The sequence below is a fragment of the Nocardioides hungaricus genome, assembly GCF_054782915.1.
Window position 1 is genome coordinate 1 of record NZ_BAAGRO010000019.1, and the last position, 56064, is coordinate 56064.

The 56064-nt window shown below is 71.7% G+C and carries 54 protein-coding genes and 1 pseudogene (1 of these 55 only partly in view); 32 read left to right on the forward strand and 23 right to left on the reverse strand.

Going from position 1 to position 56064, the window contains the following annotated elements:
- From ACYVKX_RS07595 to ACYVKX_RS07640, 10 genes are all read left to right on the forward strand, one after another.
- Positions 1-729: SDR family NAD(P)-dependent oxidoreductase (locus ACYVKX_RS07595; protein ID WP_460830220.1), on the forward strand; the 729-nt coding region annotated here is incomplete at its 5' end.
- Positions 726-2405 carry an FAD-dependent monooxygenase gene (locus ACYVKX_RS07600; RefSeq protein WP_460830225.1) on the forward strand — a complete coding sequence of 560 codons (1680 nt, stop codon included), beginning with the start codon at positions 726-728 and terminating at the stop codon, positions 2403-2405. The genes ACYVKX_RS07595 and ACYVKX_RS07600, both read left to right, overlap by 4 nt.
- Positions 2402-3094 carry a cupin domain-containing protein gene (locus tag ACYVKX_RS07605; RefSeq protein ID WP_460830229.1) on the forward strand — a complete coding sequence of 231 codons (693 nt, stop codon included), beginning with the start codon at positions 2402-2404 and terminating at the stop codon, positions 3092-3094. Before ACYVKX_RS07600 ends, ACYVKX_RS07605 begins: the two co-directional genes overlap by 4 nt.
- The gene (locus ACYVKX_RS07610; protein WP_460830232.1) at positions 3091-3645 is read left to right on the forward strand and encodes a cupin domain-containing protein; all 555 of its coding nucleotides are present in this window, start codon (positions 3091-3093) and stop codon (positions 3643-3645) included. Before ACYVKX_RS07605 ends, ACYVKX_RS07610 begins: the two co-directional genes overlap by 4 nt.
- A gap of 47 nt (positions 3646-3692) precedes the next feature.
- The gene (locus tag ACYVKX_RS07615) at positions 3693-4103 is read left to right on the forward strand and encodes a RidA family protein (protein WP_460830234.1); all 411 of its coding nucleotides are present in this window, start codon (positions 3693-3695) and stop codon (positions 4101-4103) included.
- A 218-nt stretch (positions 4104-4321) separates the two neighbouring features.
- A complete protein-coding gene (locus tag ACYVKX_RS07620; RefSeq protein WP_460830236.1) occupies positions 4322-5023 on the forward strand; it encodes a fumarylacetoacetate hydrolase family protein in 702 nt (233 codons plus the stop codon).
- A 9-nt stretch (positions 5024-5032) separates the two neighbouring features.
- On the forward strand, positions 5033-5401 hold the full coding sequence (locus tag ACYVKX_RS07625; RefSeq protein ID WP_460830238.1) for a monooxygenase: 369 nt from the start codon (positions 5033-5035) through the stop codon (positions 5399-5401).
- A gap of 238 nt (positions 5402-5639) precedes the next feature.
- Positions 5640-7172, forward strand: a complete 1533-nt coding sequence (locus tag ACYVKX_RS07630) for a carotenoid oxygenase family protein (protein WP_460830242.1) — start codon at positions 5640-5642, stop codon at positions 7170-7172.
- Between the two features lie 64 nt (positions 7173-7236).
- Positions 7237-7860, forward strand: a complete 624-nt coding sequence (locus ACYVKX_RS07635; RefSeq protein WP_460830246.1) for a TetR/AcrR family transcriptional regulator — start codon at positions 7237-7239, stop codon at positions 7858-7860.
- A 142-nt stretch (positions 7861-8002) separates the two neighbouring features.
- Positions 8003-9259, forward strand: coding sequence for a helix-turn-helix domain-containing protein (locus tag ACYVKX_RS07640; RefSeq protein ID WP_460830249.1), 1257 nt, complete (start codon positions 8003-8005; stop codon positions 9257-9259).
- Positions 9260-9460: 201 nt separating this feature from the next.
- Here ACYVKX_RS07640 and ACYVKX_RS07645 read toward each other — a convergent pair whose 3' ends face one another.
- The gene (locus tag ACYVKX_RS07645; protein ID WP_460830252.1) at positions 9461-10519 is read right to left on the reverse strand and encodes a response regulator transcription factor; all 1059 of its coding nucleotides are present in this window, start codon (positions 10517-10519) and stop codon (positions 9461-9463) included.
- 64 nt (positions 10520-10583) lie between these two features.
- Positions 10584-11579, reverse strand: a complete 996-nt coding sequence (locus ACYVKX_RS07650; RefSeq protein WP_460830255.1) for a glycoside hydrolase family 6 protein — start codon at positions 11577-11579, stop codon at positions 10584-10586.
- 35 nt (positions 11580-11614) lie between these two features.
- Between ACYVKX_RS07650 and ACYVKX_RS07655 the strand changes: the two genes are divergently transcribed.
- Positions 11615-12220: a Maf family protein gene (locus tag ACYVKX_RS07655; protein WP_460830258.1), complete on the forward strand. Its 606-nt coding sequence runs from the start codon at positions 11615-11617 to the stop codon at positions 12218-12220.
- Here ACYVKX_RS07655 and ACYVKX_RS07660 read toward each other — a convergent pair.
- Positions 12159-12740: a GtrA family protein gene (locus ACYVKX_RS07660; protein WP_460830261.1), complete on the reverse strand. Its 582-nt coding sequence runs from the start codon at positions 12738-12740 to the stop codon at positions 12159-12161. The genes ACYVKX_RS07655 and ACYVKX_RS07660 overlap by 62 nt on opposite strands.
- 46 nt (positions 12741-12786) lie before the next feature.
- Complete coding sequence (locus ACYVKX_RS07665; RefSeq protein ID WP_460830263.1) at positions 12787-13986, reverse strand: acyl-CoA dehydrogenase family protein; 1200 nt, start codon at positions 13984-13986, stop codon at positions 12787-12789.
- A 188-nt stretch (positions 13987-14174) separates the two neighbouring features.
- Between ACYVKX_RS07665 and ACYVKX_RS07670 the strand changes: the two genes are divergently transcribed.
- Both ACYVKX_RS07670 and ACYVKX_RS07675 read left to right on the forward strand, forming a co-directional pair.
- Positions 14175-16499: a choice-of-anchor J domain-containing protein gene (locus tag ACYVKX_RS07670; protein ID WP_460830266.1), complete on the forward strand. Its 2325-nt coding sequence runs from the start codon at positions 14175-14177 to the stop codon at positions 16497-16499.
- Between the two features lie 198 nt (positions 16500-16697).
- Complete coding sequence (locus ACYVKX_RS07675; RefSeq protein ID WP_460830270.1) at positions 16698-18470, forward strand: acetyl/propionyl/methylcrotonyl-CoA carboxylase subunit alpha; 1773 nt, start codon at positions 16698-16700, stop codon at positions 18468-18470.
- A gap of 66 nt (positions 18471-18536) precedes the next feature.
- Here the strand turns inward: ACYVKX_RS07675 and ACYVKX_RS07680 are convergent, their stop codons facing one another.
- The gene (locus ACYVKX_RS07680; protein ID WP_460830272.1) at positions 18537-19787 is read right to left on the reverse strand and encodes a calcium-binding protein; all 1251 of its coding nucleotides are present in this window, start codon (positions 19785-19787) and stop codon (positions 18537-18539) included.
- A gap of 34 nt (positions 19788-19821) precedes the next feature.
- Between ACYVKX_RS07680 and ACYVKX_RS07685 the strand changes: the two genes are divergently transcribed.
- Genes ACYVKX_RS07685 through ACYVKX_RS07695 form a run of 3 tightly spaced genes read left to right on the forward strand, consistent with a single transcriptional unit; the run spans position 19822 to position 25178 of the window.
- Positions 19822-20301 carry a PH domain-containing protein gene (locus ACYVKX_RS07685; RefSeq protein ID WP_460830276.1) on the forward strand — a complete coding sequence of 160 codons (480 nt, stop codon included), beginning with the start codon at positions 19822-19824 and terminating at the stop codon, positions 20299-20301.
- Positions 20298-21773 carry a PH domain-containing protein gene (locus ACYVKX_RS07690; RefSeq protein WP_460830279.1) on the forward strand — a complete coding sequence of 492 codons (1476 nt, stop codon included), beginning with the start codon at positions 20298-20300 and terminating at the stop codon, positions 21771-21773. The genes ACYVKX_RS07685 and ACYVKX_RS07690 overlap by 4 nt, the downstream gene beginning before the upstream one ends.
- A gap of 9 nt (positions 21774-21782) precedes the next feature.
- Positions 21783-25178 carry a pyruvate carboxylase gene (locus ACYVKX_RS07695; RefSeq protein WP_460830282.1) on the forward strand — a complete coding sequence of 1132 codons (3396 nt, stop codon included), beginning with the start codon at positions 21783-21785 and terminating at the stop codon, positions 25176-25178.
- 221 nt (positions 25179-25399) lie between these two features.
- On the opposite strand, the gene ACYVKX_RS07700 is transcribed toward ACYVKX_RS07695, so the two are convergent.
- From ACYVKX_RS07700 to lpdA, 4 genes are read right to left on the reverse strand one after another with little or no spacing between them, the layout of a single operon-like run.
- Positions 25400-26578, reverse strand: a complete 1179-nt coding sequence (locus ACYVKX_RS07700; RefSeq protein WP_460830284.1) for a SpoIID/LytB domain-containing protein — start codon at positions 26576-26578, stop codon at positions 25400-25402.
- Positions 26579-26593: 15 nt separating this feature from the next.
- Positions 26594-27751, reverse strand: coding sequence for a SpoIID/LytB domain-containing protein (locus ACYVKX_RS07705; RefSeq protein WP_460830286.1), 1158 nt, complete (start codon positions 27749-27751; stop codon positions 26594-26596).
- Positions 27752-27768: 17 nt separating this feature from the next.
- Positions 27769-29163, reverse strand: coding sequence for an NAD(P)H-quinone dehydrogenase (locus ACYVKX_RS07710; protein ID WP_460830290.1), 1395 nt, complete (start codon positions 29161-29163; stop codon positions 27769-27771).
- Positions 29164-29165: 2 nt separating this feature from the next.
- Positions 29166-30557, reverse strand: a complete 1392-nt coding sequence (gene lpdA, locus ACYVKX_RS07715) for a dihydrolipoyl dehydrogenase (RefSeq protein ID WP_460830293.1) — start codon at positions 30555-30557, stop codon at positions 29166-29168.
- Between the two features lie 59 nt (positions 30558-30616).
- On the opposite strand from lpdA, the gene ACYVKX_RS07720 reads away from it, so the two are divergent.
- Positions 30617-31069 carry a gamma-glutamylcyclotransferase gene (locus tag ACYVKX_RS07720; protein WP_460830295.1) on the forward strand — a complete coding sequence of 151 codons (453 nt, stop codon included), beginning with the start codon at positions 30617-30619 and terminating at the stop codon, positions 31067-31069.
- 99 nt (positions 31070-31168) lie between these two features.
- Here the strand turns inward: ACYVKX_RS07720 and ACYVKX_RS07725 are convergent, their stop codons facing one another.
- Positions 31169-32128 carry a hypothetical protein gene (locus ACYVKX_RS07725; protein WP_460830298.1) on the reverse strand — a complete coding sequence of 320 codons (960 nt, stop codon included), beginning with the start codon at positions 32126-32128 and terminating at the stop codon, positions 31169-31171.
- A 256-nt stretch (positions 32129-32384) separates the two neighbouring features.
- On the opposite strand from ACYVKX_RS07725, the gene ACYVKX_RS07730 reads away from it, so the two are divergent.
- A complete protein-coding gene (locus ACYVKX_RS07730) occupies positions 32385-33161 on the forward strand; it encodes a purine-nucleoside phosphorylase (RefSeq protein WP_460830970.1) in 777 nt (258 codons plus the stop codon).
- Between the two features lie 48 nt (positions 33162-33209).
- Positions 33210-33779, forward strand: coding sequence for a TetR/AcrR family transcriptional regulator (locus ACYVKX_RS07735; protein ID WP_460830301.1), 570 nt, complete (start codon positions 33210-33212; stop codon positions 33777-33779).
- Here ACYVKX_RS07735 and ACYVKX_RS07740 read toward each other — a convergent pair.
- Genes ACYVKX_RS07740 through ACYVKX_RS07765 form a run of 6 tightly spaced genes read right to left on the reverse strand, consistent with a single transcriptional unit; the run spans position 33760 to position 40194 of the window.
- A complete protein-coding gene (locus ACYVKX_RS07740; protein WP_460830304.1) occupies positions 33760-34983 on the reverse strand; it encodes an HtaA domain-containing protein in 1224 nt (407 codons plus the stop codon). The genes ACYVKX_RS07735 and ACYVKX_RS07740 overlap by 20 nt on opposite strands.
- On the reverse strand, positions 34980-36194 hold the full coding sequence (locus ACYVKX_RS07745) for an HtaA domain-containing protein (protein WP_460830306.1): 1215 nt from the start codon (positions 36192-36194) through the stop codon (positions 34980-34982). The genes ACYVKX_RS07740 and ACYVKX_RS07745 overlap by 4 nt, the downstream gene beginning before the upstream one ends.
- Positions 36184-37230, reverse strand: a complete 1047-nt coding sequence (locus ACYVKX_RS07750; RefSeq protein WP_460830309.1) for a hypothetical protein — start codon at positions 37228-37230, stop codon at positions 36184-36186. Before ACYVKX_RS07750 ends, ACYVKX_RS07745 begins: the two co-directional genes overlap by 11 nt.
- Positions 37215-38021, reverse strand: coding sequence for a heme ABC transporter ATP-binding protein (locus ACYVKX_RS07755; RefSeq protein WP_460830312.1), 807 nt, complete (start codon positions 38019-38021; stop codon positions 37215-37217). The genes ACYVKX_RS07750 and ACYVKX_RS07755 overlap by 16 nt, the downstream gene beginning before the upstream one ends.
- Entirely contained in the window at positions 38018-39094 is a 1077-nt protein-coding gene (locus tag ACYVKX_RS07760; protein WP_460830315.1) for a FecCD family ABC transporter permease, read from the reverse strand. Before ACYVKX_RS07760 ends, ACYVKX_RS07755 begins: the two co-directional genes overlap by 4 nt.
- Positions 39091-40194, reverse strand: coding sequence for a heme/hemin ABC transporter substrate-binding protein (locus ACYVKX_RS07765; RefSeq protein WP_460830319.1), 1104 nt, complete (start codon positions 40192-40194; stop codon positions 39091-39093). Before ACYVKX_RS07765 ends, ACYVKX_RS07760 begins: the two co-directional genes overlap by 4 nt.
- Positions 40195-40338: 144 nt before the next feature.
- On the opposite strand from ACYVKX_RS07765, the gene ACYVKX_RS07770 reads away from it, so the two are divergent.
- Both ACYVKX_RS07770 and ACYVKX_RS07775 read left to right on the forward strand, forming a co-directional pair.
- Entirely contained in the window at positions 40339-40998 is a 660-nt protein-coding gene (locus ACYVKX_RS07770) for a biliverdin-producing heme oxygenase (RefSeq protein ID WP_460830322.1), read from the forward strand.
- A gap of 19 nt (positions 40999-41017) precedes the next feature.
- Positions 41018-41824: an NAD-dependent epimerase/dehydratase family protein gene (locus tag ACYVKX_RS07775; protein ID WP_460830324.1), complete on the forward strand. Its 807-nt coding sequence runs from the start codon at positions 41018-41020 to the stop codon at positions 41822-41824.
- A 44-nt stretch (positions 41825-41868) separates the two neighbouring features.
- On the opposite strand, the gene ACYVKX_RS07780 is transcribed toward ACYVKX_RS07775, so the two are convergent.
- Complete coding sequence (locus tag ACYVKX_RS07780) at positions 41869-42870, reverse strand: Fic family protein (protein ID WP_460830329.1); 1002 nt, start codon at positions 42868-42870, stop codon at positions 41869-41871.
- 239 nt (positions 42871-43109) lie between these two features.
- On the opposite strand from ACYVKX_RS07780, the gene ACYVKX_RS07785 reads away from it, so the two are divergent.
- Entirely contained in the window at positions 43110-44105 is a 996-nt protein-coding gene (locus ACYVKX_RS07785) for an aldo/keto reductase (protein ID WP_460830331.1), read from the forward strand.
- On the opposite strand, the gene ACYVKX_RS07790 is transcribed toward ACYVKX_RS07785, so the two are convergent.
- Positions 44075-44524 (reverse strand): SRPBCC family protein, encoded by a 450-nt coding sequence (locus tag ACYVKX_RS07790; protein ID WP_460830335.1) that lies wholly within the window; start codon positions 44522-44524, stop codon positions 44075-44077. The genes ACYVKX_RS07785 and ACYVKX_RS07790 overlap by 31 nt on opposite strands.
- Positions 44525-44542: 18 nt before the next feature.
- Here ACYVKX_RS07790 and ACYVKX_RS07795 point away from each other — a divergent pair, with 18 nt between their 5' ends.
- Both ACYVKX_RS07795 and ACYVKX_RS07800 read left to right on the forward strand, forming a co-directional pair.
- Positions 44543-46213 carry a phospho-sugar mutase gene (locus ACYVKX_RS07795; protein ID WP_460830340.1) on the forward strand — a complete coding sequence of 557 codons (1671 nt, stop codon included), beginning with the start codon at positions 44543-44545 and terminating at the stop codon, positions 46211-46213.
- Between the two features lie 8 nt (positions 46214-46221).
- The gene (locus ACYVKX_RS07800; protein WP_460830343.1) at positions 46222-46734 is read left to right on the forward strand and encodes a DUF5956 family protein; all 513 of its coding nucleotides are present in this window, start codon (positions 46222-46224) and stop codon (positions 46732-46734) included.
- Between the two features lie 25 nt (positions 46735-46759).
- On the opposite strand, the gene ACYVKX_RS07805 is transcribed toward ACYVKX_RS07800, so the two are convergent.
- Positions 46760-46969 carry a hypothetical protein gene (locus ACYVKX_RS07805; RefSeq protein ID WP_460830347.1) on the reverse strand — a complete coding sequence of 70 codons (210 nt, stop codon included), beginning with the start codon at positions 46967-46969 and terminating at the stop codon, positions 46760-46762.
- A 170-nt stretch (positions 46970-47139) separates the two neighbouring features.
- Between ACYVKX_RS07805 and ACYVKX_RS07810 the strand changes: the two are divergent.
- The 3 genes and pseudogenes from ACYVKX_RS07810 to ACYVKX_RS07820 form a co-directional block, all read left to right on the forward strand.
- Positions 47140-47615 (forward strand): annotated as a pseudogene (locus ACYVKX_RS07810) (transposase); the annotation flags it as partial.
- A 207-nt stretch (positions 47616-47822) separates the two neighbouring features.
- The gene (locus ACYVKX_RS07815; RefSeq protein ID WP_460830972.1) at positions 47823-48326 is read left to right on the forward strand and encodes a SigE family RNA polymerase sigma factor; all 504 of its coding nucleotides are present in this window, start codon (positions 47823-47825) and stop codon (positions 48324-48326) included.
- A complete protein-coding gene (locus ACYVKX_RS07820) occupies positions 48323-48853 on the forward strand; it encodes a hypothetical protein (RefSeq protein WP_460830351.1) in 531 nt (176 codons plus the stop codon). The genes ACYVKX_RS07815 and ACYVKX_RS07820 overlap by 4 nt, the downstream gene beginning before the upstream one ends.
- Positions 48854-49026: 173 nt before the next feature.
- On the opposite strand, the gene ACYVKX_RS07825 is transcribed toward ACYVKX_RS07820, so the two are convergent.
- Positions 49027-49599, reverse strand: coding sequence for a hypothetical protein (locus ACYVKX_RS07825; RefSeq protein ID WP_460830354.1), 573 nt, complete (start codon positions 49597-49599; stop codon positions 49027-49029).
- A 52-nt stretch (positions 49600-49651) separates the two neighbouring features.
- Between ACYVKX_RS07825 and deoC the strand changes: the two genes are divergently transcribed.
- Genes deoC through ACYVKX_RS07845 form a run of 4 tightly spaced genes read left to right on the forward strand, consistent with a single transcriptional unit; the run spans position 49652 to position 53378 of the window.
- Complete coding sequence (gene deoC / locus ACYVKX_RS07830) at positions 49652-50623, forward strand: deoxyribose-phosphate aldolase (RefSeq protein ID WP_460830356.1); 972 nt, start codon at positions 49652-49654, stop codon at positions 50621-50623.
- A 6-nt stretch (positions 50624-50629) separates the two neighbouring features.
- Complete coding sequence (locus ACYVKX_RS07835) at positions 50630-52087, forward strand: aldehyde dehydrogenase family protein (RefSeq protein ID WP_460830358.1); 1458 nt, start codon at positions 50630-50632, stop codon at positions 52085-52087.
- Positions 52084-52956: an aldehyde dehydrogenase family protein gene (locus ACYVKX_RS07840; protein WP_460830360.1), complete on the forward strand. Its 873-nt coding sequence runs from the start codon at positions 52084-52086 to the stop codon at positions 52954-52956. The genes ACYVKX_RS07835 and ACYVKX_RS07840 overlap by 4 nt, the downstream gene beginning before the upstream one ends.
- Positions 52953-53378 (forward strand): hypothetical protein, encoded by a 426-nt coding sequence (locus tag ACYVKX_RS07845; RefSeq protein ID WP_460830364.1) that lies wholly within the window; start codon positions 52953-52955, stop codon positions 53376-53378. The genes ACYVKX_RS07840 and ACYVKX_RS07845 overlap by 4 nt, the downstream gene beginning before the upstream one ends.
- Before the next feature lie 44 nt (positions 53379-53422).
- Here ACYVKX_RS07845 and ACYVKX_RS07850 read toward each other — a convergent pair whose 3' ends face one another.
- A complete protein-coding gene (locus tag ACYVKX_RS07850) occupies positions 53423-53899 on the reverse strand; it encodes a DUF3592 domain-containing protein (RefSeq protein ID WP_460830366.1) in 477 nt (158 codons plus the stop codon).
- Complete coding sequence (locus tag ACYVKX_RS07855) at positions 53896-54999, reverse strand: adenosine deaminase (RefSeq protein ID WP_460830368.1); 1104 nt, start codon at positions 54997-54999, stop codon at positions 53896-53898. The genes ACYVKX_RS07850 and ACYVKX_RS07855 overlap by 4 nt, the downstream gene beginning before the upstream one ends.
- Before the next feature lie 37 nt (positions 55000-55036).
- Between ACYVKX_RS07855 and ACYVKX_RS07860 the strand changes: the two genes are divergently transcribed.
- Positions 55037-55489, forward strand: a complete 453-nt coding sequence (locus ACYVKX_RS07860; protein WP_460830371.1) for a MaoC family dehydratase — start codon at positions 55037-55039, stop codon at positions 55487-55489.
- Between the two features lie 129 nt (positions 55490-55618).
- Here the strand turns inward: ACYVKX_RS07860 and ACYVKX_RS07865 are convergent, their stop codons facing one another.
- On the reverse strand, positions 55619-56064 hold the 3' end of the coding sequence (locus ACYVKX_RS07865; RefSeq protein ID WP_460830375.1) for a thymidine phosphorylase. 862 nt of this gene lie beyond the right edge of the window; 446 of the gene's 1308 nt are visible here — the last part of the coding sequence; its start codon lies beyond the right edge, outside the window; the stop codon is at positions 55619-55621.

Consider the following 56064-nt stretch of genomic DNA (forward strand, 5'->3'; position numbering starts at 1 on the left):
ACCCCTACAAGGGATTCTTCGTTCTACGCCACGCTCACAGCCCACACCTCATCGGTGGATCAGGGCTCAGCGGCCAGCCGCGCCTTCACCGCGGCCGGAGGCACGGCGATTGTCTACGATCTCGTCGAGCCGGATCAGCACCTGGAGAAGATCAAGCACGTCCGCGTCGACGTGTCCGACCGCGACGCCGTGTTCGCGGCCACCGAACAGGTGCTGCACGAACACGGCCGGGTCGACGCCCTCATCGCGGGCGCGGCGATCCAGCCACGGCGCGACGTCGTCGACACCCCGGCCGAGACCTGGCGCCACGTACTGGGTGTCAACCTGGACGGGGTCGTGTGGGCCTGCCAGGCGGTGCTGCCCACGATGCTCGAGGCGGGACGCGGCTCGATCGTGATGTTCTCATCGGGCATCGCGACGGTCGGGCACGCCCAGGCGGCAGCGTACGCCGCCAGCAAGGGAGCGCTTGTGCCCTACGCCAGGTCGCTGGCCGCCGAGGTGGCGCACCGGCGGGTGCGCGTCAATGTGGTGTTCCCCGGCGTCATCGACACACCCCAGTTCCAGGCTGCGAACCCCGAGGGCTCGCAGCGCGAGCACTGGCTCCGGACCACGGGCATAGGTGCCCCCGACGACGTGACCGGGCCGTTGATGTTCCTGCTCTCAGATGCCGCCACCATGACCGGCTCAGTACTCACCCGTGACCGGGTCTTCCCGAAGGAGGGATCATGACCACACCGCAGCTCCCCGTCGCCATCGTCGGCGCCGGCCCTGTCGGGCTCATCACCGCCCTCGGCCTGGTCCACTACGGCGTACCCGTCGTCGTGTTCGAAGCCGAGCCCGCGCTGTCGGGCGACACCAAGGCAGGCACCGTCCTCACCCGCACTCTGGAGGTGCTCGACCGCTACGACGCGCTCGGGCCGGTGCTCGACGCGAGCCTGCGCATCGACGAGATCGGCGAGATCGACCGCGCGACAGGACTCTCCACCGGCAGTGTCCTGACCTCCATGCTCGCCGAGGAGACTCGTTTCCCGTTCGTCATCAACATCCCCCAGCAGCTACTCGAGCCTGTCCTTGCCGCTCAGCTCGAAGAGCGCGCCCCCGGCACTCTGCGACTGGAGCATCGGTTGGAACGGTTCGTCCAGCACGACGACCGGGTGGAGCTGTTCCTCGAGACCCCGGACGGGCCGACGGTCGTGGAGGCGAGTCGGCTGCTGGCATGTGACGGCGGACGATCGACGGTCCGCACCCAGCTGGACATCGAGGTCACCGGGCACACACTGGAGCAGCGGTACATGCTGGTGGACCTCGACTGCGACCTCGACATCACCAACCGGCGTGACTACCCGTACCTGGCCTACTTCGGCGACCCGCACGAGTGGATGATCCTGGTGCGCCACCCGCACTGCTGGCGGTTCCTCTTCCCTCTCGCCTCGGACCAGCCGGAACCCACTGTCGAGGACCTGCGCGCGAAGGCGCACAGCTTCATCGGTGACGTCGAGGACCTGCGGGTGATCGGGTCCAACATCTACACCGTCCATCACCGAGTCGCCGGATCGTGGAGCGAGAGCCGGGTCTTCCTGATGGGCGACGCTGCCCACCTGATCACTCCCATGTGGGCGCTCGGACTCAATACTGGGGTGCTCGACGCCTCCAACATGCCCTGGCGCTTGGCGTGGGTGCACCGGGGCTGGGCCGAGGAGTCGCTGCTCGACGGCTACGAGATGGAGCAGGCTCCGGTCGCGATCAACGGTTCCGGCGAGATGGCCGAGGCCGCGCGCGACGTCATGAACCGCCGCGTCAGTTCCAGCGGGCCCGACCGAGCCGTCGCCTCTATGGGTGCCGGCGGCTGGGGCGATGCGATGACCCGCACGCTGCTCGGCGTCCGCCTCGACGTGGACGACACCGGCGACTGGTCGATGGTGCGCACGACCAGCGAGCCGACGCGGGCTCGGGTTGGTGAGCGGGTGCCCGACGTACGTGTGTACGGCACTTTCGGTGCCCTCACTCTGCACGAGTTGTGCCGCGACTCCTTCGTGGCGCTGCACCTCACCGACGCCCGTCGCCGTCCCGCAGTGCCCTCCGAAGGACCGCCCGGCCTGCGTCAGGTCCTCGTGAGCCGGTGGGACGCGCCACACGACTCCGGGCTCCGCGATCGTGCCTATTTCGACCCCGGCGATGCGCTACGGCATCGGCTCGGCATCGAGGAGGACGCCGTGGTGCTGTTGCGACCGGACGGGCACATCGCACTCCTGGAGCCATGGACTCCGCAGTCGGGAGTTCGCGTGGAGTCCCACTACCTCAGCCTGGTCGGCAAGGGAGCCACCGAGGCGCGAGGGCGTGGGCACACGGGGAGCGACCCGGCGACTCAACGAGGGCAGGCAATGCAGACAGGAGTCGTCGCATGAAGGGTGACATCGTGTATTCCCCGGCGGGGGAGAAGATCACCCTGGTCGACATCGGCCTGGTCGAGCTGTTGAACAACGAGATCGTGCGGGTGTGGGACGTCTCTCTCGGGCCAGGGGAGGTCCACCCGTGGCATCTGCACCACAACCCGTACGTGGTCTTGAGCCTGCAAGGCTCCGAGGGCCGCATGGACTGGCTCGATGGCAGCCCACCTCGGTTCATCTCCGAGTACACCGGCGGCGCAGTCTACCGGCCGGTGTCGCCGATACACCGCCTGACGAACGTCGGCGAGCGCTTCTACCGCAACCGGCTCGTCGAGCTGAAGGACATCGGTGAGCACCTCCCCGCACCGCTACCGATCGGTGAGGGTGCGCGCAGCATCGAGGGAGAGGTCGTCGGCGAGCCCCTCGACGACGGCCGCGTCCCGGTCCTCGAGCACCCGCACGTGGCGGTGTGGACCATCGTGCTCGAACCAGGTGAGAGCCGTGAACTCGCCCTGTCCGATGTCGGGCACGTCCTGGCCGAGCTCGACCAGCCCGCGGTGTCGGCCGCCACGCCCGGCGGAGTCCGCTACCACCACGGCGGCCCACTCACCTTGACCAATGTCGGCGACAGGCACCGGACCTGGTTCGTCGTCCAGCTGTGCTACCTCGACGACCTCGACGCAGTCGTGGGAGGAGTGTCCAGATGACCGACAACCCGCCGTATGACCCGGAAGCGCCGCTGGTCGCGCAGCCCTCGCGCCCCGCCGCCGTCTCGAAGGAGGAGTGGCGCGACAACCTTTCCGAGCCAGCCCGCTACGGAGGAGCCTCCGCGGACCGGTCCCGGGAGCGGTTCACCCCGGACGCCGATGGCGCAGCCGCGCACCGGTTCCGCGAGATCCTCGTCCAGACTGCAGACGTGGAATGGGTCGAGAAGACCCTGTCCGGCCTCACCCACAAGGCACTATGGCGCAACGAGGACACAGGTGCATCCATCTCGCTGGTCCGATTCGACAAGGGCTCGGGCATCCCCTCGCGCCACTCCCACGCCTCGAACCAGTTCATGTTCTGCCTGTCCGGCCGCTACGTGTACGTGCCGACCGGGATCACGCTGACCGCCGGCTCGTTCTACTGGAACCCGAAGGGCAGCCTGCACGGACCGACCCAGGCTGAGGAGGTCTCGGTCCTCCTCGAGGTGTACGACGGCCCGCACTACCCCACCCAGCCGGAGTGGTACTCCTCGCCCGACGACGCTCGCTGAGAAGTACCCACACGCCCCGACAGCGGGCGGCAACCCTAAGGAACCCCATGGTGGTCGAAACCATCACTGCACCCGAGCTCGCCCAGCCGAACGGCCACTTCGCCCACGCCTCGGCGGTCTCGGTGCCGGCAACCGCGCGGCTCGTCTTCATCTCCGGTATGACCGCGCGCAATGCGGACGGTGGGATCACCGGGGTCGGGGACGTGGTCGCCCAGACCCACCAGGTGTGCCAGAACCTCAAGGCAGCCGTCGAAGCAGCCGGAGGCACCCTGGAAGACATCGCCCGTGTGGACGTGTACGTCCGCAACATGGAGGATTTCGAGGCCATCCACGAGGTACGCCGGCAGTACTTCACGCGCCACGCGCCCGCCTCCACCATGGTCGAGGTCGCGAAGTTCGTGAAGAAGGACTACCTCATCGAGGTCAACGCCATCGCAGCGATCGGCGCTGGCTCGTGAGGCTCGCAGCTGTTGAGGCCGACCGCCGGTGGAGGCTAGGCGTTGTCGCCGACGACCACCAGTCGGTCCGGATCCTGCCCGCTTCCCTCGGCACTGTCGACGACGTCGTCCGAGGCCTGGTCGCCAGCGAGGATCTCGTCAGTAGTGCGGCGGGCATCGACCCTGTTCCCCTGTCGGAGGTCCGTCTCGGCTCCCCGATCCAACGATTCAATCGCGACGTGCTCTGCACCGGGTGGAACTACCTGGACCACTTCTACGAGTCCATGGGCAAACGCGAAGGGCAGGACCCCGACTCCCTACCCGAGCACCCGACCTTCTTCACCAAGGGTCCCGATACGGTGATCGGTCCCCATGATCCTGTCGCCTTCGACGACAACCTATCCACGAAGTGGGACTACGAGGCAGAGATTGCCGTCGTGATCGGCAAGGACGGCCGCTCGATCCGCGAGGACGATGCCTGGGACCACGTCTTCGGGTTCTGTCTGGCCAACGACGTCTCCCAGCGCGACCTGCAGCGCGCCCACGGCGGCCAGTGGCTCAAGGGCAAGAGCATCGACCACACCATGCCACTCGGGCCGTGGATCACCACCAAGGACGAGATCTCCGACCCCGAGCGCCTGCACGTCGAGTGTGCCCTCAACGGCGAGATCATGCAGCGCGCCACGGTCGGCGACATGGCCTTCTCGATCCCTCGGATCCTGGCCGAGCTCAGCTTCGGGATGACACTGCGTGCGGGCGACCTGGTCCTCACCGGCACACCCAGCGGCATCGGCAACGCCCGTGAGCCCGCAGTGTTCCTCGGCGAGGGCGACGTTCTCCTCACCCGGGGAGGCGTCCTGGGCGAGCTCCGCAACATCCTCGCATCGACGGCTCTCACCCAACTCGAGGCGAGCCCCCGACCAAGTGTCAAACTCTGCTAGGAGAACGTGATGAGCGAAGTGAACGCGGGCGAGCAGCCGGCCCCCGAGAGCACCCCGTGCCTGCTCCAAGTCGACTTCCCCAGCGAAGGGCCGTTCGGTGCCGAGTCGGCGGTGCTGCACTCCGGTCTTGCTCACAGCATCAGCGACGAGCCCGGCTTTCTTTGGAAGATCTGGACGGAGAGCCCCGAGACCAGCGAAGGGGGCGGCATCTACCTGTTCTCCTCCCGCGAGGACGCGCAGCGCTACCTCGAGATGCACACCCGTCGGCTCATCGGCTTGGGCTTCCGCGACATCCGGGGGCGCATCTTCTCGGTCAACATGCCCCTCACCGAGATCAACAACGGACCCGTCGTCACCGAGTCGCACGAGCGCGACTGACCGACGACCTGCTCGGTGAGCAGCAGCGCCGTGCACTGATGATCACTGCCCATCCACTCCTTGTCGTTCGGCGGCAATTCTCGATCGAATGTCTGTCGCTCGGCGCGGCGATACTGCTCGACAGTCGAGTCCAAGATTGTGGCGTCCGCCACGAAGGTCGATGCCCGGCCAGCGGGCCGCGACCAATCAGGGGCTCGCGAAGACGCGAGCCACGACGCCGCCCAGGAGGCAGCCAGTCATGATGCGCAAGTTGCCGCTCTCTCTGCCCACCGTTGTCCTGCCCCACAATCAGAGCTCGCAGCCGCGCCATCCGGCCGATGTCGACTGGAAGACCGACAACCTGTTCCTCCAGGGCCCGTGGGCTCCGTGGCAGGAGGAGACCGATGCCTACGACCTGCCCATCGAGGGCAAGCTCCCCGAAGACCTGGAAGGTGCACTGTTCCGCATCTCGAGCAATCCGCGTTTCACGCCGTTGGACCTTGAGCGTTATCACTGGTGGGAGGGCGACGGTGCGGTGGCCGCGACCTACATCCGTGACGGAAAGGCGTCGTTCCGCAGGCGGTGGGTCATGACCGACACGATGAAGGTCGAGGTCGAGGCCGGCGAGGCGATCTATCCGGGATTCGTGAACGGGAACGATCGGCAGCCCCTGCCGGCTGGAGCGCCGCCAGCCAAGCACATCGCCAACACCAACGTCGGCATCTTCGCCGACCACCTCTTGGTCTACTTCGATGGCGGCCTGCCCATCGAGATGCATCCGGGCAATCTCGACACCAAGGGTGCCGTCGACTTCGGCGGTGCCATCGATGTGGTGTGCACCGCCCATCACAAGGTCGACCCGAAGACAGGAGACGGGCTCTTCTTCGCCTCCGTGGGTGAGAATCTGAAGTGGTTCCAGGTCGACGGGACCAGCGGCCAGGTCAAGGACACGGTCACCTTCTCGCTGGGGTGCCCCGCGATGGTGCACGACTACATCATCACCGAGCACCACGCGATCTTCTTGATCTCCCCGGTCCAGTTCCGTATCGATCGGATGATGCAGGGTCGCCCGGGCGTGCTGTGGGATCCCGATGCGGTGCCGGACGGATCCCGCTTCGCCGTCTTGGACCGGCGCACCCACGACGTGACCTGGTACGGCACCGATGTGATGCTCGCCCCCACGCACTTCTTCAACGCCTACGAAACCGCCAGTGGTTTCGTCGTCGATCTGTGTGTCGTCACGCGCCTGGGCAACCCGGCCAGCCACCCAGACGAGCCGGTGAGCTCACACACCTGGTTCCCACCGTCGATGACGTGGCGGTTCACCCTCGACCGGGCCACCAAGAAGGCCAGTAACGAGATGCTCAGCGGCGTTCCCGGAGAGTTCCCGAAGATCAACGACGACTGGATCGGCCAGCAGCTCCGGTACGGCTACTTCATCGCCACCAGAGGTCTCTCCGACCACACCTACACCGACGGGCTGGCGAGCTACGACTTCACGAGCGGGCGCACTGTGGTCGTCGAGGGTGTCGACGGGCTCACCAGCCCCTGCGAGCCGGTGTTCGTGCCACGGCGCGGAGCCACCGAGGAGAACGATGGCTATCTGCTCTCGGTGTGGTGGAACCCCGGCACTGGTCTCTCCGAGCTCCTCGTCCACGATGCCGTCGACCTGGTCAAGGAACCGCTGGCACGCGTGAAGCTGCCCGTCCGTGTGCAGCAGTCCGCGCACGGCACCTGGGCCGACGCAGAGCGCCTTGACGCCGCCATCGCAGCGCAGGACAGGAGCGCCTGACCCGGACACTCCGGCGGTAGCTGCGCGGTCTACGGCCGCCTTTGATGGGACCTGGAGAACACGTATGCCGCCGCCCCGGACCGGCGCTCGTCCTCGGGTGGACGGCGAGCGCGAGTACCAGATCCTGCACGCGACGATGGAGGTGCTGAACCGCGTCGGGTACGACCTGCTCACCATGGACGCCGTCGCCGCCCGAGCCAAGGCATCCAAAGCCACCCTCTACCGCCGATGGCGGGGCAAGGCCGAACTCGTCTTGGCCGCGATCACGTCGCACATGGCCACGGCAGGAGTGCCCGATACCGGAACCCTGCGTGGCGACCTCCTCGAGATCTGCTGTGGCGCCGACGGACTCAACCACTCGCCCTCACAGACAGTGTTCGCTGCCGTCATCTCGTCGCTGGGTCGCGACGCCGAGCTGGCCGAGGTCTACCGGCGCGACATCGTCGGACCCGTGGTCGCGGCCTACCGGACGGTCTGCGAGCGGGCTCGCGAGCGCGGCGAGGTGCATCCTGACGCCGACCTCTCCATCCTCGCCCCCGCCCTCGCGGGAATCGTCCTCCATCAAACCCTCGTGCTAGGCGACGAGACCGCCGACCTCGTCGGACGGATACTCGACGAGGTCGTTCTGCCGGCCGCACAGCACGGCCCCTGTCGCCGCGACACCGCGGACGACCACGCGACGGCCTAGCGCCCGCGGATGCCAGGAGCCGAGTCGCAACGGTCGAAACGGTCGACACGGGAGGGACTTAGACGCTTCCCTTAAGAACGGCACCCCGAGCCAGCCGCGCCCGGGCGAATCGGGCCCAGGCTCTACCGGCAAGGAGAGTGGCATGAGTGACTGGATCCTCGCGATGGCCTCCGATCCTGTTGTCCTCCAGCGATCCCGGGCGCGGCAGGCCAGTGACGGAGCGCTCGCGGTCCTGGGAATGGGCCCCACGACATGGGGGATCGAAGTATCGGAACTGGTGCACGCGGATCTTGCCCGCGACGAGCCCGAGGCCGACCGTATTCTCAGTGGAGGACTGGAAGCCGCGGTGCTGGGTCTCCTGGTCAATCTCGTCGCTGGCGGAGCGGTCGAACTTCCCGCCGAAGCGATCGCAGCAATGCGGTGGGACGCGCGACAAGGCACGCCGCTGGACGTTCTCCTCCGCGAGGTCTGGCGCGCGCACTCGCGGGTTCAAGCTCACGTCATCGATGCCATGGCGTCGAACGTTCCCGAGGCGCGGCTCGCCGACGAGATCCGCAGGGTCTCGGCAGGCATCGACCGCTTCATCGAGGTCGTGATCGCTGAGCTCAGCAGCGTCATCGAGCAGGAAGGCGCGGCCTGGGGCCGACAGCGAGCCGCAAACGTGCGGCGCACGGTCGACGAGATCCTCGACACGGGTGAGGCCCCGCCTGCTGCCGATGAGGTTCTGGGGGTGCCCGTGCCCTGGAATCACTTGGCAGCCGTGCTGTGGCCACTGCCCGGCACCCCCTATCCCGGCTGGTCTACGGAGTCTGGCCGATGGACCGAAGAGGTGCGAGAGCACCTCCGTGCGAGGTCCATCCTCATCGTCCCCAGGACCGATGGATCCACGGACATCATCTGGTCCACTCCGACAGCGCCACGCGAGGAAGCGACGAGAAGCCTGGCGCAGGTATCTCCTCCGGAGGGCTTCTGTGTTGCCTTCGGGTTCGACGCGCCAGGTCCGGCAGGATTTCGTGTGACCCTCCTGTCGGCGCGCGGGCTTGCCCGCTCCTCAGGATCCGCCACGAGGCAACGGGTCTTGCTTGCTGATGTCCACGGCGCCTTGGCGTTGATGATGCACGACCGAGAAGCCGCGGCAATCTTCGTCCGGCGGACGCTCGCCGGCCTCGACGGCAACGGCCACAAGGACGCCACGCTGCGAGCGACGATGCTGGCATTTCTGGAACACCAGGGGAGCCGTGTCGCGGCCGCCGAGGAACTCCATGTGGCCGCTACCACGGTCGCCTACCGCGTCAGGCAGGCGGAGTCGCTGTTGCAACGACCCATCGCCACCCAACGCGGCAGCAGCGTCCTGGCGGCGCTCTCCCTGGCTGTTCACTTCCCCGAACTGCTCGACTGACTGCGTTCATCGAAGCACGCAGTCAATCAACGCTCGTCAGACACCATCACTGAGGTTGCTCGCGGGGTTGACCTTTGCAGGTGAAGTAGGTCGAGGGGCTGACGACACGCCCGGGGCGAGCTGCAGGTCGCCTGGCCGCGCTGCCGCCTCGGCAATCGCCTTGCGGTGACCCGGCAGGGCCCACCGGGCCGAGAAGCCCCTCTAACTCGCCTCGGCGAGGCGGTAGCCGACGCCGCGGACGGTCTCGACGTACTTCGGGGTGCCGGCGTCGTCGCCGATCTTGCGGCGCAGGTTGGCGATGTGCACCTCGACCGAGCGCTTGTCGGCCTCGTTGACGAAGTACGAGGTGACGTATTGCTGGCCGCGCATGGTCAGCACGAGGTCGGCCTTGCTGCGCACCCGTCGGCCGGTGCTGAGCAGGGAGGCCAGCAGGTCGAACTCGGTGCGGGTCAGGTCGACCGTGGCGCCGTTCACCGTGACGACCCGGGTGTCGTTGTTGAGCGCGAGGCCGTTGAAGCGGATCCAGCCGCCCTGACTCGGCGGCGCGCCGTGCGCGCCGGGGTCCGCCGGCGGGATCGGTGCGGGCGGTGGGGCCTGCTGCGGCACCGGCTGCTGCGGGTAGCCCGGCTGCGGTGGCACCTGCTGCGGGAAGGGCTGCTGCGGGTGCGGGTGCGGCGGCACCGGGTGGGGGTACGCCGGCTGCTGCGGCTGCTGGGGAGGCTGCTGGGGAGGCTGCTGCTCGTGCAGCGGCGCGAGCGGCGCGGCGCCGGTGAGGTCGCGGGCGGCCGCGGCGGCCCACGACTCCTCGCGCGGCGCGGTGGCGGGCGAGGAGTCGTGGGCCGCCGCCTCGCCCTCGGCCCAGCCGGCGGGGGCGTCGAAGCGGGTGCGCGGCCGGCGCAGCATCGAGTCGGCGCGGGCGCGCAGCTCGCGCGGCCGGAACGGCTTGACCAGGTAGTCGTCCGCGCCGGCCTCGAAGCCCTGCACGACGTCGATCTCGTCGGCGAGCGCGGTGATCATGATCAGGTAGGTGTTGCTGAACTCGCGCAGCCGGCGGGCGACGGCGAAGCCGTCCATGCCGGGCATGTTCACGTCGAGCGTGGTGATCAGCGGGTTGTGCTGCCGGACCGCCTCGACGCCCTCGGGGCCGTTCTCGGTCACGATCGTCCGGAAGCCCGACTGGGTCAGCACGATGTCGATGAGGTCGCGGACGTCGGGGTCGTCCTCGATGATGACGGCCACCCAGTCGCTGCCCGGCTGCATGGGCCGAAGCCTAACAACGGGGCCGCCCGGCCCGGCCGGACGCCGCACTCCGCGCGCCGCCGTCTCACCAGCCGGACGAGGCGGCCATCTCCAGAGCCCGCCGCGGCCAGAACTCGCCGGCCGGCGGACCGCCGTTGCACTCGCCGTCGCTCTCCCCCGCGGGCTTGACCCAGACGTAGGCGTCCAGGTTGGGCGCGTCGCCCTCGGGCGCCGCCATCGGGTCGGTGCCGTAGGCCCGGCCGGAGGGGTTGCACCACTCGCGGGTGGAGCCGTTGCCGTTGCGGCCGCTGTCGATGAGGTAGCGGGCGCCGCCGACGAGGGCGCTCAGCCTCTCGCCGTACGCCTTCTCGTCCTCGTCGGTCTGGTAGTTCGACACGTCGGTGGCGAAGCCGCGGACGTCGTCGACGCCGACCCGCTCGAGCAGGTCGGCCAGCCTGCGGGGCTCGACCCAGTTGGAGTGGCCGCCGTCGAGGTACGTCGTGACGCCGGCCGCGACCAGCCGGTCGACGGCGTCCGCGATCAGCCGCACCCGCTCCGCGCGGGCGTCGCACTGCAGCGCCGAGGCGAGCGCGTCGGGCTCGACCACGACCACCGAGCGGGCGCCCGCGGCGGCCGCGTCCGCGATCTCCTGGACCCACGGGCCGTACTGGTCGGCCGGGAGGCCGCCCTCGGAGAAGCCGCCGGTGCAGTCGCGGTCGGGGATGCCGTAGACGACGAAGGTCGGTACCCGGCCGGCGGCGTCGGCGTCGGCCACGACCTTCGCGACGAAGTCGCCGACCTGGCCGGCGGGGTACTCCTCCGGCGTCAGCCAGATGCCCTGCGGGGTCGCGGCGAGCCGGTCGAAGACCCGCTGCGCGCCGGCGTCGCCGGCCGCCTTCGCCTGCGCGGCGGCCTGGGCCGCGGACGACTCCGGGTCGGCGTACCCTGCTCCCTCGGCGTACCGGTTGACCGTCTGGGGGTCGGGCCGAAGGCCCGGGTCCTCGACGCCTCCGCCGACGCACCCGGCGACCAGGACGCACGTCAGCAGGACGGCGGCGAGCCGGGGGAGGCGGAGGGGCACCGGGTCATCATGCCCGAGGTGGTTCAATCGCCCGGGTGACGACACTCGTCCTGGCCTCGGCCTCGCCCGCCCGCCTCCAGACGCTGCGCAGTGCCGGCGTCGAGCCGGTCGTGATCGTGTCCGGCGTCGACGAGTCCCGGCTCGACGGGCTGCCGCCGGCCGAACTGGCGCTCCGGCTCGCCGAGCGCAAATGCGCCGTTGTGGCAGAGCGCGACGGACTGCCTCCGGGCGCGCTCGTGCTGGGCTGCGACTCGGTGCTCGACCTCGACGGGGCCGCGCTCGGCAAGCCCGGCGACGCCGCCGAGGCGGTACGCCGGTGGCAGGACATGCGCGGCCGCTCCGGCGTGCTGCGCACGGGCCACTGCCTGCGCGACACCGCCACCGGCCGCGTGGCCTCGGCGACGGCGTCCACCACCGTGCACTTCGCGGACCTGACCGACGAGGAGGTGGCGGCGTACGTCGCGACCGGCGAGCCGCTGGTCGTGGCGGGCGCGTTCACCGTGGACGGCCTCGGCGGGGCGTTCGTCACCGGCATCGAGGGCGACCACCACAACGTCGTCGGGGTGAGCCTGCCGCTGGTCAGGGAGCTCGCCGCGGAGCTGGGTCACGCGTGGACCGACCTGTGGGCTCCTCGACGATGACCTCGATCGGCTGCGTGTCGGCGCGCAGCTCGCTGAGCTCGAAGACCTGGAGCGGGCGCTCCTTGAGGTCGGCCAGGTGGACGGGCCGCCGGAAGACCAGGGTGCGGAACAGGTAGAACCGGGCGACCATGCCGAGGAACAGCCCCACGACGTTCGCCGCGACGTTGTCGGAGACCGGGTCGTCGAGGCCGAGCGGGTTGCGGCTGACCCACAGGCAGGCCATCGGGATCAGCATCGTGGCCAGGTTGATCACGATGAACAGCAGCCGGCCGCCGTCCGCGGTGCGCGGCGGGCGGTCCCTGAACACCCAGCTGCGGCTGCCGCGGTAGCTGACCGTCATGCCGATGATGTTCGCGATCGCATAGGCGAGGTACGGCGAGTCGGCCAGCGGGGCGTCGTACCCGAGCCGGAACCCGTGCACGAGCAGGTTGAACAGCACGAACGCCACGATCGTGGCGACGCCGCCGACCGCGAGGAACCGGTACGCCTCGGTGAGGACCCGACGCCACCGGTTGGACATGGGGGCAAGGCTAACCGCTCGCCCCACCGGGCTCACTCGACCGGGCTCACTCGACCGGCAGCCCGAGCCCCCGCGCGATCAGCATCCGCTGCACCTCGGAGGTGCCCTCCCCGATCTCGAGCACCTTGGCGTCGCGGTAGAACCGCGCGACCGGGTACTCCTCCATGAAGCCGTAGCCGCCGAAGACCTGGGTGGCGATCCGGGTCGCGGTCACGGCGGACTCGGTGGCGTGGAGCTTGGCGACCGCGGCCGCCTGCTTGAACTCCTTCACCGGCGCGTCGGCGTCCTTCATCGCCGCGGCCCGATACGTGAGCAGCCGGCTGGCGTGCAGCATCACCTCGAGGTCGGCGACCTGGAACGCGACGCCCTGCTTGCGGCCGATCGGGCCGCCGAAGGTCTGCCGGTCACCGGCGTACTCGAGGCTCAGGTCGAGGCAGGCCCGGATGCAGCCGACCGCGAGGGCCGCGATCGCGACCCGGCCGTCGTCGAGGGTGGCGAGGAACTGCGCGTAGCCGCGGCCACGCTCGCCGAGCAGGTTGGCCTCGGGCACCCGAGCGTCGGCAAACGTCAGCGGGTGGGTGTCGGAGGCGTGCCAGCCGAGCTTGTCGTAGGCCCTCTCGGCGGTGAAGCCGGGCGTGCCGCGCGGCACGATGATCGCGCTGATCTCGGGCCGCTCCTGCCCGGTGGTCGAGCCGGTCGAGACCCCGGTGCGGGCGGTGACCGTCACCAGGCTGGTGATCTCGGAGCCGGAGTTGGTGATGAACTGCTTGGCGCCGTTCACCACCCACTCGCCGTCCTCGAGCACGGCCCGGGTCCGGGTGGCGCCCGCGTCGGAGCCCGCGCCCGGCTCGGTGAGGCCGAAGCCCGCGAGCGCCTGGCCGGCGACCAGGTCGGGCAGCCAGGTCCGCTGCTGCTCGGCGGTGCCGTAGGCGAGGATCGGGTTGATGCCGAGGCCGACCGCGGCCTCGAGCGTGATGCCGAGCGACTGGTCGACCCGGCCGATCTCCTCGATCGCGACGCAGAGACTGGTGAAGTCGCCGTCCTCGCCGGCGCCGCCGAACTCCTCCGGCGCGGTCAGGCCGAAGAGCCCGAGCGCGCCCATCTTCCGCACGACGTCGACCGGGAAGTGGTGCTCGCGGTCCCACCGCGCCGCGTGCGGCGCGATCTCCGCCTCGGCGAAGTCGCGGACGGTACGGCGGAACTCCTCGTGCTCGCGGGACAGCTCGAAGCTCGACTCGGTGGCCATGACCGCAGCCTAGCCCGCCTGGTTAGCGATTGTTAACCAGGCGGGTCGGCGAGACCTCGCGTGAAGGAAGTTCGGCCAGATGCTTGTGGAGCAGCATGATTTCGGTGTTGCATGCTGCAATTCGTGCGATCTCGGGACCACGGATCCCCGAGGCCGCCGTATGTCCTACTCGACGGAACGGATTGCCCATGCGACGTACTGCCCGACGTACTGCCAGTGCCCTGCTTGCCGGGACCGCTGCCGCCGCCCTCGCCGCCGCCCTGATGGCACCGGCCGGCAGCGCCTCCGCGGAGCCCTCGGCCGGCCCCTCGACCGGCACGCCTCCTGCCGGATCCGCCAGCGGCTCACCGACAGCTCCCGACACCCGCGAGCTCGACCGCGAGGTCAAGCTCGGCGGCGCCGAGGTGTCCCTCTCCCCCCGGCAGCGCCGCCTCCTCCGCGCCCCCGCACAGGCGCCGGCCGTCGGCGACGTCAAGCTGTGGCCCTACCTGCAGTACACGACGGGGACCTTCGACTTCCAGGACTACGAGCTGCGCGGCATCGGGGAGAACATCCAGGTCTGGGTCGCCACCGACACCTCCTTCCCGGCCGGCGACTGCCGCAACACCCTCGGCCTCGCGGAGATCACCGACGCCCAGGTCGCCAGCTTCGTCAAGGAGTTCGACTCCAACATCTACCCCAAGGAGTCCCGGGACTTCTCGGTGCCGCCCGCCCTCCAGGGCGAGAACGCGCTGGCGCCGCAGTTCGTCGAGGGCATGCCCGCCGACTACTACGCCGGCACCGCCGACGAGGCCGGCGACACGATCGTGCTCGTCGACAACGTCAAGGACGAGAACTACTCCGCGCCCGGTACGCCGGACGGCCAGACCTACGTCGCGGGATTCTTCACCTCGACGTTCAACCAGCTCACCGACCGCAACGTGATGACCGTCGACGCCTTCGACTGGGCGCACCGCACCGGCGCGAACCCGCCGGACGACTCGGCGGACCCCGCGTTCCAGCAGTGCGCCGCGGACCTCGGCCTCAAGCGCCCGCTCGGCGAGTCGAACCCGCGCCTGTACGAGGGCACCTTCGCCCACGAGTACCAGCACCTGCTAGAGAGCTACGAGGACGAGGACGAGACCTCGTGGGTCAACGAGGGCCTGGCCGACTACGCCCAGACGCTGGTCGGCTACGTCGACACCCGCACGCCACCGAAGGACCCCGCGGCCGACAGCCACCTCGCCTGCTTCTCCGGCTACGGCGGAGAGAGTTTCGGCGGACCGGAGAACTCCCTCACCATGTGGGAGGACCAGGGCGGACCCGAGGTGCTGTGCGACTACGGCGCGACGTACTCGTTGATGATGTACCTGCGCTCGAAGTACGGCGCGAAGTTCCTCGCCGACCTGCACCGCGAGGACAGGAACGGGCTGTCGGGCCTCAACGCCGTGCTCAAGCGGTACAAGTCGAAGCGGAACGCGATGCAGACGGTCCGCGACTGGGCCGCGATGGCCGCCCTGGACTCGGCGCTCGACCGGAGCAAGAGGCTCACCGGCGGCGATCGCGCCGCCTTCACCTCCAACTGGCTGAGCAGCAACATCAACTGGAGCACCCCGCAGGCGTACGAGAGCGCCGGTGCGCCGCCGAACGGCTCGGACTACGTCCGCCTGCGCTCCGGCAAGAAGTGGCTCCGGGCCAGCCAGCTCAGGTCGCTCCGGTTCCAGGGCGCCGCCACCCTCGCGCCCGATCCGGTCGAGTGGACCATCGACGCCACCCCTCCGGACACCGTCCCGGCCGGTGACGCGACCTGCGGCGGCGAGCTCACCGCCGGCACCGGCGCGGCCGCGCTCTACAGCGGCTGCGGCACCGACCTGGACCGCTCGGTCGTGCGCGAGGTCTCGGTCCCCGACGCGGGCGGCACCCTGTCGTTCGACGCGCTCTACGACATCGAGTCGCTGTGGGACTACGCGTTCGTCCAGGTCTCGACCGACGGCGGCACCACGTGGACCTCGCTCGCGACCGAGGACACCACCACCGAGGCCGACCCGCAGGCCAACCCGCTGGCGGTCGCCAACCTGCCGGGCCTCACCGGCGCCTCCCAGAGCTGGACGACCCAGACGGCCGACCTGTCGGCGTACGCGGGCAAGGACGTGCTCCTCGCGTTCCGCTACATCACCGACTCGGCGGTCGACGAGGCCGGCCTCTGGGTGCGCAACGTCTCGGTGGCCGGCACCCCACTGGCGACCGACACGCTCGACGGGTGGAAGTCGATCACGCAGGTGAACCCGGTCGAGGTCCCGGGCTGGACCGTCCAGCTCGTCGGCATCGCGCGCAACGGCGAGTCCTGGATCGAGCGGCTGAAGATCGACAGGTCCTTCACCGGCAAGCTCGGCAAGAGGCAGCTGCGCCGGGCGCTGGGCACCAGGGCGGGCATCGTCTCGGCCCTGGTGATGGTCGACGATCCGTCCGAGAGCCTGCGCAAGTACGGCCGCTACACGCTGCGGGTCAACGGCAAGCTGCAGCCCGGCGGCTGACCGCTCCCGACACCCCAGCCGGCCGGCGCCGGACCGGGACCTCGCGTCCCGGTCCGGGGCCGGTCAGCGGGCGCTGTCCTCGTCCGGGAGACGTGGCGCCGCACGCCCGACGGTGCGAGACATGAGCCACACCCCGCACCCGCTCGGCTGGCGATACCCTGCCCCGCGGAGATGAACTCGATGGGCAGGAGTCGTTAGGTGCCGGAGACGAAGCCGCTGCAGAAGGTCCTGGTCGCGAACCGCGGTGAGATCGCGGTCCGGGTGATCCGGGCGTGCAAGGACGCCGGCATCGGGAGCGTCGCGGTCTACGCCGACCCCGACCGGGACGCGCTCTTCGTCCGGCTCGCCGACGAGGCGTACTCCCTGGGCGGCGCCACGCCGGCCGACTCCTACCTCGACATCGCGAAGATCATCGCGGTCGCGGAGAGGTCCGGCGCCGACTCGGTGCACCCGGGCTACGGGTTCCTCGCCGAGAACGCCGACTTCGCCCAGGCCGTGATCGACGCCGGCCTGACCTGGATCGGCCCGCCGCCGGCCGCCATCGAGGCGCTCGGCGACAAGGCCCGGGCCAAGCACATCGCGGTGAAGGCGGACGCGCCGCTCGCGCCGGGCACCAAGGACCCGCTGGCCGACGCCGACGAGGCAGTGCGGTTCGCCGAGGAGTTCGGGCTGCCGATCGCGATCAAGGCGGTGTACGGCGGCGGCGGCCGCGGCCTCAAGGTCGCCCGCACCATCGAGGAGATCCCCGACGCCTTCGAGTCCGCGGTCCGCGAGGCCGTCGGCGCCTTCGGCCGCGGCGAGTGCCTGGTCGAGAAGTTCCTCGACAAGCCGCGCCACGTCGAGACCCAGTGCCTGGCCGACCAGCACGGCAACGTCGTGGTGGTCTCGACCCGCGACTGCTCGCTGCAACGGCGCAACCAGAAGCTGGTCGAGGAGGCGCCCGCGCCGTTCCTGACCGACGAGCAGCTCACCTCGCTCTACGAGTCCTCGAAGCGGATCCTGAAGGAGGCCGGCTACCACGGCGCCGGCACGTGCGAGTTCCTGGTCGCCCAGGACGGCTCGATCTCCTTCCTCGAGGTCAACACCCGCCTCCAGGTCGAGCACTGCGTGTCCGAGGAGGTCACCGGCATCGACCTGGTCCGCGAGATGTTCCGCATCGCGGCCGGCGAGGAGCTGGGGTACGACGACCCGGAGATCCGCGGCCACTCCATCGAGTACCGCATCAACGCCGAGGACGGCGGCCGCAGCTTCATGCCCGCGCCCGGCACGCTCTCGGCCTGGGCGCCGCCGTCCGGTCCCGGGGTGCGTCTCGACGGCGGCTACGAGAACGGCGAGACGATCCCGGGCTCCTTCGACTCCCTCATCGCCAAGCTGATCGTCACCGGCCGCGACCGCACCCAGGCGCTGGAGCGCTCGCGCCGGGCGCTCGACGAGTTCGTGGTCGACGGCATGCCGACGGTCATCCCGTTCCACCGAGCGGTGGTCTCCGACCCGGCCTTCGTGGGCGACGGCGAGAGGTTCGACGTCTACACCCAGTGGATCGAGACCGACTTCGACAACCGGATCGCGCCGTACTCCGGGGACACTCTCGAGGCGGCCGAGGACGGCGAGCGGCAGTCCGTCGTCGTCGAGGTCGGCGGCAAGCGGCTCGAGGTCGTGCTCCCCGGCGGGCTCGGGGGCATCGCAGCCGCTCCTGGCGGCTCGGCGAGGAAGCCGAAGCGCGCGGGCGGCAAGAGGTCCGGCGCGGCCGCGTCGGGCGACGCCGTCACCAGCCCGATGCAGGGCACGGTCGTCAAGGTCGTCGTCACCGACGGCCAGGAGGTCGCCGAGGGCGACACCGTGGTCGTCATCGAGGCGATGAAGATGGAGCAGCCCCTCAAGGCCCACAAGTCCGGCACCGTCACCGGCCTCCAGGCCGAGGTCGGCCAGACCGTCGCCAACGGCGCGGTCATCTGCGAGGTCAGGGACTGACATCTCGGGATAGTCCCTGACGTTTGGGTCCTTCCGCCCCGCGATCTGGGACCCGAACGTCAGGGACTATCCCTCCACCTCGCACGACCAGGCGACCTCGGCGGAGAGGCAGCGGTCCCGGCCACGGTCGCCGCGAACCTTGTCGCGGCCGTCGCCGGCGTCGATCCGGTCGGGGCCGGTCGTGCCCCAGACCCGGTCGTTGCCGCCGTACATGAAGGCGGTCAGGTCGAGGCCGTCGGAGCGGAGGATCTCGGCCGCGTCGGTGCCGCGGTACTCCCAGTGCACGTTCTCGCCGAGCTGGAGGTCGTCGACGCCGGCGATGGTCCCCCAGGTGACCTCGTTCGCGACGACCTGGCCCTCGGCCATCGTGATCAGCGCGGCGGTCGGGCGGCCGCCCTCACCGGGCCTCGAGAGCGGGCCTGCGAGCTGGGCCGCGTCGAACCCCTCCCCGCCGTCGAGGACGAACCCGGGCCGCCGCGTCAGCTGGACGAGCAGGCGGTCGTCGCCCGCACCGCCGTACACCTGCGAGGGCGCGCCGCTGCTGGACCAGATGGTGTCGTCGCCGCCGTCGCCGGACAGGACGTCGCGGCCGGCGTCCCCCTCGAGCACGTCGCCGCCCGCGCCGCCGGTCATCGTGTCCGCGTCGGGCGGGCCGTTGCCGTCCTCGTCCTCCCCACGCAGCAGGTCGGCACCGCCGCGGCCGTCGATCCGGTCGTCGCCGGCCATCCCGACGAGGTAGTCGCCGCCCTCGCTGCCGAGCAGCACGTCGTCGTACGCCGACCCGAGCACCAGGGCGCCGTAGCAGCCGAGTCCGCACGCCGGTCCCGGCCCCGCGACGATCGTGTCGGCGCCCTGCCCGGTCGCCGTCCCGGCGGCCAGGTCGAGGGTGACGGCCGCGGCCGAGCCCCGGTAGTCCAGGGCGCCGAACGAGCCGGAGCCGACCCGGCGGTCGTCGGCTCCGACGTCGAGCAGGTCGTCGCCCGGCCCGCCGGCCAGCACGTCGGGCTGGAGGTAGCGCGAGCCGCGGAAGTTGTGGAACCCGTCGCGCTCGCCGTAGAGCCGGTCGTCCCCGGCGCCGCCGCGCAGCACGTCGGTGCCGTCGCCGCCGCAGACCAGGTCGTCGCCGCCACGGCCGAGCACGGTGTCGGGGCCGCCGAGCGCCACGATCACGTCGTCGCCGGCCGTGCCGGTGAGGCGGTCGGCGGCCGAGGTGCCGACGATCGTCGCCCGGACTCCCCCGCAGGTGGGCGGCGCCTGCGCCGCGGAGACGGGGGCGACGAGGGCGGCCAGCAGGAGGGCCGGGACGAGCGCGCTCACACCCGGGAGACGCCCGGCCCGTAGATTCGGTTGCGTGCAGCTTCGTGAACCCCGAGAGCGAGTCAGCCCCCGCGCCCGGCTGATGTGGACGCTGACCGCCGCGGTCGAGGGGCTGGTGCTCGTCGCGGCGGCCGTGGTCGCGGGCCCGCTGACCGGCTGGCTGCCGCTGGCCTGGTGGGTGGTGGCGCTGGCGGCACTGCTCGCGATCGGGTACGCCGCCGTCGTACCCCGCTGGCGCTACGCCGTGCACCGCTGGGAGGTGACCGACACCGCCGTCTACACGCAGACCGGCTGGTGGGCGCGGGAGCGGCGGATCGCGCCGATGTCGCGGATCCAGACCGTCGACCACGTCGAGGGCGCGATCGCCCGGCTGTTCGGGCTCTCGACCGTGACGGTGACGACCGCGTCGGCGGCCGGCGCGCTCGCGATCGAGGGCCTGGACCGCGAGGTCGCGCTCGGACTGGTCGACGAGCTGACCCGGATGGCCGACAGCGTCGCGGGCGACGCGACATGAGTGACTGGCAGCGGCTCGACCCGCGGATGCTGCTGATCCACCCGATCCGGGAGCTCGTCCGCTTCCTGCCGGCGCTGATCGCCCTCGTCGTCGCGGGTACGGCGTCCGGCGGGCTCGGCGAGTGGTGGCAGCTCGCGGCGGTCGTCGTGCCGGTCGCGCTGGGCGTGCTGCGCTACCTCACCACGGCGTACCGGATCACTCCCGGGCGGGTCGAGCTCCGCCGCGGCCTGCTCAACCGCCACGTGCTCTCCACCCCGCTGGACCGCGTCCGCACCGTCGACGTCACCGCACCGCCGATCCACCGGGTGCTCGGGCTGACCAGCGTCCGGATCGGCACCGGCACCGCCTCGACGGACGACGACGACAACCTCGACCTGGACGGGCTCCCCGTCGCCCGGGCCCGCGAGCTGCGGGCCCGGCTGCTGCACGCCGAGGCCGCCGCCGAGGGCGCACCGGAGGAACGCGCGGTGCTCGAGTTCGACCCGGCCTGGCTGCGGTTCGCGCCGCTGACCAGCGTCGGGCTGGTGATCGCCGCCGGTGTCCTCGGCGTCGCGTCGCAGGCGATCAACGCCTTCGGCGGGTTCGGGCGCCTCCACCCGCAGCGGCTGGTCTCCGACGCCGAGTCGTGGTCGGCGTGGGTCGCGGTCCCGCTCGCGCTCGTGGGGCTCGCGGTGATCGTGTCGGCGCTCTCGATCGGCGGGTACGCCGTCACCGACTGGGGCTTCCGGCTCACCCACACCGGCGGCGCGTGGCACCTGCGCCGGGGCCTGATCACGACCCGCGAGACGACGATGGACGACGAGCGGGTGCGCGGCGTCTCGGTCGGCGAGCCGCTCGGGCTGCGCCTCGCCGGCGGCGGCCGGGCCTCGGCGATCGTGACCGGGCTCGGCGAGGGCCGGTCCGCGCTGCTCGTGCCGCCCGCCCCGCGGGAGGTGGTACGCCGGGCGGCCGGCGCGGTGCTGCGCAGCCCCGGCCCGCTCGACGCGCCGCTCACCGAGCACGGGCCCCGGGCGCGCACCCGGCGCTACACCCGCGCCGTCGGCCCGGCGCTGCTCCTCGTGCTCGCGGCCGCCTACGTCGTGCCGGCGGGCGCGCCGGCCTGGCTCCCGGTCGTCGCCGCCCTCGCCGTACCCCTCGCCGCGGCGCTCGCGGCCGACCGGGCGCGCGCGCTCGGCCACGCGCTCGTCGGGGGGTACGTCGTGGTGCGATCCGGGAGCCTAAACCGGCGTCGCGAGGCCCTCGAGGTCCACGGCGTGATCGGCTGGAACCTGCGCGCGACCTGGTTCCAGCGCCGCGCTGGGCTCACCACGCTGGTCGCGACCACGGCCGGCGGCCGGCAGTCGGTCACCGCGCTCGACGTGCCGGAGACGGCGGCCGTCGCGCTCGCCCACGAGGCCCACCCCGGGCTGCTGGGCCCGTTCCTCGTCTCGCCGGCGACGACGGCACACGAGGCCGGAGTGCCGTCCTCATAGGGTGTGCGCATGTTCTCCAAGGTGCTGGTGGCGAACCGGGGCGAGATCGCGATCCGGGCGTTCCGGGCGGCGTACGAGCTCGGCGCGCGCACGGTGGCGGTGTTCCCCTACGAGGACCGCTGGTCCGAGCACCGGCTGAAGGCCGACGAGGCCTACGAGATCGGCGAGCGGGGCCACCCGGTGCGCGCCTACCTCGACCCCGACGCGATCGTGGCGGTGGCGCTGAAGGCGGGCGCGGACGCGGTCTATCCGGGCTACGGCTTCCTGTCGGAGAACCCCGGCCTCGCCGAGGCGTGCACCGACGCCGGCATCACGTTCATCGGGCCGTCCGCCGAGGTGCTGACGCTGACCGGCAACAAGGCTCGCGCGATCGCGGCGGCCAGGGCCGCCGGCGTACCGACCCTGGCGAGCGTGGAGCCGTCGACCGACGTCGAGGCGCTGGTCGAGGCCGCTCGGGACATGCCGTATCCGCTGTTCGTGAAGGCGGTCGCGGGCGGTGGTGGCCGCGGCATGCGGCGCGTGGAGGATGCCGGGGATCTCCGCGAGGCGGTCGAGACCTGCATGCGCGAGGCCGACGGCGCGTTCGGCGACCCGACTGTCTTCATCGAGCAGGCCGTCGTCGACCCGAGACACATCGAGGTGCAGATCCTGGCCGATGGCACGGGCGGCGAGGACAGCACCATTCACCTGTTCGAGCGGGACTGCTCGGTGCAGCGGCGGCACCAGAAGGTCGTCGAGATCGCGCCGGCGCCGAACCTCGACCCGGAGCTGCGGGACCGGATCTGCGCCGACGCGGTGCGGTTCGCGCGGGAGATCGGCTACCGCAACGCGGGCACCGTGGAGTTCCTGCTCGACCCCGAGGACAACTACGTCTTCATCGAGATGAACCCCCGCATCCAGGTCGAGCACACGGTGACCGAGGAGGTCACCGACGTCGACCTGGTGCAGTCCCAGCTGCGGATCGCGGCCGGCGAGACGCTGGCGGACCTCGGCCTCTCGCAGGACGTGGTGCGGCTGCGCGGCGCGGCGCTGCAGTGCCGGATCACCACCGAGGACCCGGCCAACGGCTTCCGCCCCGACACCGGCGTGATCACGACGTACCGCTCCCCCGGCGGGCCGGGCGTGCGCGTGGACGGCGGCACGACCTACACCGGCGCGGAGGTGTCCGCGCACTTCGACTCGATGCTGGCCAAGCTCACCTGTCGCGGCCGCACCTTCGACAAGGCGGTCGAGAAGGCCCGCCGCGCGGTCGCGGAGTTCCGCATCCGCGGCGTGTCCACGAACATCCCGTTCCTCCAGGCGGTGCTGGCCGATCCCGACTTCGCGGGCGGCCGGGTGACGACCTCGTTCATCGAGACCCACCCCCAGCTGCTGCAGGCGCGCGGCTCGGGCGACCGCGGCAGCAAGCTGCTGAACTACCTCGCCGACGTCACCGTGAACCAGCCGTACGGCGCCGCGCCGGTCAGCCTCGACCCGGTGACCAAGCTGCCGGACGTCGACCTCGACGTGCCGGCGCCCGACGGGTCGCGGCAGCTCCTCCTGCAGGTCGGCCCCGAGGAGTTCGCGCGGAGACTGCGCCAGCAGAAGGAGGTCGCGGTCACCGATACGACCTTCCGCGACGCGCACCAGTCGCTGCTCGCGACCCGGGTCCGCACCCGCGACCTGCTCTCGGTCGCCGGGCACGTCGCGCGCACCACCCCGCAGCTGTGGTCGCTCGAGGCATGGGGCGGGGCGACGTACGACGTCGCGCTGCGGTTCCTCGCCGAGGACCCGTGGGAGCGGCTGGCCGCGCTGCGCCAGGCCGTGCCGAACATCTGCCTCCAGATGCTGCTGCGCGGCCGCAACACGGTCGGCTACACGCCGTACCCCACCGACGTGACCACCGCGTTCGTCGGGGAGGCCGCGGCGACCGGCATCGACGTGTTCCGCATCTTCGACGCGCTCAACGACGTCGAGCAGATGCGGCCCGCGATCGAGGCCGTGCGCGCGACCGGGACGGCCGTCGCCGAGGTCGCGCTCTGCTACACCGGCGACCTGTCCGACCCGGACGAGACGCTCTACACCCTCGACTACTACCTCAAGCTCGCCGAGCGGATCGTCGAGGCCGGCGCGCACGTGCTCGCGATCAAGGACATGGCCGGGCTCCTACGTGTGCCTGCGGCGCACACCTTGGTCACGGCGTTGCGGTCCGAATTCGGACTGCCTCTGCACCTGCACACCCACGACACCCCGGGCGGCCAGCTCGCGACGCTGCTCGCCGCGATCGGCGCGGGCGTCGATGCGGTCGACGCCGCCACCGCGTCGATGGCCGGCACCACCTCGCAGCCGCCGCTCTCGGCACTCGTCTCCGCGACCGACCACGGTCCCCGCGAGACCGGGCTCTCGCTCGCGGCGGTCTGCGCGCTCGAGCCCTACTGGGAGGCCACCCGCCGGGTCTACGCGCCGTTCGAGTCCGGCCTGCCCGCGCCGACCGGTCGGGTCTACCGGCACGAGATCCCCGGCGGCCAGCTCTCCAACCTGCGGCAGCAGGCGATCGCGCTCGGCCTCGGGGAGAAGTTCGAGCAGATCGAGGACATGTACGCCGCCGCCAACGACATCCTCGGCAACGTGGTCAAGGTGACCCCGTCGTCCAAGGTCGTCGGCGACCTCGCGCTGCACTTGGTCGCGGTCGGCGCCGACCCGGCGGAGTTCGCCGAGGACCCCGGGAGGTTCGACATCCCCGACTCGGTCATCGGCTTCCTGGGCGGCGAGCTCGGCGACCCGCCCGGCGGCTGGCCGGAGCCGTTCCGCACCAAGGCGCTCGAGGGCCGCACGCACAAGCCGCCGACGGAGTCGCTCGCCGCCGAGCAGCGCGAGGGCCTCGCCGGAGCCTCGCCCACGCGCCGGCGGACGCTCAACGAGCTGCTGTTCCCCGGCCCGACCAAGGAGTTCGCCGAGTCGCGGGCGACGTACGGCGACCTCTCCGTCGTCTCGACGCTGGACTACCTCTACGGGCTGCGCCAGGGCGTCGAGCACGAGGTCGAGATCGAGGAGGGCAAGCGGCTCATCCTCGGCCTCCAGGCGATCAGCGAGCCCGACGAGCGCGGCATCCGCACCGTGCTCGCGACCATCAACGGCCAGCTCCGCCCGGTCAGTGTCCGCGACCGGTCCATCGCCGCGGAGGTCGCCACCACCGAGAAGGCCGACACCACCCAGCCCGGCCACGTGGCCGCGCCGTTCCAGGGCGTGGTGACGATCGTGGTCGAGGAGGGCGCATCGGTGCAGGCGGGCGACACCGTCGCCACCATCGAGGCGATGAAGATGGAGGCCGCCATCACCGCCCCCGTCGCCGGCACCGTCGAGCGGCTCGCGCTCTCCGGGACGCAGGCGGTCGAGGGTGGGGATCTGGTGCTGGTGCTGTCCTGACGGCGGCGGAGGTCGTGCGCGCTGGTTGTGGTGGCAGTGCCTGGGCTGTCCCGGCTGCCAATCCGCCGCAATTGCGCTGTTACGGCAGCGCTCGCCCCCACCCGACTGCCAATCCGGCGCAATTGCGCCGCTGTGACAACGCCGACCCCGGCCCGACTGCCGCCTCGGCGCAGGGTCGTGGAGACAGCCGGCGCATGGCTGGCTGGTGTTCTCCAACGCCCTCAGGACACACTGAACGTCAGCCAGGTCGACCGCAGCCCCAGCACCGACCGGAACGTGTCGCCGGAGACCTGCGCCCGGCCGCCGGTGCCGCGCAGCGTGAGCGTGACGATCCGGCCACCCCACTGGCCGTTGCCGTCGCGGCGGTCGACCGCGATCCGGCGCAGGTCGCCGACGGCGGGCCAGCCCCGCTCGATCGCGTCGTCGGCGACCGACGTGCGCCACCGGTTCACGGGGTTGCCCGGCCAGTCGTCGTACGGGTCGCGCTGGGCCGGCAGGTAGGGGAACGAGCCGGCCGCGGTCCAGCCGCCGCTGCTCGAGCCGAACTGGGTGAACGCCGGCTCCCCGCCGCTGAGCAGCACCTGCCGCGCGGTCCCCTCGACGGCCCGGTTGGAGGCCGGGTGCTCGGCGTCGTACCCGCCGTAGACCTGGCAGGAGCCGGTGTCGCAGATCTGGTAGGCCGGAGACCGGGGGTTGCCGCGCTCGTACGCCGCGTACGTGCGGGCTGCCACCGCCTGGGCGCGCACCGCCTCGGCACTCCAGGTCGCGGGGATCTCCAGCGGCACGACACCCTTGAGGTAGTTGTCGAGGGTGAGGTCGTTGACGGTCACGCGGGTGCCGTCGGACGTGACGCCGATGCGCAGCCGGCCGCGGTAGGCGCGCTCCCCCGACGGCGTCACCAGCGTGACCGGATCGCCGCCGGCGTAGAACTCGGCGAGCCCCTCGAGCGTGCGCCACGGCTTCCAGCGTCGCGCCTGCGGGGTCTTGAACAGCACCCGGTCGACGCCGGTGCCGCTGCGCGCGGCCTTCCAACGGGTGGCGCCGTTGTCGGGCAGCGCGAACCGCTTGCCGCCGGCGGTGTCGCGGACGGTGAGGCCGGGGCGGTCCAGGACGACGAGGTCGTCGGTGGTGTCGGCGCTGATCTCGACCGTCACCCGGCCCTTCGCCCGGCCCCACTTCGTGCCGGGGTAGTAGAACGCGAGGATCTGGCGGTAGGTCAGGCCCTTCCGGGCGGCGCCCTCGGCGCCGTACTGCGACATGCCGTGGCCGTGGCCGTAGCCGCGGCCCTCGATCGTGATGGTCGCGTCTGCCGGGACGCGCCACGAGTCGGCGGCGGACGACGGCGCGGCGCTCGCGCCCACGGCGAGCGCGGCGGTCAGCAGGACGGGGACGACGCGCACCGGAGCAAGCCTAGGTCACTCGACGCTGAGCGTGATCCAGGACGACCGCAGGCCGAGCCGCTGGTAGAACGCCGTGGCGCTGATGCCCAGGCTGCTCGTGCTGCCGGTGAGCGTGACCGTGCCGGGCCGGCCGCCCCACGCGCCGTTCCCGTCCCGGCCGGCGAGCTCGATCCGGGTCAGGTCGCCGATCTCGGGCCAGAGCGCCTCGAGCTCGGCGTCGGTGAACGTCTCGCGCCACGCCGCGGTCCGGTCCCACGGGTCCTCCTGGGCCGGGAGGTACGGCGCGTCGCCGGCCACCGTCCAGCCGCCGTTGCTCGCGGTGAACTCGGTGAGCGCGGGCTGTCCGCCGTACGTGAGGATCTCTCCGGCGGTGGCGGCGACGGCCCGGTCGGACGCGGGCCACTCGCGGTCGGCGCCGAGGTAGCGCTGGTAGCCCGGGGTGTCGTCGAGGTCGTAGGGCCGGTCCCGCCGGGTCGAGCGCTTGAGGGCCGCGTAGCTGCGCGCGGCGACGGCCTGGGCGCGCTGGGCCTGCTGCGGCCAGGTCGAGGCGACGATCTCGGCCGGCACGACCCCGCGGAGGTAGCTCTCCATCGGCAGCACGTTGATCGCCATCCGGTTGCCGGGGCTGGACGGGACCGACCGGAGGATGCCGCGGTAGCGGGCCGGGCCGTCTCGGGTGTCGAGCGTGATCGGCCTGCCCTGGGCGGCGAACTCGATCGTCCCGGCGACCGAGCGGTACGGACGCCAGCCCCTCTGGCGGTACTGCAGGACGCTGCGGGCATCGCCCCTCGGGACGATCCGCCAGCGCTGGGCGCGTGGCCGCGCCTTCGTCAGGTCCCAGCTACGGTCGCCGGCGCGGGCCACCAGGCCGCGCTGCGGGCGCACCTGGACGGCGTTGTCGAGGTCGCCCCGGCTGAGGAAGATCCGGACCTGGCCGGTGGCCCTGCCCCACGAGGTGCCCGGGTAGTAGAACCCGAGGATCTCCCGGTAGCTCTCGCCGTCCTCGGCGGCGTTCCTGGCGCCGTACTGCGACATGCCGCGGCCGTGCCCGTGGCCGAGGCCCTCGACAATCACTGTCGCGCCGGCGGGGACGTCGACGGCGTCGTCGGCGAGGGCCGGGGCGGCGGTCGCGACGAGCAGGGTGACGGTGGTGGCGGCGAGCCGGGCGAGCATGGCGCCTCCCGAGGCGATCAGATGCGGTGCAGGCGGCGAGCGGCCTCGGCGATCGAGCCGCTCATCGACGGGTACACCGTAAACGCCTGAGCCAACTGGTCGGCCGTGAGCGACTCCGCGACCGCGATCGACACCGGGTGGATCAGCTCGCTGGCGCGCGGGCCGACGACCACGCCGCCGACCACGATGCCGGCGCCCGGGCGGCAGAGCAGCTTCACGAAGCCGTCGCGGACGCCCTGCATCTTCGCGCGGGGGTTGCCCGACAGCGGGAGCATCACGACCTCGGCGTCGACCTCGCCCGCGTCGACGGCCCGCTGCGACCAGCCGACGGTGGCGATCTCGGGGGCGGTGAAGACGTTGGAGGAGACCTTCTTCAGGTCCAGCGGGTGCACGGTGTCGCCGAGGAAGTGCCACATCGCGATCCGGCCCTGCATCGCGGCCACGCTGGCGAGCATGAGTACGCCGGTGCAGTCGCCGGCGGCGTACACCCCCCGCGCCGAGGTGCGCGAGACCCGGTCGACGTTGACGAACCCACCGTCCTTCAGGACGACGCCGGCCTCCTCGAGGCCCATGTCGTCGGTGTTCGGCACCGAGCCGAGCGCGAGGATGCAGTGCGAGCCCTGGACGGTGCGGCCGTCGGTGAGCGTGACGGTGACGACGTCGCCGTCCCGGGCGACCGACTCCATGCGCGACCGGGCGAGCACGCTCATGCCGCGGCGGGTGAGCACGTCCTCGAGCACCTTGGCGGCGTCGGCGTCCTCGCCGGGCAGCACCCGGTCGCGGGAGGAGACGAGCGTGACGGGGATGCCGAGGTTGAGGTAGGCGCTGGCGAACTCGGCGCCGGTGACGCCGGAGCCGACCACGATCAGCTCGGTGGGCACCTCGGTGAGGTCGTAGACCTGCTCCCACGTGAGGATCCGCTCGCCGTCGGGCTGGGCGCTCGGGAGGGTGCGCGGCGCGGCCCCGGTGGCGACGAGGACGGCGTCCGCGCGGAGCATCTGCTCGGTGCCGTCGTCGAGCCGGGCGACCACGCGGTCCGGCCCGGCGAGGCTGCCGCGGCCCTTGAGGACCGTGACGCCGTCGCGGGTGAGCCGGCGCTCGATGTCGCTCGACTGGTCGGCGGCCAGTGCCTTGACCCGGGCGTTGACCTTCGCCAGGTCGACCCGGATCGAGGTCGCGGCGTCGCCCTCGGCGTCGTGGAAGTTCACACCGAGCTCGGCGGCACCGGACAGCTCGCTCATCACCTCCGCGGTCGCGATCAGCGTCTTGCTCGGCACGCAGTCGGTGAGGACCGCGGAGCCGCCGACGCCGTCGGTGTCGACGACGGTCACCTCCGCGCCGAGCTGGGCGGCGACGTGGGCGGCCTCGTAGCCGCCCGGGCCGCCGCCGATGACGACGACGCGCTCGCTCATGGTCACAGGTTGATCATGTGGCCGGCGATTCCCTCGACGGCCTCCTTCATCGCCTCCGACAGCGTCGGGTGGGCGAAGATGTTGCGGGCCACCTCGTCGGCGGTGAGGTCCCACTGCCGGGCCAGCGTCAGCGCCGGCAGCAGCTCGGTGACCTCCGGGCCGATCATGTGGGCGCCGACGATCTCGTTGTACTCCGCGTCCGCGACGACCTTCACGAACCCGACGCCCTCGGCCATGCCACGGGCCTTGCCGTTGGCCGAGAACGGGAACGTCGCCACCTTCACGTCGTACCCCTTCTCCTTGGCCTGGGCCTCGGAGTAGCCGAACGACGCGATCTGCGGCTGGCAGAACGTCGCCCGCGGGATCATGTCGAAGTCGATCTCGACGGTCTCGGCGCCGGCGATCGTCTCGGCGGCCACGACGCCCATCGCCTCGGCGGTGTGGGCGAGCATCAGCTTGCCGGTCACGTCGCCGATCGCGTAGACGTTCTCGACGTTGGTGCGGCCGCGGGCGTCGACCTCGATCGCGCCGCGCTCGGAGACCCGCACGCCGGCGTTCTCCAGGCCGTAGCCCTCCACGCGCGGCGCGAAGCCGAACGCCGCGAGCATCCGGTCGGCCTCGAGGACCTCGGTGCTGCCGTCCCTGCTGACCGTCACCTTGACGCCGCTGCCGGTGTCCTCGACCTGCTCGACCTTGGTGGAGAGCAGGACCTTGACGCCGAGCTTCTGGTACTGCTTGAGCAGCTCCTTGGACACGTCGGCGTCCTCGGTCGGGACCATCCGGTCGAGGAACTCCACGATCGTGACGTCGACGCCGAAGTTGGCCAGCACGTAGGCGAACTCGACGCCGATCGCACCGGAGCCGCCGATGACGATGCTCTTCGGGAGGTCACTGTCGAGGATCTGCTCCTCGTAGGTGACAACGTTCGCGCTGGCGCTCATGCCCGGCAGCATCCGGACCTTCGCGCCGGTGGCGACGATCAGGTGGTCGAAGGTGTACGTCGCCCTCTGACCGTCCCTGTCGACCTCGATCTCGGTCGGCGACTTGATGGTGCCCCAGCCGTCGATCTCGGTGATCTTGTTCTTCTTCATCAGGTAGTGCACGCCCTTGGCGCTCGCCTCGGCGACCCCGCGTGAGCGCCGGTGCGTCGTACCGAAGTCCATGGCGGCGTCACCGCTGATCCCGAAGGTGTCCTTCTCCTTGGTGATGATGTGCGCGATCTCGGCGTTGCGCAGCAGCGCCTTGGAGGGAATGCATCCCACATTGAGGCAGACGCCGCCCCAGTACTTCTCCTCGACGACGGCGACCGACTGGCCGAGCTGCGCGGCGCGGATCGCGGCGACGTACCCGCCGGGGCCGGCGCCGAGGACGAGGACGTTGAAGTGCGTGGTCACGCCCGCCAGCCTACTGACGTGAGACGGCCCGCCCTCAATCGGTGCACTAGCCTCTGCGCGTGACGTTGTACGCCGCCTACGGGACGAACCTCGACCCGGCGCGCATGGGCGAGCGCTGCCCGCACTCCCCCCTCTCGACGGTGGGCTGGGTCCAGGGCTGGCGGCTGACCTTCGGCGGCGAGGAGCACGGCTGGGACGGCGCCCTCTCGACCATCGTCGAGGACCCGATCGACCAGGTCTTCGTCGCGGTCTACGACATCACCCGCGAGGACGAGTCGTCCCTGGACGCCTGGGAGGGCGCCGACCTCGGCCTCTACCGCAAGACCCGCGTCCGGGTCGCCACGATGACCGGCTCGGTCGCCGCCTGGACCTACGTCCTCGACGCCTACGAGGGCGGCCTCCCCTCCGCGTCGTACCTCGGCATCCTCGCCGACGCCGCCGAGGCCGCCGACGCCCCCGCCGACTACGTCGCCGCCCTCCGTCGTCGCCCTTGTCGCTCGATTGGGCTGTAACCGCTGTCGGGATCCCCGGCTGACCGGGGATTCCTGACGTTGTCAGGGGTTGCAACGGCCGACAACGTCAGGGAACGCCTGACCAGTCGAGCACCCGGGTCAGGCGGTACGCCGGCGAAGGTAGGTGCGAAGCATCGCGGCTGTGCGCTCCGCACGCTCGAGGTCGGCCCAGGTGAGGCGGATGCAGCGCCACCCGGTGATGCGACAGATGAGCTCCTCGCGCTTCTTCTCGGCCACCACGACGTCGCTCGCTCGCTGGCCGGGCTTGAGCAGCTTCTCGTATTTGACCTTGCCGTCGAACTCGACGAACACGCCGAGCTCGGGCCAGGCGAAGTCGACGCGCCCGACCACCCGGCCGGATGCGTCCTTCACCTCGTACTGCAGCTCCGGAAGCGGAAGGTGGTGGCGGAAGAACAGGTAGAGACATCTCGACTCGCCGAGCGACTCGATCCGCTGATCGGCGAGCCGGAGCACCAGGTCGGTGGTGAGACTCCGCGGCCACGTCACCATGCCGGCGTAGCGCGCTTCCAGCGTCGGCAATGTCGTCAAGCCGTGATGGAGCAGATGGTTGACGACACCCAGGGCGACCTCGGCGTCGGTCAGCATCGTCGTCTCGAGCGCCAGCCTGGTGGGGGCGACCACAGGAACCCCGTTCCGCTCGACCACGTCGCCGTCGAGCAGTACTCCCCGATGCTGCCTGACCCCCGCCTCGCGGCGGCCGGCGCGACCGTCCAGACGGGTCACCTCCACGTCGTCGAGCGGCAGCCGCCAGGTGGGCGCGTCGTACTCCACCAACCCGCTGGTGTGCGAGAGCGCCACCTCGGTCCCGGCCTGAGCCAGGACCGCGCGGGATCTCACGGCGTGTCGGCCGACCTCATCGAGTTGCCGCCACGCGGACCCGGCGACGTAGGCGCCACGGCGGGGCTTGGCCAGTACGCCGTCGGCGACCAACCGGGCCAGCGCGCGATCGTTGTAGCCGATGGCGAGGTACTCGCGTCGGAGCGTGACCGGGGCGCGGCGCGGATCTTCGGGCGGCCACTCGCGGGGAGGTTTCATCATGGCGGGACGATTCCCGCCAACGGATGACCTGACCCCCACTCTCTCCCGCCTGTGGACAACCTCAGGACACACTGCTTGTCAGGCGCTGCCTGACGTTGTCAGGGGTTGCAACGGCCGACAACGTCAGGGATCCCCGGCTGACCGGGGATCCATCCCCGGAGCCGACCACGACCCCTGCCGAGATCGTCCGACACCGACCCCGCGCACTAGAGTCCGACGGGTGAGCGAGCACAGCACCGAGTAGGGCCCGTACGACCTGGCGGCACGCGCGGCCGACAGGCTGGCCGACCTCACCGGGGTGGAGCGGCACGACGTCGCCCTCGTCCTCGGGTCGGGCTGGCTGCCGGCGGTCGACGCGCTCGGCGAGCCGACCGCCGAGATCGGCACCACCGACCTCCCCGGGTTCGGCGAGGCTGCCGTCGCCGGTCACAGCGGGAGGATCCGCTCGATCAAGTCCGGCGACAAGAGCCTCCTCGTCTTCCTCAGCCGCACCCACTACTACGAGGGCAGGGGCGTCGCGGCCGTCGTCCACGGAGTCCGTACGGCGGGCAGGGCGGGGTGCCGGGCCATCGTGCTCACCAACGGGTGCGGTGGGCTCGAGAAGACGTGGACGCCGGGCACCCCGGTCCTGATCAGCGACCACATCAACCTCACCGGCACGAGCCCGATCGTCGGCGCCCACTTCGTCGACCTCACCGACCTCTACAGCCCCCGCCTCCGCGGGCTGTGCCGGGAGATCGACCCGAGCCTCGACGAGGGCGTCTACGTGCAGTTCCCCGGCCCCCACTACGAGACCCCGGCCGAGGTCCGCATGGCCGGCATCCTCGGCGGCAGCCTGGTCGGCATGAGCACGACCCTGGAGGCGATCGCCGCCCGCGAGGCCGGCATGGAGGTGCTCGGCATCAGCCTGGTCACCAACCTGGCCGCCGGCATCGGCGGCCAGCCGCTCAACCACGAGGAGGTGCTCGAGGCGGGCCGCGCCGCCGCCTCGCGCATGGGCGACCTCCTCGGCCGGATCGTCCCCCGGATCTGAGTACGTACTGAGGGGCGACGGCCGGAGGCGCTCGGCTAGCCTTCGCCCGTGCCCCGTATCTCCGGAGACTCGCTGCAGGAGCACCGCGAGCAGCTGCAGCGGCGCGTGTTCGAGGCGTTCGCCGAGCTGATGGCCGAGCGCAGCTTCGACGCGATCTCCATGGCCGCGATCGCCGAGCGCGCGGAGCTCGGGCGCACCTCGATCTACCACCACTTCCCCGACAAGGAGTCGGTGGTCGTGGCGTTCGCCAGCCACGAGACCGAGCGGTACCTCGACCGCCTCCGCGCCGTCCTCGCCGAGGCCGATTCACCCGCCGACCGGCTGCGCCTCTACGTCCGCCACCAGCTCGCCGAGGGCGAGCGGTTCCACATGGGCCTCGGCCCGCAGCTGTACGGCGTGCTGGGACCCGAGTCCCGGCAGGCGATCCGTGAGCACGTGGTCGCCGTCGAGGACGTGCTGCGCGGCATCATCGACGCCGGCGTCGCCGGCGGGTCGTTCGCCGTCGACGACGTCGACGGGACGATGTCGCTGATCCACGCCTGCCTGGGACCGCGACACCTCCCGCCGACGACCGTCGAGCGGTTCGTGCTGCAGGCGGTCAGCGCACCCGCACGGTGACGGTCCTCTTCGCCGCGCGGTAGGCCGCGGTCGACGGCGTGTAGGTCACGACCGCCTTCCACGCGCCCGTGGCCTTCGGCAGCCGCACGGCCGCCTTGCCCTTCTTGACCGGAGCCGAGGCCCTCTTCGTGACCCTGCCCCGGGCGAACGCCACGCCGACCCTCCCGGCCGCGCCCTTGCCCACCGTGACGACCAGGCTCTTGCCCCGCTTGACCGCCTTCAGCTTCGGCTTGGTGCCGAGCTTGGCGAAGTCGATGGTCACCGGGGTCTCGGTGTCCTGGCTGTGGTTGGAGTGGGTGTGCGCCTGCCAGGTGTAGATCGAGTAGCTCTTCCGCGGGTCGAGGTACTGGTTCTCCGGGTCGAGCGTGACCGTGAACGAGCCGTCGGCCATCTGCTCGGGCCGGACCCACTCGGAGTCCGCGAACTTGTCCATGTCCTCCTGCGAGCTGGTGTTCGGCATGCCGCCCGACGGCGCCAGGCCGACGTAGACACCCATGTCACCGGGCTGCGTGACCGCGGTGAAGCCCGAGCCGGTGACCTCGAAGGTCACCGCCCTCCCGGCGTACGCCGTGGTCTGGCTGACCGCCGGACCGGCCTGCTGCGCCGCGGTGGTCGCGGAGGTGAAGGTGGCCGGCGCCTTGCGGGCGTCCGAGCTCGAGCCACTGGCCTTGAAGAATGCCTGGATCGACGACGGCAGCGCCGCGATCAGCTCCGGCGCCCAGGAGCCGGTCGACCAGTCGGGCGTGGCCGTGAACGTGCCACCGTCCACGGTGGCAGTCGCAGGGTCGAAGGTCGTGAGCACGACGTCGTCCGCAGACCCCTCGTCCGGGACGGCCCAGGCCACGTCGGCGACGATCCGGCCCCCGTCGCCATCGACGATCACCTCGGGGTCGCTGAAGGTGATGGAGACGTGCCAGCTGAAGGTGACGGAGCCGGCATAGTCCAGGTCGAGGTCGCCGGACTCCAGCGATCCGGTGCCCTTGCCGCCGCCGAACACGATGCCCGACCCGCTGTCGGTCGCACCGTCGGCGACGGTCCGGCCGGAGAAGCCCACCGGCAGCTTGTCGGCGTTGTACAGGTAGTCGGAGAACGACCAGGCCAGTGCCGGGTCTGCGGCCGACGCCGGCTGGGCGGCGACGACGCCGAGGCCGGAGGCGGCCAGCGCGACGGTGGTGGCGGCCGCGATGCGGCGGATGGTGCTCATCGAGGTTCCTTTCGGGAGGGAAGGAGGAGGGTGAGGGCCGCTGCGAGCAGCAGGCCCCCGCCGAGCCACCACACGGCGATGGCGCCGGGCTCGGAGTCGGCCGAGGCGGCCGAGGCTTGCGGGGAGGGGGTGGCCGCCACGAGCTGCGCGGCGACCGGCAGCGGCCCGACCGCGGCCGCGGTGGGCGGCGCCGCCGCGGTGGGCGGTACGACGGGGGGCGGCGCCGGCTGCACCACCGGGGCCTGAGTCGCGGTCACCGTGACGGTCACCGGCGGCGGCACCACCGGATTGTCGATCGGCTCCTTGGTCGGCTGCTCGCTCGGGGTCGGCCCGGGCTGCTCGACCGAGTCGTCGAAGGCGACGCTCAGCGGGAGCGCCACCTTGAACGGGTCGGTCGACGCACCGCTGGAGAGCCAGAACGCCGCCGTACCGAGCCGGTCCATGTAGTCGACGAAGGACTGCGGGAAGGACCCGGTCCACTCGTCCCCGGTGGTCTGGCCGAGCCCGGAGACCCGGACGCCGAGGTAGGCCGGCGTCGCGGTCAGGCCGTCCTCCGACAGCTCGACGTCGGGCAGGTCGGCGAGGGTGACGGAGGCCGGCTCGACCGGCTCCCAGGTGTCCGGGTCGTCGACGGAGGACGCGTAGCCCTGCACGGTCGCGGTGAGCGTGCCGCGGCCGTCGGCCACCTCGAGCACCGGGTCGGAGATGTGGAACATCGACATGCCGGAGTAGTAGAGGACGGTCACGTCGCCCCGCCACTCCACGCGCGCCGTACCGGCGTCGAGGTCGAGCTCACCGGTGCCGCCACCGAACGAGAACCGGTGGTTGCTGAAGGTGCCCGCGGTCGGCGACCCGAGCGGCTGGCCGCTGCTGTCGGTGGTCAGCCCGGCCCAGGTGGCCGGGCGCCACCCCTTGCCGTCCCACTTCTCGATCCGGACCGCGCCGACGCGCTGCCGCCAGTCGCGACGGTCGATCGTGGTGCCGCCCTTGCCCGGGTCGGGCACCCGCCCGGCCGAGAAGAGGTTGTAGGTGCGCGGCGCGAAGGCGCGGTTGCTGGACTCGTTGTTGAGCCCCCAGCGCAGCACGACGCCGTCGAGCTGCCGGGGCTCGTCGGCCTGCGCGGGCCGGGCGAGGGGTACGGCGAGCAGCAGCACGCCCACGAGCCCGGTCAGCAGCAGCGCGGCCACGGCCGCGACCCGGTCACCCCGCACGGCTCCTCCTCGTCCGGAGGGCCAGCCGCACCAGGGCGACCAGCAGCACGAGGGCCGCGGCGCCGGCGAACAGCCAGGCCGCGCGCAGCTCGTCGTCGCTCGACACGCGGTCGGTCCCGGCGATGGTCACGACATCGGCCTCCTGGACCGCGAAGCTCACCGAGGGCGGGTCGTCGACGCCGTACAGCCGCAGCTCGTGGGTGCCGGCCGCGGTCGCCAGCGGCAGCGAGATCACGCCGGCGAGCGTGCCGTCGGCGCCGACCGCGAACGGCCCCGCGCCGGCCGCGCCGTCGTCGAAGACCGCGGAGACCTGGGCGCCCGGGGGCAGGCCGGTGGCGCTGAACGCGAGCACGTTGCCGGCGACAGCAGAGGCCCGGTCGACCTCGAGCGTGGCCGGGCCGGGCCGCGCCGGCTTCGCCGGGTCGCCCGGCGTGGCGGGCGGGTCGGTGGTGGCGCCCGGGTCCGTCGAGGGCGCTTCGGTCGAGGCGGTCGGCGGCGAGGAGCCGGCGGCGACCGAGACCGGCGTGAACGTCTCGTTGTTGGCGTTGGTGACGCCGTGCGCGCCGATGGTGATCACACCGCAGGTGACCTTGCGGCAGTCGACGGTCGTGACGGCCCCGGAGCGGTCGTAGGCCCGGAACACCGCGCCCGGCACCACGAGCTGCGTGGACCACGAGCCGGACGCCGACATCACGCCGCCGTTGGCCGCGCTCGCGGTGTCGGAGCCCGGGAACGCGACGAACCGCTGGAAGCCCTGGTTGTCCTTGGTCTCGCTGTCGGGCACGTAGAGGTAGTCGGCGCCGGTCACGCCGCCCTTGCTGGGCTGCCAGCCCGGCTCGACGGTGCCGAAGAAGACGTAGATGCCGCCGCTGCCGCCCTTGATCGACTGGAAGCCGCTGCCGGAGACCCGGACCGTCGTCGCGTACGTCGGATCGACGCTGCCGGGGGACACCGATACGTCCGCGGCGGCGAGGGCGGGCGCCGGCACGAGCACGGCGACCGCGAGCAGGAGGAGGGGGATCAGCCGGCGGGCCACGGGACCTCCTCCCGCACCCGGACCGGCACCACCAGCAGGCTGCCGGCGTGCTCGATCACGTCGACCGCGTGCGCGTAGACCTCGGTCAGCAGCTCGGCGGTGAGCACCTCCGCCGGCGGCCCGTCGGCGCGCACGGCGCCGTGCGCGAGCACGCAGACCCGGTCGGCGTAGGCGGCCGCGAGCGACAGGTCGTGCAGCACCACGACGACGGCCGCGCCGGACCGGGCGGCCTCGCGGGCGACCGCGAGCAGCGACTCCTGGTGCCGGATGTCGAGGGCCGCGGTCGGCTCGTCGAGCATCAGCACCGGCGTCGCCTGGGCGAGCAGCCGGGCGAACGACGCCCGCGCCTGCTCGCCTCCCGACAGCGTCGGGTAGAGGCGCGCGGCCAGGTCGGCGACGTCGGCGCGCGCCATCGACTCGGCGACCACGCGATCGTCGTCGTCCTCCTGCGGCGTGCGGACCCACGGCGAGCGGCCCATCCGGACCACCTCCTCGACCCGGAACCCGAACGCCAGCCCCTGCTTCTGCAGCTGCACGGCCCGCAGCCGGGCCAGCTCGCGCGCGGGGTAGGCGCCGAGGTCGCGGTCCTCGAGGACCACCGAGCCGCTCGACGGCGAGACGTCGCCGGACAGCACGCCCAGCAGCGTGGACTTCCCGGCGCCGTTGGGGCCGACCAGCGCGATCAGCTCGCCGGGCCGGACGTCGAGGTCGACGTCGACCAGGATCGGGTGCCCGTCGTAGACGACCCCGACGCGGCGGGCGCTCAGCCAGACTCCGGGGAACGCGGTCATGCCCAGCCTCCGGCGGTACGCCGGGCGCGCCGGATCAGCCAGAAGAAGAACGGTCCGCCGACCAGCGCGGTGAGCATCCCGATCGGCAGGTCGGCGTACGCGATGAGCGTCCGGGCCCACAGGTCGGCCAGCACCAGCAGCACCGCGCCGCCGAGGGCGCTGGCGGGGACGAGGAGCCGGTGGCCGGGTCCGGCGATCAGCCGGATCAGGTGGGGTACCACGAGCCCGATGAACGAGATGATCCCGCAGAACGCGACCGCGGCCGCGGTGAGCAGCGCGACCACGACGATGACCGACATCCGCAGCCGCTCGACGTCGACGCCGACGTGCCGCGCGGCGCGGTCGCCGAGCGCGAGCAGGTCGAGCCTGGACGCCAGCGCGAGCGCGGCGCCGATGCCGACGGCGACCATCGGGGCGACCACGGCGACCTGCTCCCAGCGCGAGCCGTTGAGGCTGCCGAGGGTCCAGAACACGATCTCCTCGCGGGCCTGGGTGTCGCCGAGGAACATCAGGAACGCCAGCGCGGCGCTGGTCATCGCGTTGATCGCGATGCCGGTCAGCACCAGCGTCACGACCTCGGTGCGCCCGCCGTCACGGGACATCACGTAGACGAGCATCGTGGTGAGCAGGCCGCCGACGAAGGCGCAGACCGCGACCGTCCAGGTGCCGGCGAAGGTGAGCGAGAAGACGATCGCGGTGGCCGCGGCGACCGCGGCCCCGGCGGAGACGCCGACCACGCCCGGCTCGGCCAGCGGGTTGCCGAACACGCCCTGCATGAGCGCGCCGGCGGTCGCGAGGGCGGCGCCGGCGAGGGCCGCCATCGCCACGCGCGGGAACCGCACCTGCCACAGCGTGCTGTCCCCCTGCGGATGGGTCGGCATCGGCCCGATGTCGAGGCCGGCCTTGTGCATGATCGAGCCGAGGACCTCCGAGGCCGGGATGTCGAGCTGGCCCTGCCCGGCCGCCAGGACCAGCGCGACCACGAGCGCGACGGTGAGGCCGCCGAGCAGCCCGGCCCGCGCGCCCAGCGCCCGGATGCCCGGGCGCTGGCGGTCGACGACGGTGGCGGTCACGACCCGGGCCTCGCGACCGCCTCCGGCGCGTACGCCGCCACGGCCAGTGCGTTGAGCACGCTGGCCGTGATCGGGCCGAAGCCGAGGATCTGGGAGTCGTCCATCGCCACGAACCGACGGTTCTGCCCCGCGGGCGTCTCCGCCAGGGCCGGAAGCCTCTCGACAAGCCCGTCGACGCCGCCCGCGGACTCCAGGCCGCCGGTCATCATCAGCACCAGGTCCGGCTGCGCGGCGATCAGGCCCTCGTCGGTGAGCGGCTTCATGCCGTTCCAGCCGATCTCCTTGGCCACGTCGTACCCGCCGATGGCGTCGATCAGGCCGTCGGCCCCGGAGCCCTCGCCGAACATGTAGTAGACGCCGGACTGCCCGCGCACGTAGAGGAAGACCATGCGCAGCCGCTGCCCGTCGTCGGCGGGAGCGACCTTCGCGATCTGGGCGGTGACGTCGTCGATCTGCCGCTGGGTGCGCTTCGCCAGCGCGTCGCCCTCCGCAGGGACGCCGAGGGCGTCGGCCACGCCGCGGATCAGCTCGCCGACGTTGTCGAGGCCGCGGCCGGAGTCGAGCACGACGACGGGGATGCCGGCGTCGCGCATCTGGAGGATGACGTCCCAGGGGCCGAGCGAGGTGTCGGTGATGATCACGGTGGGGTCGAGCGCGAGGATCGCCTCGGCGTTGAGGTCGTGGCCCTTCTGGGTGACCAGCGGCAGGTCCGCGGCCTCGGGGAAGCTCGTGGACACGTCGCGGCCGACCAGCGAGTCGCCGAGGCCGAGCTCGAAGACCGTGCGCGAGAGCGTGCCGTAGATGTCGAGCGCGAGGATCCGGCTGGTGTCGTCGACGGTGACCTTGGTGCCCTGGTTGTCGGTGACGGTGACCGGCAGCCGGGGCCGGGGGTCCTGCGCCACCGGGTCGATCGGGGTGTCGGCGGCGGCGACGACCTCGCCCTGCCAGTCGCGCACGTCGGCCAGCGGGGTGACCTCGGAGAGCGCCGGCGCGGTCGAGCCGGATACGGCCGTCGTGCTCTCTCCGGAGGGCTCGCTCGGAGAGGAGAGTCCGCACCCGGCGAGCAGCACCATCACGAGGCCCGTCAGGGCAGCCCCCACCGGCCGCAACCCACACCGCATGGCGCACAGAGTACCAGTGACTTAGGCTTGCCTTACCTTTGGTCTGGACGTTCTCGACATGATGTCATCATCTTGCTGACAATCTGTCATCATCAGTCCCGTACCCCGAGCACTGGAGATCCGATGACCGTTCTCGACGAGAGCACCCGTCTGTCGCTGTCCACCGCGATGCGGGAGGGCTCGCTGGCCGAGCACCAGGCCGCGGAGGACTCCGCCTTCATGTCCGAGCTGCTCGCCGGCCGGGTCGACGAGCAGGGGTACGCCGCCTACCTGCTGCGCCTGCGCACGGTCTATGCGGCCATGGAGGAGACCGTCCGCGCCCACGCCGCCGACCCGATCGTCGCCGCGGTCGCCGACCCGGCGCTGGAGCGGCTCGCCGCCATCGACGCCGACCTCGACCACTGGCTCCCCGGCGGGCCCCGCACCGTCGAGTCGCCGGCCGCGGCGGCGTACCGCGAGCGCGTCCTCGCGGCCGGCGCGTGGGGCGGCCTGCTCGCCGCGCACCACTACACCCGCTACCTCGGCGACCTCTCCGGCGGCCAGGCGATCGGCCGGATCCTCGACCGCACCTTCGAGCTCGACGGCTCCGGCATCGCCTTCTACGACTTCGCCGAGATCCCGAAGCCGAAGCCGTACAAGGACGGCTACCGCGCCCGCCTCGACGCGCTCGGCCTCTCCGAGGCCGACATCGCCCGCGTCGTCGACGAGGTCAAGGTCGCCTTCCGGCTCAACCAGGCGCTCTTCGCCGAGCTCGCCCGGAGCCTGGACGCCTACCGCCGCTGAGGTGGATAGCCTTCGCTGTGTGAGGGTTCTCGTCACCGGCGCGGCCGGCAGCATCGGGCGCGTCGTCACCGTCGGCCTCGCCGACCGCGGCCACACCGTGGTCGGCCTCGACCGGGTGCCGCAGCCCGACGGCACCGACAGCACGTGGTACTCGGTCGACTGCGCGGACGCCGACGCGGTAGCCGCGGTCTTCGACGAGGAGTCCGTCGACGCCGTCGTGCACCTCGCCGGCCACCCGGACGAGGCGAGCCTCCCCGACTCGCTGACCTCGCACGTCGTCACCACCGCGGCCCTGCTGGACGCGATGGTCGAGCACGACGTCGGCCGGCTCGTGTACGCGTCCTCCAACCACGCGGTCGGCCGGACGCCGCGCCCCGCGGACGGCGAGCTCGTGGGGGTCGACGCCCAGCCCCGCCCGGACACGTTCTACGGCGTCGGCAAGGTCGCCGCCGAGGCGGTGCTGAGCCTGTACGCCGACCGCTACGGCATCGACGCCGTGGCCTGCCGGATCGGGTCGTTCCTCGAGCAGCCCGAGTCCGTGCGCCACCTGTCGACCTGGCTCTCCCACGACGACTGCGTGCGGATGGTCGAGGCCGCGCTCACCGCGACCGCGCCGGGCTTCGCGGTCCTCTACGGCATCTCCGCCAACACCCGCGCCTGGTGGGACCTCGAGCCGGGCCGGGCGCTCGGCTACGAGCCGCTGGACGACGCCGAGGAGTTCGCCGCCCAGGTCGCCGCCGATCCCGGCGACGAGGCGGAGGCGGCGTACGTCGGCGGGCCGTTCGCCACGGCGGCGTACGAGCAGCCGGCGCTGGACCGGTCCTGAGCTCGGCGGCGAGCACTGACGGAAGTGTGAAGACCGCTGGCCGCTCACCGCTCCTGAGGGTGTCGACGCCACCTGGCACCCCGGCCCGTGCCTTCGGGTGAGATCAGCCCGTCGTCCCTCATCGCGGTCAGCTCCAGGCGGATCGTCTGGTCACTGATGCCGGGCAGCGCGACCCGAACGTCACCGATCCTGAACAGCATCGGGGCGTGGTGGAGCACGTACTCGCGGACGCGGCCCTGCTTGGTGCCGGAGGACCGGTCGGACGCTGCACGCAGCTCGAACGTCTCGTATGCCGAGGACAGCGTGGTGACGAAGTAGCTCAGCCACGGCCACGGGTCGTGCTCCTGCTCGTGCCAACCGTGGGTGGAGGCGAGCAGCGCGGCGTAGTAGTCGTCGGCGGTGGTGGCGATCAGCTGCTCCAGCGAGACGTACTGGCCGGCGCCGTAGCCGGCATCCGCGAGGAGCGCGTTCGTCAGCGCGCGCACGACCCGGCCGTTCCCGTCCTCGAACGGGTGGATCGTGAGTAGGTCCAGGACGAACAGGCCGATCAGCAGGATCGGATGGTGCTCGTGCTTCTCGAGCTCCTCGTCGTACCGGGCGATCAGCTCGGTGACGTAGAACTCCGTTCGGGCGGCCGGCACAGGGACGAACCGCACCTCCTGGGTGCCGTCAGGGGAGCGGTCCACCACGAGGTTGTCGCCGACCTTGAGGGCCCCACCGGAGAGCTCTGTGTACTCGAAGAGCTTGCGGTGCAGGTGCAAGAGCAGGCCCACGTTGAGTGGGCGCCAGTCTTCGGTGAAGAGGTAGTCCAGGGCGGCCCGGTAGCCGGCGAGCTCCTGCTCGCTGCGGTTTCGCAAGGTGGTGGCCTTGCCGTCGATGATCTGCGCCGCGCGCGCCCGGTCGGGAACCACGACACCTTCGAGCGCGCTGGACGCGGTGATCGACGCCACCCGGGCGCGCGACGAGAGCTCGGTCAGGAGGGCAGGGAGCTGGTTGCGGAACAGCTCCTCGCGACCGCGGCCCACGTCGATCCTGCTCAGACGCATGACGAGTCCGCTCGGGATCGACTCGAGGATCCGATCCACCGACGAGATCGACAGCACCGAACCTCCCAATGAAATCGCCTAAACATGCTAAGAGGTCACTACCTTAGTACGTTTAGCCGGTTCCATTGGAGGTCCGGGCAGTCCGGGCGCAGGAAGGTGCCGGCCTCGAAGGCACCGGCGGATCCGCCACGCCGAGCTCATCCGGTCCTGGGTTTGGGGGCCTGCGCTTGAGTGGGGCCATGACCCTTCAGCAACGCACCCTCGGCACCACCTCCCCGCTCACCGTCTCCGCCCTCGGCCTCGGCTGCATGGGCATGTCGGAGTTCTACGGCGGGCGCGACGAGGGCGAGGCGATCGCGACCATCCATCGCGCCCTCGACCTCGGCGTCACCTTCCTCGACACCGCCGACATGTACGGCCCGTTCACCAACGAGCAGCTGGTCGGCAAGGCGATCGCCGGCCACCGCGACGAGGTCCGGCTCGCGACCAAGTTCGGCAACGAGCGGCTCCCCGACGGCACCCGGGTCGGGATCAACGGAAGGCCCGAGTACGTCCGCTCCGCATGCGACGCCTCGCTCCAGCGGCTCGGCGTCGACCACATCGACCTCTACTACCAGCACCGCGTCGACCAGACCGTCCCGATCGAGGAGACCGTCGGCGCGATGAGGGAGCTCGTCGAGGCCGGCAAGGTGCGGCACCTCGGCCTCTCCGAGGCATCCCCCGAGACCATCCGCCGCGCGCACGCGGTGCATCCGATCACCGCGCTGCAGACCGAGTACTCGCTGTTCACCCGCGACCTCGAGGACGAGATCCTGCCGACGATCCGCGAGCTCGGCATCGGGCTCGTGCCCTACTCCCCGCTCGGCCGCGGCGTCCTCACCGGCGCCATCACCTCCGAGGAGTCGCTCGACGAGGGCGACTCGCGCCGCTCGGCGTACTTCCCGCGGCTCAACGGCGAGGGCCTGCGGGCGAACCTCCGGCTGGTCGACGCGATCCGCGCGATCGCCGACGAGTTGGGCTGCACGCCCGGCCAGCTCGCGCTGGCGTGGGTGCTCGCCCAGGGCGACGACGTCGCGCCGATCCCGGGCACCAAGCGGGTCAGGTACCTCGAGGAGAACGTCGCCGCGGCCGACGTCGCGCTCACCGACGACGACCTGCGGGCGCTCGAGGAGGCCGTGCCGCGCGGCTCCGTGGTGGGCGACCGCTACGGCGACATGTCCACGATCGACAGCTGACGCCGCAGGCCGGCGACGCAGCCGGCCATCATCCGGTGGTGGTTCCACCGGAGCATCGGGCGGGCGACGTACGACGCCGCGCCCAGCAGGCCGCCGACGGTGACCTGCTGGGCGAGGTCGAGGCGAGTGCCGTGGGTTTCGGCTGCTGACAGCCGAAACCGCACCGATCCCTCGAGGTCGCCGGACAGCGCGACCTCGAGCCGGCCCGGCGAGCGATCGACGGCGTGCAGCAGCAGGTCGAGGGTGTAGGGCAGCGCGGATCGGCAGAGCACCCGCGCGTCGTCCGGCCCGAGCGAGGCGACCGCCACCACCTGGGGCCACCACTCCGGGTAGCGCTCGAGGTCGACCAGCACCGCGTGCACGTCTGCCATGGGCGCGGGCAGGTCCCAGGTGCCGGAGAAGGCGAAGGAGGCGCGCATCCTCGTATCGTGCCCCCCATGACCGAACTCCTCACCGCCGCGCGGGCCTGGGCCGCCGACGACCCCGACCCGCAGACCCGCGCCGAGCTCGAGCGGCTGATCGCGGCGGTGGAGGCCGGCGGCGACGCTGGCCACGCTGCCGGGGAGGATCTCGCCGACCGCTTCGCGGGGACGCTGGAGTTCGGCACGGCGGGCCTGCGCGGCGCGCTCGGCGCCGGCCCCAACCGGATGAACCGGGTCGTCGTGACCCGCGCGGCGGCCGGGCTGGCGGCGTACCTCCGCGACACCGGGCACGAGCGCGGCTCGGTCGTGATCGGGTACGACGCGCGACACAACTCCGACGTCTTCGCCCGCGACACGGCCGAGGTGATGAGCGGGGCCGGGCTGACGGCGTACCTCCTCCCCCGGCCGCTGCCGACGCCGGTGCTGGCGTTCGCGATCCGCGAGCTCGGCTGCGCGGCCGGCGTGATGGTGACCGCGAGCCACAACCCGCCGCAGGACAACGGCTACAAGGTCTACCTCGGCGACGGCAGCCAGATCGTGCCGCCCGCCGACGGCGACATCGCGTCGCGGATCGCCGCGGTGGGCGCGGTCCCCGAGGTGCCGCGCGGCTCCTCGGGGAAGGTGCTCGACGAGGAGATCGTGGACCGCTACCTCGACACGGTCGCCGACCTCGCCGTCGACGGCCCGCGCGACCTCGACCTGGTCTACACGCCGCTGCACGGCGTCGGGGGTACGACGGTGCTGCGGGTGCTCGAGGCGGCCGGGTTCCGCGAGCCCGCGGTCGTGGAGCAGCAGGAGCAGCCGGACCCGGACTTCCCGACCGTCGCGTTCCCCAACCCGGAGGAGCCGGGCGCGATGGACCTCGCGATGGCGCTCGCCGACGAGCGCGGCGCCGACCTGGTGGTCGCCAACGACCCGGACGCCGACCGCTGCGCCGCCGCCGTACCCGGCCCGCACGGGTGGCGGATGCTCCGCGGCGACGAGGTCGGCGCGCTGCTCGCGCACGCGCTGCTGGCCCGGGGCAAGCCGGGCACCTACGCGTGCAGCATCGTCTCGTCCTCGCTGCTCGAGAAGCTGGCCGCCGCGGCGGGCCGGCCGTACGCCGAGACGCTCACCGGCTTCAAGTGGATCGGCAGGATCGACGACCTGGCCTACGGCTACGAGGAGGCGCTGGGCTACTGCGTCGACCCCGAGCACGTGAGGGACAAGGACGGCGTCTCCGCGCTGCTGCTGCTCTGCGAGCTCGCCGCGTCGCTCAAGGCGGCCGGGCGGACGCTCGTCGACCTGCTCGACGACCTCGCCCGCGAGCACGGCCTGCACGCCACCGACCAGCTCTCCGTCCGGGTCACCGACCTCGGCGAGATCGCCGCCGCGATGACCCGCCTCCGGACCTCCCCGCCCGCCTCGCTCGGCGGCCTCGCGGTCGAGGCGGTCGACGACCTCGCCCTCGGCAGCCCCTCGCTGCCCCCGACCGACGGCCTGCGCTACCGCCTCGCCGACGGCGCCCGCGTCATCGTCCGCCCCAGCGGCACCGAGCCCAAGCTCAAGTGCTACCTCGAGGTGGTCGTCCCCGTACCCCCCGAGAACGGTCCCGAGGGGGCCGACGGTGTCGACGCCGCCCGGATCGCCGCCGCCGGCCGCCTCGACGCCCTCCGCGACGGCATCCGGGCCGCCGCCGGCCTCTGAAGACGACCGTGACCGAGCGATACCCCGACCTTCCCGACTGGAACGACGACCCGCCGTCGCCGTCGAGCTCTCGAGAGCCCACCTCGCAGTCGGCTCCCGACCTCCCGGAGGTGCGCGCGCTGCTGGCCGACGGCTGGCAGTTGGCACCTGAGGCGCCGCTGTTCGCGTTCCTGCCCGCGGTGTGGCCACGCGAGCACCGCATCTGGGTCCACGACCGCAGCACGCACTACAGCGAGGAGTTCGTCGACGGCGGACCCGGCCGGCTCGTGGTGGCCGACCGGGAGTCGGTGGAGATGTTCGACAACGACATGGCGGCCCTGTGCGAGTCGGCCGGTGTCCCGAGTCGGCCCGCGGACAGGGTGTGGCTGCTGCGGGTCCCGGCGGAGTCGCGGTGGACCGTGGAGGACGTGCTCGGCGAGATCCGCAGACGCGCCAGGGCCGCGGGAGTTCCCGTGCGGACGTCCCGGCAGTTCACCGACGTCGCCGTCCGGACCGTCCAGGACATGCCCGCCGGCCGCTGAGGCTTCTGCACGCGCCCCGAACGGCTCAGAAGGCCAGCAGCCAGACCAGGAACGCGATCACGAGCACCACGCAGCCGACGATCTCCGGCCAGGCCCAGGTACGCCGCACGCCCGCATCGGTCGGGCCGAACCGCTCCCGGTCCTCCCGGGCGAGCTGGGTGATCCGCTCCTCGGCTATCGCCGATGCCGCCGCAGCCCAACATGACCTCGATCCCGACCGGGCCAGTCTGGCCATCGCCTGGCAGGCCGCACGCGACCAGGTGGTTCAGGCCGCCCACGTGATCACCGATAAGGTCATCGACCCGGTCGGCGCCATCGGCACCAGCGCGCTGGCCACCCCCTAGCCGCGCGACGCGCACGGGCATCGCCACGCATCGTCAAACGAGCGGATCGTTCCGGATTCCAATCTGGAACGCCGAAGACAAGGAGCACGCCGAGCGAGCTGCTTGCAGCCTCGCCACTGACTACGTTAGGTGGCCCCAGACGGTCGCCAGGTTACCGAGGACCTCGACGTGCTGCTCGCCTTCGACCGCTGTCCCGGCGAGCACTGGATCTACCTGCGGACGACCAACCCGATCGAGTCCACCTTCGCCACCGTCAGACTCCGCCAGCGCGTCACCAAGGGACCCGGCTCGCACTGCCTGCGTCGCGATGGCGTTCAAGCTCATCGAGTCCGCCCAGCAGCGTGGGGAGCGGTCGACGCGCCACACCTGGTCGCGCTGGTCCGCGCCGGCGCCACGTTCAACAACGGCAAACTCGTCGCACGACGAGTCAGGAGGTGGTCAGCAAGTCGCATGACACGCCGATCCTCAGGTCTTGAACGTTCCTCGCGCCCGGTCCGGTCAGCCAGACATGCCCGCTTCACTGGAGCGGGACTGTGACGTTGACGGCCGGGATTGCCGGCTGCACCACGCGAGGCGACCTGAGGTTCGCCGGATTGCTCCGAAGCTCCAATGAAGCTCAGGAGATCCTTGGAACCATTCGGCCTGTCCAGGGCCTCTACTACAGAGAGAAGGCTGTACGCGAGAGTTATGCGCCCCCAAGACGGGCGCCGGACCAGCGTTGACGCCAGCGAAAGGTACGGAGCCATCGGGACTGACGCGGAGTTTGAGGCGTACGTGGCAGCCAGGTGGACGAGCCTGGTGCGTTCTGCCTACCTGATGGGATGCGCGGTTCCGGATGCCGAGGATCTTGTGCAGACCACGTTGGCTGATCTCTACCGACGATGGGACCGGGTTTCGGCCGCGGGTGACCCCGACGGCTATGTCTACCGAAGTCTCCTGAACCGATTTCGACGGTCGCGGAGACGTCGCTGGTGGGGTGAACAACCGGTCGGGGACCTCCCCGAAGACAGGGCGGGCTCGAGCGACGACTCCACCGATGGCCTGGACCTGCGCGCAGCCTTGCGCCGGGTGCCGGCTGAGCGCCGCGCCGTCTTGGTCTTGAAGTTCTTTCACGATCTCACCGAACCGGAGATCGCCACGCTACTCGGCACACCCTTGGGGACCGTCAAGAGCCGGACAGCACGGGGGATGGAGGATCTCCGGCGCCTCTATCTGTCCGGCCACATCCATGTACAGGAGGAAGCATGAACCGGAACCTGGCCGACGAATTGAAGCAAGTAGCGCAGTCACCCACAATCGCGCCTCCGCCGACGATCGACGCTCTCGTCACCCGGTCTCATCGCCATCGCGGGCTGATGACGGGAGCCGTGGTCATCGCGCTTGCAGCCGCCGCTCTTGCTGTGGTTCGGGTCCTCCCGGACAACGGGGGGTCTGCGACACAACCTGTCACCTCGGCACAGACTCGAGCTACGGGCGACGTGATCAGCGATGATCCCTTCGTCCTCGACTGTCCCCCGGGAATCTCCCGCGACGACGTATCTATCGACTTCGGACCCGACGGCTACACGTCAGCACAGGAGGCGGTGTCAGGAATGCTCCAAGACGGGGAAAGCGCCAGCGAAGCCCGCGCCACGACCACCAACGGCGAAGCCGAGATCGCGTTGATCCGGCGTGACGGCACAACGCGCGCGGTGGTCACGGTCGCGAAGTACGAATCCAGATGGCGTCCCTCGGCCGTCTCGGGATGCGCCGGGGAGACCATCGGTCTCAAGTAGCGGACGTGCGGATTGGTGCGAACACGGACGGAACCTCTCAGACGCCTGCAGCCTCGCTTCACCACGTGCCTCCGAGCGGGAGTCGGTGGAGATGTTCGACAACGACATGACGGCCCGGTGCGAGTCGGCCGGTGTGCCGAGTCGGCCCGCGGACAGATCAGGTGCGACGGCACTCAGAGGGCCAGCAGCCAGACCAGGAACGCGATCACGAGCACCACACAGCCGACGATCTCCGGCCAGGCCCAGGTACGCCGCACGCCCGCATCGGTCGGGCCGAACCGCTCCCGGTCCTCCTGGGCGAGCTGGGTGATCCGCTCCTCGACGTACAGCTGGTAGGTGTCCTGCGCGGTCGGGTCGATCGCGTCGCCGCGGGCGCTGCGCCGCCGGGTCCGGATCTTCTGGCGGGCGGTGTAGCCGACGACCGGGGACAGGTAGCGCCGGCCGCCGGCGCTGACCGCCGTCACCTGCGAGACCGCGACCCGGTCGATCGAGCCGAGCGGGATCTCCTCGGTATGGAACATGCCGCGCATGACCAGCGTGCGCTCGGTCGCCCAGAGCGCGGGCCGCAGCATCGCGCACCACACGAGGAGGGTGCCGAGGACGGCCAGGATGGCGACGCCGAGGGGCCGCCCGGTCTCCCAGGGGAGTACGGCGAGGGCCAGGATGCCGAGGGTCAAGGCCAGTCCGACGTACCCGCTGACCTGTCCGTTGGTCGCGTGGAACCGTTCGCTGACGGCGGGGGCCATGGGGCGTCTCCTGGGTTGTGGCGCGGTGCGCGCACAACCCTATGCTGGGTCGGTGAGCAGCACGTCCACCCTCCTCGGCTCGACGTTCGACGACGTCACCGGGTCCGAGACCTCGCTGCGGCGCTTCCTGCACGGGCTGCCCGGCGTGGACCAGGTCGGCGCGGAGGCGCGCGCGGCCGGTCTCGGGACCCGCTCCATCAAGACCACCGCGAAGGAGTTCGCCCTGGACCTGGCGATCCGCATGGTCGACCTGACCACGCTGGAGGGCCAGGACACCCCGGGCAAGGTGCGTGCGCTCGCCGCCAAGGCGATGCGCCCCGACCCGGCCGACCCGACCTGCCCGTCGGTCGCCGCGGTCTGCGTGTACGCCGACCTGGTGGCTCCGGTGCGCGAGGTCGTCGGCGACCGCGTGCACGTCGCGGCCGTCGCCACGGCGTTCCCGAGCGGCCGCGCGGCCCTCGACATCAAGCTCGCCGACACCCGCGACGCGGTCGAGGCCGGCGCCGACGAGATCGACATGGTGATCGACCGCGGCGCATTCCTCTCGGGCCGCTACCTGCAGGTCTTCGAGGAGATCGTCGCGGTCAAGGAGGCGTGTCGCCAGAAGAATGGGGAGAGCGCACATCTGAAGGTCATCTTCGAGACCGGTGAGCTCCAGACCTACGACAACGTACGCCGGGCGAGCTGGCTGGCGATGCTGGCCGGCGGCGACTTCATCAAGACCTCCACGGGCAAGGTGCAGCCGGCCGCGACCCTGCCGGTCACGCTGGTCATGCTCGAGGCGGTCCGCGACTTCCGCGAGCAGACCGGCACGATGATCGGCGTGAAGCCGGCGGGCGGCATCCGTACGGCGAAGGACGCGATCAAGTACCTCGTGATGGTCAACGAGGTCGCCGGTCCCGACTGGCTGGACCCGGGCCGGTTCCGCTTCGGGGCCTCCACGCTGCTCAACGACCTGCTGATGCAGCGCTCCAGGATGCGGACCGGCCGCTACTCCGGCCCCGACTACTTCACGCTGGACTGATCCCCCATGACTTTCGAATATGCCCCAGCACCCGAGTCGCGCAGCATCGTCGACATCAAGCCGTCGTACGGGCTGTTCGTCGACGGCGAGTTCGTCGACGGCCACGGCAAGAGCTTCAAGACGATCAGTCCCGCCACCGAGGAGGTCCTCGCCGAGGTCGCCGAGGCCGACGAGGCCGACGTCGACGCCGCGGTCAAGGCCGCCCGCGGGGCCTACGACAGGGTCTGGTCGAGGATGCCGGGCCGCGAGCGCGCCAAGTACCTCTACCGGATCGCGCGGATCGTCCAGGAGCGCGGCCGCGAGCTCGCCGTCCTGGAGTCGCTCGACAACGGCAAGCCGATCAGGGAGTCCCGCGACGTCGACGTCCCGACCGCCGCCGCGCACTTCTTCTACTACGCCGGCTGGGCCGACAAGCTTCAGTACGCCCTGCCGAATTCCGGGGCACGCGGCACCGACCCGCAGCCGCTCGGTGTCGCCGGCCAGGTGATCCCGTGGAACTTCCCGCTGCTGATGCTGGCGTGGAAGATCGCGCCCGCGCTGGCGTGCGGCAACACCGTGGTGCTCAAGCCCGCCGAGACCACGCCCCTGACGGCGCTGCTGTTCGCCGAGATCTGCCAGCAGGCCGACCTTCCGGCCGGCGTCGTCAACATCGTCACCGGCGCCGGCGCGACCGGCCAGGCGCTCGTGGGCCACCCGGGCATCGACAAGGTCGCCTTCACCGGCTCGACCGAGGTCGGCAAGGCGATCGCCCGCACGGTCGCCGGCACCGACAAGAGGGTGACCCTCGAGCTCGGCGGCAAGGCCGCGAACATCGTCTTCGACGACGCCCCGCTCGACCAGGCGGTCGAGGGCATCGTCGACGGCATCTTCTTCAACCAGGGCCACGTCTGCTGCGCCGGCTCGCGTCTGCTCGTGCAGGAGTCGATCGCCGAGGAGCTGCTGGCCAGGCTCAAGCGCCGGATGTCCACGCTGCGCGTGGGCGACCCGCTGGACAAGAACACCGACATCGGCGCGATCAACTCTCACCTGCAACTCGCCCGCATCCGGGAGCTGGTAGAGATCGGCGAGGCCGAGGTCGGGTCCGGGGAGGGCGCCGGGCGCTGGTCGCCCGAGTGCGAGCTGCCCCAGCACGGCTTCTGGTTCCCGCCGACGCTGTTCACCGGCGTCTCCCAGGCCCACCGGATCGCCCGCGAGGAGATCTTCGGCCCGGTGCTGTCGGTGCTGACCTTCCGGACGCCGGCCGAGGCGGTCGAGAAGGCCAACAACACGCCGTACGGCCTCTCCGCGGGGGTCTGGACCGACAAGGGTTCGCGGATCCTGTCCATCGCCGACCAGCTGCGCGCCGGGGTGGTGTGGGCCAACACGTTCAACAAGTTCGACCCGACCAGCCCGTTCGGCGGCTACCAGGAGTCGGGCTACGGCCGCGAGGGCGGCCGCCACGGTCTGGAGGCCTACCTCAAGTGACTGCACGCGTCGACGTCCGCAAGACCTACAAGCTCTACATCGGGGGCGCGTTCCCCCGCTCCGAGTCCGGCCACTCCTACGAGGTGACCGACAGCAGGGGGAGGTTCGTGGCCAACGCCGCCCTCGCCTCCCGCAAGGACGCGCGCGACGCGGTCCTCGCAGCAAGGAAGGCGTTGGGGCCCTGGGCCCAGCGGTCCTCGTACAACCGGGCCCAGATTCTCTACCGCGTCGCCGAGGTGATGGAGGACCGGCGCCCGCAGTTCGTGCAGGCGATCGTCCGGTCCGAGGGCCTGTCGACGGCCAAGGCCGAGAGGGCGCTCGACGAGGCCATCGACCGGCTGGTCTGGTACGCCGGCTGGGCGGACAAGATCACCCAGGTGGTCGGCAACGCCAACCCGGTGGCCGGCCCGTTCTTCAACCTCTCCACGCCCGAGCCGACCGGCGTGGTCGCCGTCCTCGCGCCCCAGGAGTCGAGCCTGCTCGGCCTGGTCAGCGTGGTCGCGCCCGCGATCGTCACCGGCAACACGGTGGTCGTGGTGTCGTCGTACGACCGGCCGCTGCCCGCGGTGACGTTCGCCGAGGTGCTCGCGACCTCCGACGTGCCCGGCGGCGTGGTCAACATCCTCACCGGCTCCGCCGCGACCCTCGGCCCCTGGCTGGCCGCGCACATGGACGTCGACGCGATCGACCTCACCGGCATCGCCGGCCAGACCGCGCTCGCCACCGACCTCGAGATCGCGGCGGCCGACAACCTCAAGCGGGTACGCCGCGCGCCGGCCGCCGAGCCGGACTGGACGCTCGACCCCGGGCTCGAGCCGATGACGGCGTTCCTGGAGATCAAGACCGTCTGGCACCCGATCGGCGTATGAGCGAGCCCGGCGGGTGGCCGCGGCAGCCGGACTCCCGCACCTGCGGGCCGTCCGTGGTCGTGGTCCGGGCGGGCCTGCCCGGGCCGTGGCCGCGGTTCCGCGAGGACGTGCTCGCGACGCACCGGCGACTCAACCGGCTCTGGCCGCGCGCACTCGGTACGACGCCGTGGGCGATCGCCCGCGAGCTCCGTATGACGGGGCGGGGCGGCCGGGTGCGCCGCTATCGCCGCGCGGAGGTCCTCGCGGCGCTGCCGGACCCGGTGCCGGTCTACCTCGGCAGCCGGTGGCTGCCCCGGCACGTCGTGCTCGTGCTCGGCGAGCACGACGGCGAGCCGGTGGTCTACGACCCCGCCCTCGGCGCGGCCGTGCCGATGTCGGCCGCCCGCTGGCGGCACGCGTGGTGGGCGATCCTGCCCGGCTGATCCTCTCCGGCTGAGCGCCTTCGCCCGCGCGATCGATCGACGGGTCAGCTCGTCCAGACGACGAACACGAGCACCAGCCACGCGGCGGCGACGCCCAGCGCGAGCACGAGCACGCCGGTGGCCAGCAGGAACCAGGTGCGCCCGGCGCCCTCGATCCCGCCCTCGGTCGCCGCCACGTCGACCCGGTCGGGGCGCTCCGGGTCGTAGGCGACCTCGATCTCCTCACCGACCCGCGGCGGCGGCGCGGGTACGTCGGTCAGCGTCTGCGCCTCGACCGGCTCCGCCGCGCCCTCCGGCACGAACGCCACGACCGGGAAGTAGCGGGTGTCCGGCTCCGATCCGAGGCTGAGGTCCTTCGCCTCCAGCGCGACCACGGTCGCGCGGGTGTGGACCGCGCGGCTGCGGAAGCTCGCGGCGGCGTGCCGCACGGCGCGACCCTTGAGCACGAGCAGCAGCGCCACCAGCAGCAGGACGACCGCGGACCCCAGCAGGAGGACGGTCGGGGCGTAGTGGATCCTCACGACGCGGCCCCACCGGCCAGGGCGGCGTACCCGGGCTTGATGGTCTCGTCGATGATCGCGAGCCGCTCGTCGAAGGGCAGGAACGCGGACTTCATCGCGTTGATCGTGAACCACCGCAGGTCCTCGAGGCCGTAGCCGAACGCCTCCACCAGCGAGGCCATCTCGTGGCTCATCGAGGTGCGGCTCATCAGCCGGTTGTCGGTGTTGACCGTGACGCGGAACCGGAGCCTCGTCAGCAGCCCGATCGGGTGCTCGGCGATCGAGGTCGCGGCGCCGGTCTGCACGTTGGACCACGGGCACATCTCGAGCGGGATCCGCTTGTCCCGGACGTACGCCGCCAGGCGGCCCAGCTCGACGCTGCCGTCGTCGCGCACGGTGATGTCGTCGATGATGCGGACGCCGTGGCCGAGCCGGTCGGCGCCGCACCACTGGATCGCCTGCCAGATCGACGGGAGCCCGAAGCCCTCACCGGCGTGGATCGTGAAGTGCGCGTTCTCGCGCTGGAGGTACTCGAAGGCGTCGAGGTGCCGGGTCGGCGGGTAGCCCGCCTCGGCGCCGGCGATGTCGAACCCGGCCACGCCGCGGTCGCGCCACGCGACCGCGAGCTCGGCGATCTCCATCGAGCGCGCCCGGTGGCGCATCGCGGTCAGCAGCTGGCGGACCACGATCCGCTCGCCGGCCGCCGATACAGCGGCGACGCCCTCGTCGAAGCCCTCCTGCACGGCCGCGACCACCTCGTCGAGGCTCAGTCCCTGACTCACGTGCTGCTCGGGGGCGTAGCGGACCTCGGCGTACACGACCCCGTCCGCGGCGAGGTCCTCGACGCACTCCCGGGCGACCCGGGTGAGCGCGCCCGGGGTCTGCATGACCGCCACGGTGTGCTCGAAGGTCTCCAGGTAGCGCTCGAGCGAACCGCTGTCGGAGGCGTCGGCGAACCACTGCCCCAGCGACTCGGCCGTCAGCGCCCCCTCGACCTGCGGCAGCGCATGCCCGACCTCGGCGGCGAGGTCGATGATCGTCTGCGGCCGCAGCCCGCCGTCGAGGTGATCGTGCAGGAGGACCTTGGGCGCCCGGCGGATCCGGTCGAGGGTCGGGGTCATGCTCGCGATCCTCCCAGAGTTCGCTAGGTTGCCGCGTATGCGCGTCTTCAACTCCCTCGACGAGGTCGTCGCCGCGAAGGGCGAGGAGATCGGCACCTCGGACTGGCTCCGGGTCGACCAGGACCGGGTGAACACGTTCGCCGACGCCACCGGCGACCACCAGTGGATCCACGTCGACGTCGAGCGCTCCGCGGCCGGCCCGTTCGGCGGCACCATCGCGCACGGGTACCTGACGCTCTCGCTGATCCCCTTCCTCGGCGGCCAGGTCTTCGCCTTCGACACCCCCGGCGCCAAGCTCAACTACGGCGCCAACAGGGTCCGGTTCCCCAACCCGGTGCGCGTCGGCAGCCGGATCCGCTCCACCGTCTCGATCGGCGACGTCGCCGAGCTCCCCTCCGGCCTCCAGGTCACGCTGAGCCACACCATCGAGATCGAGGGCGAGGCGAAGCCCGCCTGCGTCGCGGAGACCGTCGTACTCCTCCTCCCCTGAGCCGCGACTCGGCGCAAGTTGCCCGCCAGGAAGCCCCGAGTCGGCGCAACTTGCCCACGCTGTCCACAGGCGCGCGGGCAAGACGCGCCGACTCGGCGCTCTGTGCCGGGCAAGACGCGCCGAGTCGCGCTAACCCACGCGGTCGATGAGCAGCGGGGACGGCGTGAACGGGGTGCCCCCGAGTGAGGTGTCCGAGATGGGTGAGATGTCGTAGCCGCCGGCGAGGGAGTCCAGGGCGCGGTCGAAGCGGGCCGGCTCGTCGGTGAGCAGCGTGAAGAGGGGGTCTCCGGAGGTGATGGCGTCACCGGGGCGGGCGTGCCAGACGACGCCGGCGCCGGCCTGCACCGGGTCCTCCTTGCGGGCCCGGCCGGCGCCGAGGCGCCAGGCGGCGAGACCGACGGCCAGCGCGTCCAGCCGAGTGAGTACGCCGGAGGAGGGGGCGGTCACCACCTGCGACTCGCGCGCCACCGGCAGGGGCGCGGCCGGGTCGCCGCCCTGGGCGGAGACCATCGCCCGCCATGCGTCCATGGCGCGGCCCGACGCCAGCGCCTCGGCCGGGTCGACATCCGCGCGAC

What these genes read in the sequence shown, in the direction of transcription:
- ACYVKX_RS07600 (WP_460830225.1), top strand. Translation starts at nt 726, where the DNA reads ATGACCACACCGCAGCTCCCCGTCGCCATCGTCGGCGCCGGCCCTGTC.
- ACYVKX_RS07605 (WP_460830229.1), top strand. Translation starts at nt 2,402, where the DNA reads ATGAAGGGTGACATCGTGTATTCCCCGGCGGGGGAGAAGATCACCCTG.
- ACYVKX_RS07610 (WP_460830232.1), top strand. Translation starts at nt 3,091, where the DNA reads ATGACCGACAACCCGCCGTATGACCCGGAAGCGCCGCTGGTCGCGCAG.
- ACYVKX_RS07615 (WP_460830234.1), top strand. Translation starts at nt 3,693, where the DNA reads ATGGTGGTCGAAACCATCACTGCACCCGAGCTCGCCCAGCCGAACGGC.
- ACYVKX_RS07625 (WP_460830238.1), top strand. Translation starts at nt 5,033, where the DNA reads ATGAGCGAAGTGAACGCGGGCGAGCAGCCGGCCCCCGAGAGCACCCCG.
- ACYVKX_RS07630 (WP_460830242.1), top strand. Translation starts at nt 5,640, where the DNA reads ATGATGCGCAAGTTGCCGCTCTCTCTGCCCACCGTTGTCCTGCCCCAC.
- ACYVKX_RS07635 (WP_460830246.1), top strand. Translation starts at nt 7,237, where the DNA reads ATGCCGCCGCCCCGGACCGGCGCTCGTCCTCGGGTGGACGGCGAGCGC.
- ACYVKX_RS07640 (WP_460830249.1), top strand. Translation starts at nt 8,003, where the DNA reads ATGAGTGACTGGATCCTCGCGATGGCCTCCGATCCTGTTGTCCTCCAG.
- ACYVKX_RS07645 (WP_460830252.1), bottom strand. Translation starts at nt 10,519, where the DNA reads ATGCAGCCGGGCAGCGACTGGGTGGCCGTCATCATCGAGGACGACCCC.
- ACYVKX_RS07660 (WP_460830261.1), bottom strand. Translation starts at nt 12,740, where the DNA reads ATGTCCAACCGGTGGCGTCGGGTCCTCACCGAGGCGTACCGGTTCCTC.
- ACYVKX_RS07665 (WP_460830263.1), bottom strand. Translation starts at nt 13,986, where the DNA reads ATGGCCACCGAGTCGAGCTTCGAGCTGTCCCGCGAGCACGAGGAGTTC.
- ACYVKX_RS07670 (WP_460830266.1), top strand. Translation starts at nt 14,175, where the DNA reads ATGCGACGTACTGCCCGACGTACTGCCAGTGCCCTGCTTGCCGGGACC.
- ACYVKX_RS07690 (WP_460830279.1), top strand. Translation starts at nt 20,298, where the DNA reads ATGAGTGACTGGCAGCGGCTCGACCCGCGGATGCTGCTGATCCACCCG.
- ACYVKX_RS07695 (WP_460830282.1), top strand. Translation starts at nt 21,783, where the DNA reads ATGTTCTCCAAGGTGCTGGTGGCGAACCGGGGCGAGATCGCGATCCGG.
- ACYVKX_RS07705 (WP_460830286.1), bottom strand. Translation starts at nt 27,751, where the DNA reads ATGCTCGCCCGGCTCGCCGCCACCACCGTCACCCTGCTCGTCGCGACC.
- ACYVKX_RS07710 (WP_460830290.1), bottom strand. Translation starts at nt 29,163, where the DNA reads ATGAGCGAGCGCGTCGTCGTCATCGGCGGCGGCCCGGGCGGCTACGAG.
- ACYVKX_RS07725 (WP_460830298.1), bottom strand. Translation starts at nt 32,128, where the DNA reads ATGATGAAACCTCCCCGCGAGTGGCCGCCCGAAGATCCGCGCCGCGCC.
- ACYVKX_RS07740 (WP_460830304.1), bottom strand. Translation starts at nt 34,983, where the DNA reads ATGAGCACCATCCGCCGCATCGCGGCCGCCACCACCGTCGCGCTGGCC.
- ACYVKX_RS07755 (WP_460830312.1), bottom strand. Translation starts at nt 38,021, where the DNA reads ATGACCGCGTTCCCCGGAGTCTGGCTGAGCGCCCGCCGCGTCGGGGTC.
- ACYVKX_RS07770 (WP_460830322.1), top strand. Translation starts at nt 40,339, where the DNA reads ATGACCGTTCTCGACGAGAGCACCCGTCTGTCGCTGTCCACCGCGATG.
- ACYVKX_RS07780 (WP_460830329.1), bottom strand. Translation starts at nt 42,870, where the DNA reads ATGCGTCTGAGCAGGATCGACGTGGGCCGCGGTCGCGAGGAGCTGTTC.
- ACYVKX_RS07785 (WP_460830331.1), top strand. Translation starts at nt 43,110, where the DNA reads ATGACCCTTCAGCAACGCACCCTCGGCACCACCTCCCCGCTCACCGTC.
- ACYVKX_RS07790 (WP_460830335.1), bottom strand. Translation starts at nt 44,524, where the DNA reads ATGCGCGCCTCCTTCGCCTTCTCCGGCACCTGGGACCTGCCCGCGCCC.
- ACYVKX_RS07795 (WP_460830340.1), top strand. Translation starts at nt 44,543, where the DNA reads ATGACCGAACTCCTCACCGCCGCGCGGGCCTGGGCCGCCGACGACCCC.
- ACYVKX_RS07805 (WP_460830347.1), bottom strand. Translation starts at nt 46,969, where the DNA reads ATGGCCAGACTGGCCCGGTCGGGATCGAGGTCATGTTGGGCTGCGGCG.
- ACYVKX_RS07820 (WP_460830351.1), top strand. Translation starts at nt 48,323, where the DNA reads ATGAACCGGAACCTGGCCGACGAATTGAAGCAAGTAGCGCAGTCACCC.
- ACYVKX_RS07825 (WP_460830354.1), bottom strand. Translation starts at nt 49,599, where the DNA reads ATGGCCCCCGCCGTCAGCGAACGGTTCCACGCGACCAACGGACAGGTC.
- ACYVKX_RS07835 (WP_460830358.1), top strand. Translation starts at nt 50,630, where the DNA reads ATGACTTTCGAATATGCCCCAGCACCCGAGTCGCGCAGCATCGTCGAC.
- ACYVKX_RS07845 (WP_460830364.1), top strand. Translation starts at nt 52,953, where the DNA reads ATGAGCGAGCCCGGCGGGTGGCCGCGGCAGCCGGACTCCCGCACCTGC.
- ACYVKX_RS07855 (WP_460830368.1), bottom strand. Translation starts at nt 54,999, where the DNA reads ATGACCCCGACCCTCGACCGGATCCGCCGGGCGCCCAAGGTCCTCCTG.
- ACYVKX_RS07860 (WP_460830371.1), top strand. Translation starts at nt 55,037, where the DNA reads ATGCGCGTCTTCAACTCCCTCGACGAGGTCGTCGCCGCGAAGGGCGAG.